Here is a 43,895-nt window from a genome sequence, read left to right on the forward strand (position 1 = left end):
TAAGAAGGTAACGATAGCGGTCACACTTACTCCTTCTTCTTTTTTGATATTGGACCGATTTAACAGGGTTCCGACTGTAAATTGTTTGATAAAGTAATCAATACTCGAATAAAACTCGTTTTTTTCTGAATTATTTGGTAAAATGTTAGCCATAAGACATCTCTCCTTGGAATGTTGGTAGTGGTACTCACATTTTACCAAAGAGAGCTGTCTTTTTCTTTACTTTTAAGCTGATTAATCTAAATAATCCTTATGATGTAAAGGATAGAACGGAGTTCTTAAGGGTGCGAAACTTGAGTTATATAGAATAAAAAATGGAGGGATATTTTGATGAGATCATATATTCAATTATCATCTGAAGGTGCTCAAATAGTGGAAAGCAAAAGAACAATAAGGGATAAAAAAGGAGATAGTCTATTAGAACTACCAAATAGTTTTACAATAATTGATATTGAGACTACAGGTCTAGATCCTAGATTTGATGAAATTATTGAGTTATCGGCTATAAGTAGTGACCAAAGAACAGAAGTAGTGAAACAGTCGGACACTATTCAATATCTAATATATACTGAAACGGTATGCAGGCTACAAGCCACTGCATACCGTTTTTCTTTTTACGAGGGAAAAATTAATTGTGTACACACCATATCTTTATTCATCCTTCGAATTAATTAAAACTATAACATAACTTAATTGACGTTTAATTGCTCTCTATCTGCTGTTGCAACCAATCATTGATGTAAGAAAAAATTTCCTGGTTGTTTAGTTCATTTACCAATTCATGCCGGGCATCTTTAAATAACTTAAGTGTTACATTTTCCAAATCTAATTGAACATACTGCTCATATAATGCTTGAACCGCTGTACCATACTTACCAACAGGATCCATATCACCAGAAACAATTAAAAGAGGCAAATCCTTTTCAATTTTTTCTAGTCGTTTAGTTTGATATAGCGATTTAAAAGCATGGAAAAGTTCATAGTAAAAGTTTATCGAAGAAACGAAACCAGACAATTCGTCTTTCTCATATTGTTCCACAACTTTAGCATCTCTTGTGATCCAACTAGATGTCGGTTGCTGCTTTTTAAATTTCTTATTAAATGACCCAAAAGATAATTTATCAATCAATTTAGCTTCTTTTTTATTATCGAATACAATATTTTGGAAGGTAGCGAATATTCTTCCCATTTTTACGTCCAGTCCATTTTGTTTGGCTGAACCAGAAAGAATGATCCCATCTATTTTTTCAGAATTTTGAATGATATACTCCTGCCCGATAAATGAACCAAAACTATGAGCAAAAATAAATAAAGGCAGTTGAGGATATTTCTTTTTTATCAACTCAGAAATTAGTTGTTCATCTTTAACAATTTTTTGAAAACCATTCTCACCAATATACCCAAAAACTTCTTCTTCTGTTAAAGAATGCCCATGACCGCGATGATCATCCGCATAAACAATATAACCTTTCTTATTCAAAAAATATGCAAAAGTTTCATATCGTGCAGAATGTTCGGCCATTCCATGAATAATTTGAACGATTCCTTTTGGTTTTTCTACTTGATCCCATATACGTAAAAATATCTTTTGGCCATCATGGGAAGAAGTATATATAGTTGTATGTTCCATTTTCCTGCTCCTATCAAATTTAATTTTATTTAGTATAATACAAAACAAATTATAAAAAATTATAGTTCCTTAAACGTGTATTTTGTCAGGAGATTACTTATTCATTCCACATATTGGGTTAGATTCTACTCTAGAAGTCATAAAAACTGGTGATACAAAGAATCGTGTAAACTAATTCAAAATCGGAAAATTTAATATTCTTAACATCAAAGACTATGGAATCTTTTTAACGTAATTCCGAAAGAAGTCTCCCACTTCTAAACGTATGGGTACGAAGCACCAGTGAAAGTGGGAGATGAATGTCGGCCAAGCGATAGCTTGAAGTTATTTCTCAAGACCTTTTCTTATTAGTTCAAGGATAGCTGCCGTTCGTGTAGGCAGTCCATTTTCTTTTTGGTATGCGTCTACTTTTTCTAGAATAACTTTTGGCATACGTATTTCTACGCGTTCTTTGTCAGACATATACTCACCTCCGACTTGATTATACGGTGTTTTTACGGTATAATCAAGTAACAAAGCGTACGAGGAGGTGAAGAATATGTTAAAAGCTTATAAGTATCGACTCTACCCAAATGAAGAACAAAAAAACTATTTTGCGAACTGTTTTGGTTGTGCCCGCTTCATTTATAACCAAATGCTTAGCGACAAGATCGACCACTATAAAGAGACGAAACAAATGCTCAACAATACGCCCGCTCAGTACAAAGAAGCGTTTCCTTTTATGAAAGCGGTTGATAGTCTGGCTTTGGCGAACGCTCAGCAGAATTTGGAACGAGCCTACAAAAATTTCTTCCGGGATAAATCCATTGGATTTCCAAAATTCAAATCCAAACACCGTTCAAAAGCGAGTTATACCACCAACAATCAAGGGGGAAATATCCGAATTGAAGATGGTAAGATCAAACTGCCTAAAATCGGATGTGTAAAGCTTGTCCAGCATCGTACTTTTCAAGGCAAGATTAAATCATGTACGATATCAATGAATAAATCGGGAAATTATTTTATATCCATTCTTGTGGAATCAGCGGACGAAACGCCCCAATTAGTTGAACGGAAGATTGGGATTGATTTGGGTATTTCGGATTTTGCGATCACCACCAATGATTTAGGGGAAACTGAGAAGCACAAAAATCCAAAACCGCTGTACAAGTCCGAAAAGAAGCTGAAGAAGGCGCAACGGTCGTTATCCCTCAAACAAAAAGGCGGTAAGAACCGCAATAAAGCACGCTTAAAGGTAGCCAAAAAGCACGAAAAGATTGCCAATCAGCGCAAAGATTTCTTGCACAAACTATCCAAAAAGATTACAGACGAAAACCAAGTCATTGTAATCGAAACTCTGTCCAGTAAGAACCTGATGAAAAATCATAAACTGGCAAAAAGCATTGGTGATGCAGGATGGTATGAATTCGTCCGCCAATTAGAATATAAATCCAAGCAAAAAGGACGGACACTTATCAAAGCAGACCGATTCTATCCGTCTAGTCAGGTTTGTTCGAGTTGCGGACACCGAGACGGCAAGAAGCCGCTCAATATCCGGGAGTGGGACTGCCCGACATGCGGGGAATACCTTGACAGAGATATCAATGCCAGCAAAAACCTCTTGGCATTGGCCAAGTAAAAGAAAATCAATGAGGCAGGGACTGCCTTTTGAGCCTACCCCTATCCGATTCCTCTGTCTGTATGAAGTCTGTGCAGACAAGAATGGAGTTCGTAGGAAGCACCCACTTCAAAATCCAAAGGATTTAAGTGGTGGGTAGTTCACAATCCATAGTCTTTTTATAAAGACTTACTACAGGATAGTCAAAATGAGTAGATGAGTAAAATCTTTCTCTTGGCTAGATTATAAATAGTTATATGTTCTTGGTGAACTCCTACTATATTTTCACGAATTATCTAGTAAAGATTGGAAAACTAGTCAAGATTTAACTGGGAATAATATCGAACAGTTTTAAGTGCGTTATGCCAGCTTTTTAATTTTGTCATTCGTTCTATTTGGGTCATATTTGGTTGGAAAATTTCGCTCTCAGACACTAAAGCTTTTAATTCATTTAAATCTTTCCAATAATCAACAGCTAATCCAGCGAGATAGGCAGCACCTAAACCTGTTGTTTCTAGACGTTCAACACGACTTACCGTTTTATTAAGGATATCAGCTTGAAATTGGATAAGAAAATTATTTTGAGCAACCCCGCCATCAACATGTAAAACATCAAGCTCAATTTCTGTTTCTGATTCCATTAAATCAATAATATCATTGACCTGGTAAGCTAAAGATTCAAATGTAGCAAGAACAAGTTCTCTTTTTCCAGTATGTTCATCCATTCCTAGAACAGCTCCTCTGACATCAGGTTCCCAATAAGGAGCTCCCATTCCTCGAAAAGTTGGAACAACATAGACAGGTGATTCTTCATTTGCTTGAAGCGCTAAAGTCTCAGAATCTTCAATGTTCTCAAATAATTCTAAGCCATCTTTCAGCCATTCAATTGCACTTCCAGAAATCAAAGCAGAACCTTCCAGAGCATAGTTAATTTGGTTGTCTATTGAATAAGCAATCGTTGTCAGCAAACGATTATTTGATGATTTTGCTTCGGAGCCAGTATTCATAACAATAAATGTCCCTTGACCATAAGTGCTTTTAACTTGTCCAGATTGGAAAGCAAGTTGACCAAATAATGAAGCTTGCTGATTCCCAGCAACCCCACTAATGGGTATTTTTACTCCATTAAAAATACTTGAATCCGTTTCTCCATAATAAAATGAACTTGGATAAACATTCGGGAGCATGGCTCTTGGAATATTAAAGAGTTCGAGCAAGTGATTATCCCATTCTAAATGGTGAATATTAAAAAGCATCGTTCTAGATGCATTGGTATGATCAGTAGCATGCAACTTCCCTTTGGTTAGTTTCCAGATAATCCAACTGTCAATTGTTCCAAAAAGTAAATTTCCCTTTTCAGCTTCTGCTTGCGCACTTTCGTTCTGATCTAGAATCCAACGAACTTTACTTGCTGAAAAATAAGGATCCATAACAAGTCCAGTATTTTTATTAATATATTCTTCGTTTGTTACAGATTTCAATTGATTAATAATATTCAAAGATTGGTTAGAATTCCAAACAATTGCATTGTAAATAGGTTCACCTGTTATTTTATCCCAGACAACGGTCGTTTCACGCTGGTTACTTATTCCAAGTGCTTTTATTTGAGAATAACTAATTCCTGATTTTTGGGTAACTTCTTCTATTACATTACAAACAGATTGCCAAATGACATTCGGGTCATGTTCTACCCAGCCAGGATTTGGAATAATTTGTTGGAATTTTTGACTAGCTGTTCCTATGTAATTTCCTTTCCGGTCAATAATAAAAGCACGAGTCGTAGTTGTTCCTTGATCAATAGAAAGTATATATTCTGCCATCATTTATCACTCCATTTATTCTATAAAAATAATAAATTGTTAATCAATTTGCAATTGGTATTTTACAAGTTTGACAAGCATTGCATGGTACTTCTGACTGTTTGGTTCGCAATTCTCTAATACCCAATGATAAAGGCTTTCAGATAAACCATAGCTATAAAAATCAGTTGCTGTTTGGATTAATTGTTTTTCATCTCGCGAAAGAGTCTGATCTTTAAAGTAGTCATTTGTTAACTCATTAACTAGATTTTTAATTGAGTAAATAAAGTACTGTTTAAAAGAATCTAGTTTGATATTCAAAAAAATCTTCTTGTAATAAATTTTATTTGATTCGAGATAAGTTAATAGATGATCCAAAATATCCTCCCAATTTTCCCAAGTCTTAATCGGATAAGTAGATTCATATAACTCCCAATAGAAAATCCAAGTAACTAAATCATATCTATCGTCAAAATAATCATAAAAAGTTTGGCGACGGAAACCAGCTTGCTTCATAATATCAGTGATTGAGATTTTCTCGATTGTTTTTTTAGTTGTTAATTCTTGAAAGGCTAAAGCAATAATTTTTTTCGTGTTAGTTTTTTGTTCCATCTATTTAGACTCCTTTTACTCAAGAGTGGCAAGTAATTTATAAAGGCGTTAGTGAGAAAACTCCTGGTTTTAACCAGGGGATGAATCACGTCTCGAACGGCCCGCATTGAATTTTTTTAACTGGTCTTGTACATATTGCATGACCACTTCTTTAGAAACATTACCTACCGTACTGACGAAATAGCTTCCTGACCACAAAGAGCCCTTCCAAAGCTCTTTTTTTGTTTCTGGAAACTGTTGAAACCACTCTCGTGCAGAAGCACCTTTCAGTGCCTTCATCACTGTACTGATCGATTTGTTTGGCGGAAAGGAAACCACTAAATGGATATGATCCTCCATCACTTCACTTTCGAGAATGGTAATGTCATTATTCTCCGCAATCAAACTAAGCATTTCCATCATCGCTTCTCGGCGATTAAGTGTAGTGAATATTACCTTTCGATACTTTGTTACCCAAACTAAATGATAGGTTGTTCGGTATAGATTGGTGCGCGTTTTTGTATACATATGTAAGACCTCCAAATGTTATCTTTAAGCCGGTTAACATTTTTCTGTTCATGTCATCTGTGTTATAATAAGTATACCATACAAAGAGGAGGCAAGGACATATGTTATACGGAATTAAAGGGCAATTAACTCTGAAGCCAACACAACAAGCACAAGTATTACAAAATATTGGCAATGCGCGCTTTGTATGGAATCAATTTTTAAACATGTGGAACCAACGTTATGGAAATAATCCTTCATTGCCTACGTTAGGGGAGTATGATTTAAATAAACTGTTGCCAACATTGAAGAAAGAGTACGCATTTTTAAAATTGTCGGACTCTACCAGTCTTCAACAGGTTTCATCAGAACTGGCAGGCGCCTTTAAACAATTCTTTACGAATAAAGGACATTTTAAACACCCTCGCTTTAAAGGAAAATACCATGCTCGACAATCCTATACGTCGAAAAATGTGAATAACGCTATTCGCTATGAGAATGGCTACCTTCGGTTGCCCAAAATTGGTTTTGTACGTTTCCGTTGTGGTCAAACCATCAAAGGTAACATAAAAAGAGCCACTATTTGTCTCACACCTTCAGGAATATTTGAGTGTAGTTTACTTGTAGAAGACGAAAGCCAAGTCATCACTACAAAGACAAATCAATCCGTGGGAATCGATATGGGCGTTGCAGACTTAATGGTTTTGTCTACAGGCGACAAAATGCCTACGATTCGTTACGACAAACTATTGTCGGGCAAGCGATTGTATTGGGAGAAACGTGTCGCACGACGTGCCCGTTTAGCCAAGGCAAAAGATATTCCATTATCTGAAGCAAAGAACTATCAAAAGGCTAAACAACAACGAGCAAAAGTGTTTCAAAAAGAAAAAAACCAACGCATGGATCGTCTACATAAATTGACGACTACGTTGGTTAAAGAGTTTGATGTCATTGTCTTGGAAGACTTAAATACAAGTAAGATGATGAAAAACAGCCAATTAGCACGTAGTATTGCGGCTCAATCTTGGCGCGAGATTCGCACAATGTTGGCGTACAAATGCGTGAAATATGGTAAAGAACTCATTGTGGTCAATCCATATAAAACGTCACAAATCTGTTCGTCCTGCGGACATGACGGTGGCAAACAAGAGCTATCCATTCGTGAATGGCTGTGCACCTCTTGTCATGACCACCATGATCGGGATATCAATGCCGCAAAAAATATTCTATCTATTGGCTTGGGACAAGCCTTGGTCAACCAGCCTAAACCGCTGCCTGTCTACCCATAAGTGGCACAGGTAAGTTAAGGGTGTTCCCAGAAGCTCGGTACTTTAGTGCCGATGTAGTTCACTATCTAAAGTATACGTTACAAAAAATAGAAAGCCAATCGGACAAAGTAAAGTTTTTGTCTGTTGTGATGATAACGCTTACTTGTTAATGTTTATTTAGCAGTAAAGAAAGCACTTAAATTATACGAGGAGGAATGACAATGAGAAAAGCATTTATTAGTCCAAGTAAGTACGTTCAAGGTGAAGACGAATTATTAAACTTAGGGTTCTATATTCAATCTTTAGGAGAATCAGCCCTTGTTATCGGAAATAAGGAAGATATCGATCGAGTACAAGATAAATTAGATAAGACGGCAGAGAAATTTAATGTTAAGCTGTATCGCGCAGAGTTTGGTGGAGAAGCTACACGCGATGAAGTTGAGCGCTTGAAAAAAATAGCAGAAGAAAAAGGGACAGATGTCATAGTAGGTTTAGGTGGAGGAAAAGCGATTGATACATCTAAAGTGGTTGCAAATGGGCACAATGTGATTGTTTGTCCTACGATTGCCGCTCAGGATGCACCAACGAGCCACTCCGCTGTACTGTATACAGCCGATCATCAATTTGATGACTATGCTTATTTTATTAAAAACCCAGATGTTGTTCTAATGGATACAACAGTTATTGCACAAGCCCCAAGCCGATTCTTAGTTGCGGGAATGGGAGATACCCTAGCCACTTATTACGAAGCGAGAGCCACTCGTCAATCAAACTCTAATGTAAATGCTGGTTTACCAAATGGTTATCATACAGGGGCAACAGGGCCAGCTAAAGGAACCATTGCAGCCATGACATTAGCCGAAAAAAGTTTGGAAATCATTCTTGAAAAAGGTTATGATGCAAAGATTGCGGCAGATAATAATATTGTCACTCCAGCCTTGGAAGACATTGTGGAAGCGAATACTTTATTATCTGGTTTAGGCTTTGAATCAGCAGGATTAGCAGCATCCCATGCGATTTATAATGGGTTAACTGTTCTAGACGGTCCAGGAAATTACTACCATGGTGAGCAAGTTGCTTTTACAACATTTGTACAGTTAGTCCTTGAAAATGCACCAAAATCAGAAATTAACGAACTGTTAGATTTTAGTATCTCTGTTGGATTACCAGTATGTCTAGCTGATTTGGATGTTGAAGAAGTGAAATATGATGAAATTTTAGAAGTAGCTAAAAAAGCATGTATCCCAGAAGAATCGATCCACTCAATGCCGTTTGAAATAACAGTTGAAGCTGTTGCACAGGCAATTATTGCAGCTGATGCGATTGGTCGAGACTATAAAGAAAAAAATAAATAAACTGAAAAGCTAAGATAGGGGTAGACATAGACGTGATTAAGAAAATTTTAAATAATCCAGATTACATTGTTGATGAGATGATTGATGGAATGGTGCTAAGCCATCCAGAATTAATTAAAAGAGTTCCTGAAACAGGAATCATACAACGAACCCACGATAAAAAGGGAAAAGTGGCTATTGTTTCAGGCGGTGGAAGCGGTCATGAACCTGCGCACGCTGGGTTTGTCGGAGCAGGAATGCTGTCAGCAGCTGTCTGTGGAGCCGTTTTTACTTCTCCAACGCCCGATCAAATTTTAGAAGCTATTAAAGTAGCGGACGAGGGTAAAGGTGTATTTTTAGTCATCAAGAACTATTCAGGAGATATTATGAACTTTGAGATGGCTCAGGAACTCGCAGAGATGGAAGGAATTAAAGTAGATAGTATTGTAGTTGATGATGATATCGCTGTCGAAGACAGCCTCTACACACAAGGAAAACGCGGTGTAGCAGGTACGATATTTGTCCATAAAATATTAGGCTATGCAGCTGAAAAAGGCCAGTCAATTGAAGAAATTAAAGAATTAGCTGAAAATTTAATTCCCAATATGAAAACTGTTGGATTAGCTTTAACGGGAGTGACTACGCCAGGAAGTAGTACACCAAGTTTTGCATTAGCGGATGACGAAATTGAGTACGGAGTGGGGATTCATGGCGAGCCTGGATACCGGCGAGAAAAGCTACAAACTTCAAAAGATTTAGTTGATGAATTACTTACAAAATTACTAGAAGAATTTGAAGCAAACTCAAACAATCGCTTTGCAATTATCGTGAATGGTTTAGGTGGAACACCTCTAATGGAGCAATATGTATTTGCAAATGATGTTCACAAACAAATGAAAGATAATAAGTTGGAGATTGAATTTTCAAAAGTAGGAAATCTGATGACATCATTAGAGATGCAAGGTTTATCTTTAACTCTACTTCGTCTAGAAGATGACTTCTTTCTGGAAGCCTTAAAAGCAACTGTTGATACTATTAATTGGTAAATTTTTTTAAAACTGAAAGGAAATGTATTTTAATGAATATAGAGATGGGAATTCGTTGGATGGAATTATTCAATGAAGAAATTCAAAATGAAAAAAACTATTTAACCCAATTAGACACACCTATTGGAGATAGCGATCATGGAAATAACATGTCTCGCGGGATGGCACATGTGGTTAAGGCAATTGAAGAACAAAAACCAGAGACTTTAAATGAGTTACTAAAATTAATTACAACAAATTTATTAAGTAAAGTAGGTGGGGCATCTGGGCCACTTTATGGATCGGCATTTATGGGAATGATGAAAGCTGAAACAGCTGGTGAAGAATGGGCCAAGATTTTAAAAACAGGCTTAGAAAACATTCAAAAGCGTGGAAAAGCAGAACAAGGTGATAAAACGATGGTAGATGTATGGATAGCTGTTGTAGAAGCTGTTGAAAATGGTGAATTAACGCATGAATTGATTGACGAAGCTGTTGAAGCCACTAAGCCATTGAAAGCGAAAAAAGGTCGCGCATCTTATGTTGGTGATCGCTCCATCGGCCATATCGATCCAGGTGCTTATTCTTCAGGATTATTATTTCACACGATGTTAAGAGCGGAGACAGAATAATGGAAAAAACAGGGATTATTATTGTTTCTCATGTCTATGAAATAGCTGAAGGAATTCATCGTCTAATTAAAGAGGTTGCAGCAGATGTTGATGTTCAAGTAGTTGGCGGAGTCGATATTAAAGAAATAGGAACAAGTTTTGATACAGCCTTAGCAGCGATTAATAATAGCTCAGCTAAAAACTTATTAGCTTTCTATGACTTAGGTAGTGCTAAAATGAACCTGGAAATGGCAATGGAAATGAGCGATAAAACCGTTAAAATATATGATGTACCAGTTGTTGAAGGGTCATATACCGCCGCAGCTTTATTACAAGCCGGTGTTAATCAAGAGAATATTGAAGAGCAGTTAGAAGAAATGCATAACGTAAAGTAAAAGATAAAATAGCATCATGAAAACAAACTAAACTTTACAAAATATAGACTATTCGTATAGACATTTATCATAATCGTTACCTACATGCGTATTTCTAATAACGGTGTGGAAATCTCGAATAATGACTTTAAAATTTCAAAGATTAATAAAGATTTTTGATACAGTATAGTAATAATATGCGGGTATTGATGCCCAGCGAGTGTACGAAAAATTGCTAGTAAAAAATTCAATGTGTTTCATAAAACATAGGCATATGCGCGAATATTTAGTCTAAACCATTACCAAAACCATTACTATATAACTCTAAACCTTGATTCGAAGGGGTTCGACTCCCCTCAACTCCATAGCAAGACGAAAACCTCACTAGGGAACAGTTTATTCCTGAGTGAGGCTTTTTTATGCTTAAAACTAAGTTTTACTAAACATAGCGAAGAGTTTTCCAACGCTTTTACGAAAGCTCTTTTGCATTTAATACTTTGTTAGCAAATACTTAGTACATTAATTTAGCTTTGAAGAATGCTCGAATTCGTGATTAAATAGATAGTTATTATTAAGCAAACAAGGACGAGAGCAATGAAAACAACATTCTCGTCCTTTGCTATCTATTGTTTTATCTTATACTTAACACCTGATAGTATTATAAGTTATTTCTTTAACACACGCATGGCGTTCAATACAGCAACAACTGTTACGCCAACATCTGCAAAAACAGCTTCCCACATCGAAGCAACACCAAGGGCACCTAAAACCAAAAATACCCCTTTGATGGCTAGTGCGAGAATGATATTTTGCCAGACAATTTGGCGAGTATCTTTGGCCACTTGCATGGCCGTTCCAATTTTAGACGGCTTGTCGTCCATAATCACGATATCCGCCGCTTCAATGGCTGCGTCTGAGCCTAAGCCACCCATCGCAATCCCGATATCTGAACGGGCCAATACAGGCGTATCGTTGATCCCGTCGCCCACAAAAGCAACTTTTTCTTTTTTGTTTTTGCGCACCATAATTTCTTCCATTTTCTCCACTTTGTCTTGTGGAAGAAGTTCCGAGTGGATTTCATCGATGCCTAATTTACTTCCAACAGCCTCAGCGACCGCTTTTGAATCGCCCGTAAGCATAATGATATGTTCGACGCCTTTTTCTTTCATTAAGGCTATACCTTCTGCAGCGTCCTCTTTAATCGTATCGGCAATTAGAAGGTAACCAGCATAGGCTCCCTCAATCGCTAAATAGACAACCGTTCCGACTTCTTCTACTTCTTTAAAAGGAATACCATATTTAGCCATTAATTTAGCATTTCCGGCTAATATCTCTTTGCCATCAACAACCGCTTGAACACCATGGCCTGAGAGATCATTGTATTCATCAATTCGTCGTTCATCAATCTCTTTCCCGTAATGTTCTTTGATAGAAACCGCAATCGGGTGTGAAGAATGGGTTTCCGCATAAGCGGCTAGTTCTAAGAGTTCTTCATTATTGAATTCTGGTGTCGATTGAATATCGGTTATTTCAAATTCCCCTTTGGTTAAGGTTCCCGTCTTATCCATAATGACATATTTAACATCGTTTAAGCCTTCTAAGAAGTTGCCGCCTTTCACTAAGATACCTTTACGTGAAGAAGCACCAATTCCACCAAAGAAACCGACAGGAATTGAAACAACTAAGGCACAAGGACAAGAAATAACGAGGAAAATGGCTGCCCGGTAGATTCCATCATTAAAGGTCATTTCAGGAACAATCAATGGTAAAAGAACAGCTAATAAGACAGCTAAAATGACCACGATCGGAGTGTAGTATCGAGCAAACTTCGTGATGAATTGTTCTGTCGGTGCTTTACGACTGCTCGCATTCTCAACGAGCTCAAGAATTTTTGTCACGGTTGACTCTGAGAAGGGCTTTTCAACCACGACTTCTAGCAAGCCGATTTTGTTGATAAAACCACTTAAAACGTCGTCACCTTCTTTAACACTTCGGGGCATTGACTCACCGGTTAAAGCAGACGTATCCATAGCGGATGAACCGACGACCACTTTCCCGTCTAAGGGCACTTTTTCGCCTGGACGTACGAGAATGGTATCGCCGACTTTAATCGATTCTGGTGAAACTTGGCGTGTACTGCCATCGGCTAACTTTATATTGGCGTAATCCGGACGAATATCCATCAAGTCTGCGATAGAGCGACGTGATTTGTTTACGGCCACATCTTGAAAAACTTCGCCCACTTGATAGAAAAGCATAACGGCTACTGCTTCGGGATATTCTTGCACATAGAAGGCAGCAAGTGTCGCAATCGTCATCAAAAAGTTTTCATCAAAGACTTGGCCATTAAAGATATTTCGAACGGCTCGCCAAATCACATCATAACCGGCCACAAGGTAAGCGACCACAAACAAACCAAAGGAAAGGGAAGGGGTAATGGGGGCAAAACTTGCCAGTAAAAGCACTGAAACGGCAAGGATTAAGCGACCGATGGTTAAATTAATTCCCCAATTTTCTGGTCTTTTGTGATTCTGTTTCTGACCCGATTTTTCTGACTGGAGACCCCTGTCTTCTCCAACTTCCTGACCTGTAGCTTTTATAAGAGGGATGATATCAGGTTCTAGTTTTTTAATTTTAGTTTTAACCGAAGAAAGAGTTTTAGCGTCATTTTCTGCCACAAGATCAAAGCTTAATGTCTGGGTCATGTAATTCACGTTACTATTCATGACACCATCTATTTCAGACACGTCATTCTCAATCTTGGCGGCACAATTGGCGCAATCAATTCCCTCTAATAGCCATTCATGATGGGTTTGTTCATCTTCTTTAGATTTGCTATCCAAAGCTATAGACGAATTTATATTTATTAATTGCCCATCTGCTTTGTTTTTTAAAGTCACGTCGGGTTCCAACTTGTTAATTTTTTCTTGTATATTGACTAAGATTAAGTTTTCTTGATCATCAGCAACCTCAAACCTCAAGGTTTCTGTCATGAAATTCACATTGCTTTCAGTGACGCCAGGAATGGAAGCCACCCCTCGCTCCACTTTAGCAGCACAATTGGCGCAGTCAATTCCTTCCAGGAGCCACTGATGCGATTTCTTCTTTTCGCTCATCGTTTTCTTCCTTTCACATACGAGCCTTATAAACCGAATAGTGTTTGAATGGTCCCGTTTTCTAGCATAATAAAGATTCCTAAACCGATAAAGACAATCGGTACAATAATTCGTTCATACTTTTCCAATGTTTCAGAGACAAACGAAATTTTTGCCAATCGATAACTGATATAGCAAAGCACCGCAATCGATAGAGCAAAAACGACTATAGCAATGACTATTTCAGAAACAGATAGAGAGGTAAAATAAGGAATATAAATCCCTAAATTATCTCCACCGGAAGCGATCGTAATTAAAGCAACAGCCCAAAACAAACGGTTGGACCCTCTGGACTCTAACTTCTCCACGACTTCCTTTTCTGCTTCTTCTTCTTCGCCTCCCATAGCAACTCGGATACCTAAATAAATAGGAATGAGTCCCAAAAGTCCGATAATCCAATCTTGGGGGATAAAATTCAGCACATAAGCAGCAAATAAACTAACGGCTACTAAAATGCCGGTTCCAAGATATTGACCTAAATAAATCTGACGAAGTCCTTTTTGTGTATAGGCTTGCGAGAAAATAATCAGTAAGATAAATAAATAATCGATGCTAGTCGAAATATACACAGCAATCGCTGAAAAAATAGTTTGTAACAAAATGTTTTCCTCCAAACTAAGACGTCAAAGATAAGCTGTTGGGCATGTCCAATACCAGTCGAATAGTCGAAAGAATTTCTTCATTCGCTAACGAGTAGTAGGCTTCTTTTCCATCTTTACGTGATTTCGCCACGCCATGCTTTTTTAAATAGCGCAAATGGTGTGACGTTGTAGCAATACTAGCGTCTAAAATCTCCGCTAAATCGCAGACACACATTTCTTTGAAGGTTTCTAAAGCATAGAATATTTTAATCCTTGAAGGATCGCTAAAGCATTTTCCTAGTAAAAGCAAATCCGACAAGTCTTTATTTTCTAGTTTATTTTTCACCACATCTACTTTTTCAGGATGTATAATGGTTGTTTGGCAAACTTCAGTCACTTGTTTCCCCTCTCATTCAAACGTTCATTTGATTATGATATAGATATTATAATTCTCCTCGAGAAGATAGTCAAACAATTGTTTGATTATATTTCATTCATTTTTCTAGTCATGTAAGAGTTTTTATCTATGACATTATTTATAAACCCAGAGTAGAGATCCTTACCAATATGTAGTTCAGAAGAGCTCTTAAGAGTTTAAAGTAAATGAGCAGTGTAAAGAAAAGTGCCTTTTCTAATGAGCGTTTATAACAAAGTAAATGGACAACTACCTTGCTTTTGATTTTAAATGTGCTCTAAATACTCTCCACAATATTCTTTATAAAGTAAATAATTTTCAAAAAATAATATTAGAGAGTGAGAGATTTATTATGAAAAGAACCGAAAGTATTCAAGTAAGATTACCAGATGGCGGTAGATTACATTTAAGAGTTTCACCAGAAGAAAAAGAAATGATTAAATTAAAAGCTGAAGCAGAAAAAATGTCAATGAGCTCATTAATTTTAAATAGTATTGATAAAATTGATAATCCGATCACTGTTAATTTAGATGATTCAGATCTTCGAGATTTATTAATACAGGTTAGACGAATTAATGTAAATGTAAGAACATTTTTAAAACAAGTCGGAACTGGTGAACATTTTTCAATTGAGGATAGGCAAGAAATGGAACAACAACTTGTATCGAATGAAAAGTTTGTCTTAGATGAATATAAAAGAGTTAGGAAGTTAGTGTCAAGAATAGAAAGCATGAATACAGAAGAAGCAATAGAATTTACTGAGAAGGTAATAAATAATAATTTAGAGAGTGTAAATGATATCAAGGGACATTATGAATAAAATACTAAGAAATAATTAAATAATCTCTACGAGACCGGAAAAAAATATTCAAACTATTTCAGTAAAATTAAGAATTGAGTTTAGATTCCCTACGATAGAACTATTATAAGATAAAGACCTTGAATTATATGAAGTTAGAAGTTTTAATAAGGGTGCGAAATACGTTGAATTCAAACGAGCGACACAAAAGCCTCACCTATGTCCGTAGGTGGGACTTTTTTTAATCTTAAAAATAATATGATATTATTAATGATAGTATTAAGATAGCTATTAACAATCATTGAGATAGTTATCCTTTAACTTCAACTAAATATATACAATAAGGTGGGCAAAATGGATTATAATAAGCTGGAATCTATTTTATATAATGGAGAGAATGATAAAGTTGATTTCAAGAAAGAATGGTATGACAAAACGAAAAAAATAGATTTGGTAATAGATATTGTCAATTTTGTCAATACTGTTCATCATGATGATTGCTACATAATAATAGGTATAGAAGATATTACTAATAAAGTAGTTGGTATTGATATTAATGATACACATAGGCTAAATACTGAAAAAATTACAGATCTGATTCGGAATTTGCCTATCGCGAACCAATACATCCCAAAAATTGAAGTAACTGAATTTGTTTTTAATGACAAAACATTAGATATTATAACAATCTTTAATACAACAGATACACCAGTATATTTAACTACTGATTATAGAAAAAATGGTAAAACTATTGGAGCAGGACAAATAATTTCAAGGAACCAAGGAACTAATACGCCGATAAATAAAACTGCACCAAGTAACATTACTGAAAAATTATGGAAAAAAAGATTCAAAATGGATCAAAATATAAATGTTCAATATAATGAATTATTAAAAGATTTTGACAATTGGTCTTTCATTGATGTTTCTAACGGAAATCCAGCAAGATTTATATATAATCTAAATTCTAATTTCTATATTGAGTTTATTGAAGATGATATGCCTAGGGAAAATTGTGTCGCGCTTAGTTTAAATGCAACAAGATTGGATGTGAATTGGCAAATCGCATCCTTAAAATATAACCATTTAGAAATAGACTCTTTTTTAATATATATTTTAGACGGTGCGCGATTTTATCAAGTATGTCCGAGGACTGGTACAGTTAATAGCTCTGATAAAACATATAGAAGGCCTGTTGGATATGATTACTATATTTATGATAGCTTACAATATAATTTAAATAGGATGCTATGGCATAATCCGCATTCTATAAATAGTCATTATTATCATGAAAAAGACTCAATGATGAGCGGAGTTGTAATTTATAAAGATGATAGTGAAAGATTACAAATTCAAGAAGAAATTTCGAAAAGTTATATATTACCCGAAGAAATAAATCCAAGTGAAGAAGACGTCGATTTAGTAAAAAGCAGAATTCAAATGGATTTGTATGAATACACTCATGAAATCAATAGTGCAGAGTTTTACCTATTAAATTTAAATCTTGGAATATTAATTAACAAACATATGAATTTTAATAGTACTGATTGAAAGGGGTTTGCTATGTCTAAAGGTTTATTATTCACTAGAGATAAAAAAAAGCTTGAAAAACTGCAATATGAAATGGATATAAGAAACATCGAAGCAAATTATTTAATAGAAATACCTAAAAAAGTTTATAAGTATACTAATGTCCAAAGATATGTAATTGAAAACTTAAATAATAATTATGTTTCTGCATCACTTGCGAAAAAATTCAATGACATTAAAGATTCAATCATGATGACTAATAACAGGGAAAATATAATAAGAGAATATGATGAAAGTGTAAATATTGCTAAGAAGGCTGGTTATGAGTGGCCAGTTTCCAAAGATATTCATATTAATAATTCTCTTCAGAGAATGAACCATATGAAAGGTTACCTTAGAGAAACTACATATGTTTTGTGCCTAACTTCAAATTATCCAAGTGAATATATGTCTGGTATGTATAGTAATAATGAAGGTATTGTAATTGAGTATGACACTACAAATCAAATTTTCCAAAATATTTATCCTGTAGTTTACGGTATAGAACCTTTGGAAGTTCAATCGTTAGTCGATTTAGGAACTGATGAGAGTTTAGAAATTGCGATGCTATTATCAGCAACTTATAAAAATCTATCATGGCAGCATGAAGAAGAATGGCGTTATTTATTGAAGCTTAGTTATCCCAATAAAAAATTAGGTGACTATATTCCTCTAATAACGGATACTCCTTCTAGTATTTATTTAGGATTAAATTACTTTGATCTTTTTAAGAATAATCATACGATTAATGAAGCAATGAAAAATAAAGTTGAACTTTTAACAGTATGTTATGAGAAAGCTATTTCAGTTAAGTATGAAAAATTGTTTATTGATGAAATAAGTACTTTTTCATTTGATGTAGAATTATTTTATGATTATGGATTGAAATATTTAGAGGGGGATTTAAGTAACTCTCAATTAATGAATATCATTGAAAACATACAAAAAATAACATATAAAGTTACTGATATTTAGTTTGTTTGAAGCTGTGTTATTTAAAAGAGCTAATGGATACCAGATTAATAATCAAGGGTATAATTTATTTGATTTTTAAGTTCGGTGTCATAACTTCAGAATTTTGGTCCGATTTTGAAACTTAATTAAATCAAGTTTAGGTAGGGGTCATAATTTAGGTTCATAAACTACAACTAGGTTTGCTATTTATACCGCACTTCAATTTTCATAAATACAGTGTATTAGACAACGAGTTACAGGACTTCTAACTGACATTGCCTTACCTTTCCTTTGTAAACAGCTCTAAATGCCCGTCACAATAAGATATAAAACGATATTAGCTTTGAAGAAAGACACTATCTTCTTCAAAGCTTTTTTTTACATCCCAAAAAGTTAATAGTTTAATATTCATATCTAAAGTATAATAAAAGTAAGAATTTAATAAAGCAGAGGTGATTCTGTGAAAGTGAAGAAGTTTTACCGTACCCAACGGGAAGTTGCAGCTATAATTAATGAAATAGTCGATGAATATTGGGTAGATAATCTAACAGATGAAGAGTTAGAAGAAAATATAATTATGATTTATAAAAATAACCAACGTAAAATAATAAAAAACAATGATTTTACTACAATACTTAAACAACAATGTGGTAAAAATCGTTTAACAGTCGTAGCAAATATAATAACGAATTGAAAAGTTAAGGAGGTGGCTTTTTGAAAGAAAATAATAACTTGTCGCTCCCAGATTTAAGTGATTCAGCTATTTTAAGAGAAAATGAATCACTGTTAAGCTTACTACTTAAAGATCACACAACGGGTAAGAATATAAAATGGGGGACAGATAGCTATATTAACCATGGTTATTCATTCCGAGATGACCAAGAAATTAAAATAAATCTCATTACAGGCTGGTATGAAGGCTTTATTCGACCAAGAATAGATAAAGATATAGATATCCAACTAGAACGGCAACGTAATAAAGCAGAGGTGTTCACACCCTCATGGGTAATTAAATTACAAGTAGATGCAGCTCTAGAGGATATGGAAGAATTATCATTGGTTGATTTTATCAAAACAAAATGGCTTGAAATTACATGTGGAGAGGCTCCATACATGGTAAACCGCTATGATATGGAAACGGGAGAAGTAATACCTTTAAAAGAACGTTCAGGATTCATTGATGTTAAATTTAAAAAGCTGAATCAAGAAATAGAGTCAGAAGAAGAATGGATGAAATTAGCTTTTGAAATTTATAAAGCCAGTTATGGTTATGAATATCAAGGGGACTCACTTCTACTAGCTCGTGAAAATTTAATTTTAACATTTATTGATAACTATTTTTACATGTTTGGAGCTTTTCCTAAAGAAAAATTACTATTAGAAATCACTAAAATAACTAGTCTTAACGTATTTCAAATGGACGGTTTAACATATGAAGTACCATTTTCAGATGGTGGAACGGGAGGTTTGGGCACTCAATTAAGTTTATTTGAAGAGATAGAGGCTGAAGAGAATACAACACCTAAACTAGCTAACATTAAGTTGTGGGAAATAGACAAGACAATCGAATTCAAACTGCTTTCGGAAAGGAATGACACAGAAATGAAATTTGATGTTGTGATAGGTAACCCACCATATCAGAAACATGTAGAAGATGAGAATAAAGAATTTGCACCTCCAATCTATCATTTTTTTATAGATGCAGCCCAAAGTATTGCTGATAGAGCTATTCTGATACATCCTGCTAGATTTTTGTTCAATGCAGGTAGTACACCAAAATCTTGGAATGAAAAGATTTTAAATAGTTCAAATTTTCAAGTTCTAAAGTTTGAACAGAAGAGTAATGAAATTTTTCCAAATACTGATATTAAAGGTGGAGTAGCAATAACATATTATGACTCCTTAAAAATAATGGATCCAATTAAAGTATTTACTCCATATGACGAATTGCGAACAATTATGAAAAAAGTTAATTCTGGTGGAGAAAACTTATCTAATATAATCTATACACAAAATAGATTTGATTTAGTGCAGTTGTACAAGGATTATCCAGAAATCAAAAATAACATTGGGAGCAATGGCAAAGATAAACGTTTTAGAAATAATATCTTTACCAAAATTTCTGTTTTTTCTGAAGAAAGAAAACATGACTCAGATATTCCAGTAATTGGATTAATTAAAAATAAACGAGTTTGGAGATATATAGCTAAAGAATATATAGATCAACAACATGAAAACTTAAATAAATATAAAGTCTTAGTTCCAAGTGCGAATGGAACAGGGATATTAGGTGAGACTTTATCAACCCCCTTAGTAGCCGAACCATATGAAGGTTATACCCAAACTTTTATAGGAATCGGAGTTTTTGATACAAAAACTGAAGCTGAAGCTGCTTTAAAATATATTAAAACAAAATTTGCTCGAGTAATGCTTGGGATTTTGAAAATCACTCAACACAATGATAGAGATAAATGGCTAGAAGTTCCTCTTCAAGACTTCACGAGTAACTCAGATATTAACTGGAATAAAGATATTATTGAAATAGATCAAGAACTCTATAAAAAATATAATTTATCCCAAGAGGAAATAGATTTTATTGAAGCAAATATGAAGGAGATGGAATAATATGCATACACCGAATATTAATACCAAGACACGTATTATTCCAAAAATCTATGCGTATCGAACACCAAGCAACCTAGAGAAACAAGGCTGGTTTAAAATTGGTTATACAGAAAGAGACGTAGATAGGCGGATTCGTGAACAAACGCATACGGCCGGAATCACACCTGAAAAATTATGGGACTATGTCGCTCGTTTTAATGATGGGTATTACTTCAATGATCATGATTTTCATGCTTACTTAGTACGTAAAGGTATCCCAAGGGAAAGAGGCACAGAATGGTTTGATTTTAAAGACGATAAAAGTAAATCAATACGAATGGTCTCAGCCTTTATGTTAAAAGAAGACATTCATGAGTTAGAAGGCTCTGTAAAATCTGAGAGTTACGTTCTAAGACAAGAACAAGCCGAAGCTGTTGAAATGACTGCTGAATATTTCAAGAGTCGTGAGTCAGGAGAGTTTTTATGGAATGCTAAACCACGCTTTGGAAAGACATTGACAACCTATGATCTAATTAAGGAGATGGACTTTCAAAATGTATTAATCTTAACCAATCGTCCGGCAGTGGGAAATTCTTGGGTTGACGACTATGAAAAGTTTATTAAGTATGACAAAGATGCTAATTACCATTTTGTAAGTGATAGTCTTGCAATTGCAAATAGAGATATCACCCCACGAACTGTCTTTGAAAAAAAGATTATTGAGAATTGGGACTTAAAACAAATCGCTTTTGTGAGTTTACAAGACTTGAAAGGATCTGCTCACTTTGGAGGAGATTATCCAAAATTACATTGGGTTAGAGAAGTAGAATGGGATTTAGTGGTTATCGATGAGGCACATGAGGCTGTTGATACGAATAAAACTGAGTTTGCCTTAGATAAAATTCAAACTGACTATATTCTGCATCTTTCGGGAACACCATTTAAACAAATTGCTGGTGACAAATTTGAATCGAATCAAATATTTAACTGGTCGTATATGGATGAACAAGAAGCCAAAGCTAACTGGGATGAAAGTGCAACAGATGAACACAATCCTTATGAAGAATTACCTACTTTAAATATGTATACATACCAAATGTCAAACATGATCGTTGAACAAATTAAAAAAGGTGCAGATTTAGATGAAGAGACGAATTTGGATTATGCTTTTGATCTAAATGAGTTTTTTGCTACTGATGATAAGGGTAATTTAATCTACGAAGCAGATGTAATAAAATGGCTAGACTCTTTAACTAGGAATCGAAAATATCCATTTTCTACTCCTGAATTAAGAAATGAATTAAAACATACTTTATGGTTATTGAATAGGGTAGATAGTGCCAAAGCACTCGCTAATGTTTTACGGAATCATCCTGTATTTGAAAACTATGAAATTGTCTCTGTAGCTGGAGATGGAAAACTCGAGCAAATTAATGGAGAAGAAATAGAAGTCGATGAAGAGAATGTTGACGGTCGCAATAGTGCATTGGAACGAGTAAAAAATGCAATAGTTAATAATGACAAAACTATTACTCTAACAGTTGGTCAACTGACAACAGGTGTAACAGTCCCTGAATGGTCAGGTGTTCTGATGTTGAGCAATGTGAAATCTCCAGCTCTTTATATGCAAGCAGGCTTTCGTGCTCAAAATCCTCATAAATGGCCGGATAGAGATGTTGATGGTAATCCGGTGACCTATCGAAAACAAAATGCTTACATTTTTGATTTTGCACCTGAAAGAACTTTGGATATTATTGATGAATTTGCGAATAATTTAAACAGTTCAACCTCAGGCGGAAGTGGAACAATGGAAGAACGTGAAGATAATATAAAGCGTTTGCTAAATTTCTTTCCAGTCATTGGTGAAGATACTGACGGTCAGATGACTGAGTTAGATGCAAAACAAGTCCTGACTTTACCAAAAAGAATAAAATCCCGAGAGGTTGTTCGTCGTGGATTCATGAGTAACCTATTATTTAATAATATTGCGGGTATTTTCCGATCTAAAAAGGCCTTAGATATTATCAATAAGTTTGAAAAAACAGAGCAGGGTAAATTAACGACAGATAAAGATAAAGTAGATTCGAAAGATGTAGAAGATTTAAACGTAGATGAAGAAGGAAATGCATTTGTAGAAGGTGAAGTTGTCGAAGAGAAAAGAGACAGACTTTTTGGTGACAAGATTTACGAGAGAAAAGAAATCGAGGAGATTCTTCAACCTACAGATATAGGTCTTACAGCCAATATTCAAGTTCGAGAAAAGTTAAGTGATGCCCTAAGCAAAGAATTAGAGCTAAGCTTTGATAAAATGCGTACGGAGTATGGGCTAACTATTAACCAACGGAAGCAAAAGGAACGTGCTGCTAAAGAAAAGATCGATAAAGCAACCGAAACACTCGAAGCAGAGTTAAAAGTACGTCAAGCAGACCGTAAAGCCCAATTAGAAGATGTTGGTGCATTAGAAGATCCTAAAAAAATCGAGGAAGAGAATAAAACCTTTATTGAAGAAACTTATAGTGATTTGAAAGATAAAATAGATGAAATAGTTTTAGAAACGACTACTGAAATTATAGAAGAACATGAAGTCAAACAAGAAGAGAAGAAAAAGAATACCGTTGAAGATGATATTCGATCTAATTTACGTGGTTTTTCTAGAGCAATACCTAGTTTTATCATGGCATATGGGAATGAAGATTTAAATTTAATGAACTTTGATGAGTATGTTAGTGATGAAGTATTTTATGATGTTACAGGTGTTACATTAGAAGAGCTCATTTTCTTACGAGATGGTGGTACGTATGTTGATGATGAAGGTGAAGAACAACAATTTAATGGTAACTTGTTTAAGGAAGTAGTATTTAATGAATCTATACTTGAATTTTTACGAAAGAAATCTGAGTTATCAAATTACTTTGAAGAGACCGAAGAGAATATTTATGACTATATTCCACCTCAAAATACCAATCAAATTTATACGCCTAAATGGGTTGTACAAAAGATGGTACAACAATTAGAAGATGAAAATCCAGGTATTTACGATGATTCTTCTAAGACCTTTATTGATTTGTATATGAAGTCAGGTTTATACATCACAGAAGTTGTTAAAAGGTTGTATAACAGTGAAGTAATCAAGTCAGAATTCCCTGATGATTATGACCGTCTAAAACATATACTAGAGAATCAGGTGTATGGGTTAGCACCAACAGAGATTATTTATAGAATCGCGACAAGTTTTATCTTTAGCGAATTGACTGAGGGAATTAGTCAAAAGAACTTTGCACAATTAGATGCTTATCCATACGCAGAAGCAGGAACATTAGAAGAAAAATTAGATGAAGTATTTGAGTAATACTGTATAACTAACCCCCATACCCACCAATGAAGGATATGGGGTTTTCTTAAGAAATTGCAGTATGAGAGTAGGGAGTATATATATGACAATTGGAAAATTAATTGAAGTAGATATTAGAAATCTTTGGGAACACGAACAGTATGATTTTTCTAACTGGCTCGCAAAACCAGAAAATATAGAAGAACTAAATAATATTATTGGACTAACTCTTACTGATATTGAAAAAGAAGCTTATGTTGGAGCATATCGTTGTGATTTAGTAGCAATTGATGAGCCAACAGATACAAAAGTTATTATTGAGAATCAACTAGAGGACTCAAATCATGATCACTTAGGTAAGATAATTACCTATGCTTCTGGTTTAGATGCGGAAGTTATTATTTGGATAGTCAAGAATGCTAGAGAAGAACATAGAAGTGCGATTGAATGGTTAAATAATAATATGGTAAAGGATATAAATTTTTTCTTAATTGAACTTCGCGCATACAGAATAGGAGATTCTTTACCCGCACCAAAATTTGAAATAGTAGAACAACCTAATGATTTCATTAAGAGTACAAAGTCTACAAAATCTGACAGTGACATGAATCGTTCACAGTCAGAAAGATTAAATTTTTGGACAATATTTAATGAAGTAGTTGTTAATAAAGGACATCCATTTAATGCTAGGAAGCCTTCTACCGATCATTGGTATAATATATCAATTGGCACCAGTGAGGCAAGCATTAGTATTTCATTAGTTAATCAAAGTGGATATATAGGTGTTGAACTGTATATTAGAGACAATAAGGAAATGTATGATGAACTGTACCTTGAAAAAGATAACATAGAGAGTCTACTTTCTTTTCCTTTAGAATGGCAGAGATTGAATAATAGAAAAGCTAGTAGAATCATTACGAAAATTGAAGATTTAGATTTTGATAATCATTCAAATTATTATGAGTTAATGGACGATGTAATTTCAAAAGTAATTGCAATGAGAAAAGTTTTTAAAGAATATTTGAACATTTAAATAAACTTCAATGATTGACTTAATAGAATAACCTAAACTTTAGTAATAAATTGAAAAGAGGCGAGTTAATTAGTGGATTATGGTACTTTAAACTTTATTCTTGAGAACATTGCTATTGTAATCGAGTTTCTTTCTTTTGTTTCATTAATAGTGTTTATTTTAATTTTTGTTGGATTTTTCGTTGGATTTATACAAAAATATATCAGATATAATGATTATGTAGAAGCGGAAGGGAAAGAAGGAAAGAAAGGTCCCTTAATTGAAACGATAGTTTACGTAGTAATGCTGATTGGATTAATTTTTTTATTGTTTAATGGTTTTACGAGAATACCAAATTTTGGAAATGATTCTCCTATTTTTATATTTTTTATATTTGTACACTTTTATTATCAAAGTATATATAGGCTATTGAGGTATTGAAGAAATTGAAAAGTACTGATGAGAGGGTGACGAGCTCGTCAATATTAGAAGATTGCGTTGAATTCATGATAAGTCTAGCATTAAAGTGTGAATTAGTAGTATGGACAAAAGCTTTAGTAAATAGGGTAATCAATTTAACGTATAGGACGCTGACTCACTAAATATATAGGAGATATAAAACAATGTGTCTGCTCTCTTCGATTTATAAGGAATCAGACGGGGAAAATTATTATTTAAAAATATATTCGATAGGGGACATTAATATGCCAGCAATTATAGTCGAAAGCTTTAACAAGAATGATCTCAGAACAGACGGTGAAAGTAGATTTCTAAATTTATTCAAGAACAATGAACGTTTTGATGGATGGACGGTATTCGAACAGCCACATATAAATGGAAAAAAACCTGATTTCGTTTTAACACATCAAAGAAAAGGTGTAGTGATTGTTGAAGTTAAAGATTGGAACTTAGAATCAGCAAATTATAAAGATTTGCACTTTAGAGGGACAGATCATAGACTCCATGAAAAAAATCCTATTAGTCAGGTTGAAGGTTATAAAAATACTATTTTAGATTTAGAACTTCAAACAATATCCAACTTATCAAATGAGTTTCCAAATCAATACTATTCTGCAATCGAAACTGTTGTTTTTTTTCATGGTGTTGATAAAAAGACAGCCTTGAAATTCTGTAATTATCCAAAGAAAACAAAAATTTGGACAGAATCTAACCTTGAAGTGTTAGAATCTAACAACTATGAACTAGATGCAAAAGAATACACTTTCGCTATAACTAGAAATAGCCATTCAATTTTTAATGAAAATGAAGCACTTAGCCAAGTAGTGGATGAGCTGGACCACCATTTAAATTACTCCGATTATAACCAAGAACGTAGAGTTCCGCTTACGTTAACTTCTAGTCAAAGACAACCTCTAAAGTTTATAAAAGGCTCTATAAGAAGATGGGGAGGAGTTGCCGGTTCAGGAAAATCAATTATATTAGCTGAAAAGGCTGTGCAAGCATTAAAAGATACTGAAGATTTTAAAAGCAACCGAGTATTGTTATTGAGTTTCAATTTAACATTGAGACATTATTTAAGAGATCTTTGCAGTCAGCAATTTGGGACTGAAAGATTTGTTGGGGATCGCAAAAGACTAAAACACTCTATGAGTATAGAATATTTTCATGAACTATTAATGCGTATTATGAATGATTATGGAATAAATCGTGAAGGTAACAGTGACGACTTCACTGAGATTTGGATTAAAAGTATTGAATATTATCTCTCTGAAAAAACATTAAGAGAAGAGTATGGATATGATTATATTTTCATAGATGAAGGGCAAGACTTCAAACCATCTTGGATTAAATTCTTACAGAAGCTCTATACTAGAGATGGTGAGTTTTTTATAGTCTATGATAGAAATCAGGATATTTATAAACGTTTTAGTGAGGGGATATGGATAGAGGATTCAGATCAAGTTAGAGGGCTAGGTTTCCGCGGAAGTGCGGGATATCTTAAAGTGTCTGAGAGGATTCCAGAGAAGATTATAAATATGATAAATAAGCTTAGTGATGAAGTATTTATAGGATATGATAAAATCAGTGTATCTACTAGAAATTCAAATAAAAATGAACAAACAAACTTATTACAGACTGTAAAATGGCTAAATCTAGAAGCAAATACTGTGGACCAGAAAGTAAATCAAGTGAATGCGTTAGTTCACTTTTTATTAAAGGAGAACCAATACGAAGATATAACTATTATTACCACTAATGAATTTACTGGTGTTTCTTTAGTAAAACACTTTCATGATCGAGTTAATGTATCTCATGTATACGATTTAGACTTAAATGAAGATAAAGAAATTAGAGATAATAATAGACGCTCTCAAAAAAAACGATTCCACGGTGGAACAGGCAATCTGAAAATAAGTTCATATCAAAGTTATAAAGGATGGCAAACACCTAATGTGATTTTGGTAATGGATCATACTACGACAAAGTACGATGTTAATGATCCAAATAGAGGACTTCATCATTCTCATCTTGATAAAGAGGCACTCGTTGATGCGCTATTTATAAGTATGACTCGATTAAAAGAAAGGACAGACACGAGCGGATTTTCTTTCTGGTGCTTAAATTATATTCCAGAGTTTAATGATATTGAAGATTACTTTGATCAAATATAAATAATAAAAGGTGGAATCTTTAACTTAAAGTATTATATTCAAGGAGGAAGATAATGAATAATATAGTTCAAAGTCAAATGATTGACAAAGCTGTCAATCATAAAAGACAAGGAGAATATTCGCAAGCTCTTAGTATTTATAATTCAATTTTAAGTGAATCGAATGACTTTCATGCTTATTACGCCAGAGGTAAATTGCACTTTATATTAGAGGACTATGAGAAATCATTACAAGATTACTTGAACTCTATATATTCTTTAATTGAGTCAAATGGAGTAATCAACATGATTAATCAAAAAGACAAGAATCTAGAAGCAAAAAGGGAATTAAATCGTATAATAGCATGGATAAAAGACGGTCATTTTAAACATATCGGTGCTGCTTATAGATGTCATTATCGCGATTTAAGGTTGAGCGATTATGAAACTAAGAGTTTTCTAGTTTTTATAAAATGTGATTACAGAAGAACTATAGACCCATACTTTTCACAGTCTAATAAACCAATTGTAAAAAAGAATATGATGCCCACACTAAATGAATTGTTAGTGGATGCCGGGAGATACTACTGTGAGAGATTTAAGACTAACAGAGACTTTGCTTTACTTATGAAAGAGATTGAAAATAGTCTTGTTGTGATAAATGACATGCCTACTAAAGAATTTAGTTACTCAAATTCTAATGCTGAAGATATATTGAATGATGAGGTGAAAACTTCATCATTTATTAAAAAAAGTTTCGAAATGATAAACAGCGGAAATAGGAAGAAGATTTTAGAGGCAGGAAACCTTTTAATATCATTGTATGCAGGCATGGAGTATTCAACTTATCAGGGGAAAATGGAGTACTATCATGGTTTATTTAATTTACTTAACCTAATGGAAAAAAACAAGTTGGAAAAAGGTCACTTTAAATCAATTAGTAAAAAAGAACTACTTAAGAAAGCTCTTATAGAAGGAACTAAGTCAGCCAGTCCCTATGTAAATGAAGTTGCGGAAAGTGCGCTCCATTTCTACGTCGAGCATAAAGATTATACTTCAGCTCTAAGAATTTTAGATTTTGAGACCAATGTTTTTATGGAAGATAAAATTATATCGTATCTACAGAGGGTAATAGTTAGCCCGGAGATTTATAATAACAGAGAAGAAACACAAGATCTTATTTCAATGTTGGACTATTATACTCAGAAGGCAAAAATCGAAACTGAAGATGTAGAGTTATCTGTGGTTCCTGAAATATTATATTATATTAAATTATCTACCTTAACGGGTCAAGCTCATTTATTTCTTAATAATGAAATTCAACAATATGCAAATAGGCTTCTTCAATCTTTAAAGTATATTAAAATTATTTTAGACGCTTCTCCAAAGTCATTTCAATTTTCGAAAATGTATATTGAAATTATAACAAGTTTATTAAGCGTTTGCTGGGAGACACTTTCTACAGAAGAAATAACTTATATTATGAATGAAGGTGTTTATTGGAGCAGGATGTTAAAAATGCAGAAAGAAGTAAATGCCTCAAAAATTGTTGAACAATTTATTATTCAGAGAGCATTAGTAATTGCAAAGAAATACAATGAAATAAGGGAAGCACGAGAAATTTTAACAAGTGAAATTACTGTAGATGAGAATCCGGCGGTTATAAATGCGTTAGGAGAAATATCAATGTTAGAGGGTAATTATCCTAATGCAATCTGGTTTTTTGAGCGCTCTTCATTAAATGAACAGGACTATAATACATTATATTTAATGTCGCAAGCATTCTTGCATTTGGAAAGATATACAGACTCAGAAAGATACATTCTTATGGCAAGATCAATGCTAAATGAAGATTTTAAGAAATTAATACTGGATTTTTCTATCCAAAATGATGTTGTTAGCAATGGATATATTCAGCAAGCCCTATGGCTTAAAAAAAAGGAAATCAGTATTAACAGTATTAGTATATTGCGCGACAATCAAAAATATGAAACAGCAGAGAGTATCTTTCATGAAGAGATAAAATATTTTTCAAATGATCCTTATTTTCAATTCTTAAACACTTCTCTAAAACGTACTAAAAAAAGAAATGAGGAAATGACCAATCACTTAGAAAGAGTAATGAAAGAAGCGAAAGAAAATACTATAAAGTTAAAAAAATATCAAGATAAATACAAAGAGATAATCAAATCGATACTTCACTTGAAACAAGAAGACTATAATTTTGATGATAGTAATGAAATTGAGAAAATAGAAAATGAATACCATAAACTAGCTATTGATTTTATGAATAAAACGTTCGAAGATAAAAATAACAGAAAATCTTACAATAATATTCAAAACAAGATAAATAAAAACTTTGTGAACTTAAGTGATAAATCAAAAAAATTCTTACTGACAGCTGAGTATCTTTATGAAAACCACAGAGACATGACTTTTGATTTTAGCCCGATTATGATTGAATATGGAAAGATATTAGAAGAAGAACTGACGATACTTTTAAGAGGAAAGAGACTTATTAATAATCAAGAAAGTGCAAGGCTATATGATTTGATAAATAAAGTTTCTCAGTACACTAATCATAAATTACCGTATTTAAAAGGGTTCGATAAACCAGCAAATACAGTGAGAATAAATCGGAATACCGCTGCTCATCCTAAATTGTGTAATAAAAAACATATCCAAGAAACTAGAAAAATCTTATTAAACGATCAGTGGTTAAAAAGGATAATAGACTCAAAATGAAATTTAAGTTTAGAATACAAAAAATGTAATCATAAATATCTAAGTCTTAGTATTTTAAATTTATTTTAATATGATATGCGAGTAGATATGTATTTAAGAATCTATATTGACTGTCAAAAATAAAAAGCTTTCTATCTTAATGATTTATCGATAGAAAGCTTTTTATTTTTGAATTTATTGGTTAATGAAGTAAGAAGATTTTTAAGTGATAATGTGTTCAAAAAAGACCTATCTATTAAGTAAAAGATAGGCCTGTCCCTTTTTCTAAGCTTTTTAATACTCCAATGGATAAGTCCTTTGAACCATGGCATGGTACATTGGCAGTGAAATCTACACCTGCTTTTTTAAATTGCACGTGTGAGCCATTTGTGCGCACGTGAACCCACCCATTCTTCTTAAGTATTTTTTTCGCTTCTCTAAATGTCATTTACTTTCCCCTCCAGACAATAAAATTATGAGCTATCCTGATCAATATTTTTATTGTGCTTGTAGGGTATCATTAGGTGCAGAAGCTTTAAAACCTTACCCAATAGCATATCCATAAAATGAATATTTAGTTTAATTTAAACAGTCTATTCAGTTTTAAATTACAATCAACTTCTTAATTAAGAATTATTGTCTGTTATTGAAAGTACTGTCCATGACATATAAAAGGGATGTACTTATATTACTATAAGTTAATTAATTATTCAATTGTTTAGTTGACACGTACTGAGTACGTGTTATAATTTAGGTAAAGTTTAAAAGGATTGAGGGAAAATCATGAAAGAAAACTTCACTTACCCAGTTATAATAAAAAAATCCGAAGAGTATATTGATATAATATTTCCCGATTTCAAGAATACTGTGACGAGTGTTATGAATGAAGATGATTATATTACTGCTTCTCAAGAATTGTTAGCGTTACTCATTAAAGATTATTTAGACGAAGATAAGTTATTACCTGAGCCTTCAATGATTGAAGATATCGAGTTAATTGAAGATCAATACATTATATTTATTAACGTATGGATGCCATATCACCAATCAACAATTAAAGAAACCTATGTAAAAAAAACTTTAACGATACCTTCTTGGCTTAATATACTAGCTAAAAATAGCAATATAAACTTCTCTCAGCTATTAGTTAAGGCTTTAAAAGATGAATTAAACTTAAAATAATATTTCTCTAATCGATCAATATATATGTTATGAAGAATGTACTAGAGGTTTATTATAGCCACTTTTTCAAGATGTTTTTCACATCATTTTTGCGATTATTAAATTATATAATGAGGTCATGTTGATTTGAGAACTGATAAGCTAGATACATCCACTTATCAGTACTCAAGTCATGTCGCAAGAGCTCGTTGTCAAACTCTCGTGGGTTTATTAGAATGATGTTCTTATTATGAAAACGTGTCTATTATTTTACACTTACATCAGTCGATATAAATTAGTTACAATCTAAATAACCTAAAGCAACTATTCTAAGTCTTCACGCTGAATCAAAACTATAATGAAATTTTTAAATAAAAACGGAGTAAGACCGATAATTAATTGAACTATTCAAAATATATTTTAGTGAATTATAATTTGGAAATTTGGTTAAATTATTTAACAAGTACTGCAACAGTGATGTTGATATACCTGACTTTACTTAGGAATAAATTCAGTATTGACAAATAATTATATGTGGAGGTAATTTATAAAATGGCTACAAAAGATGGTTTATTGATTGAAGAAGGAAGAGTCTTTCGTTTAACCCGTAAAGTGACTGGGGAAAATGCAGAAGGACTTCCTACTGTTATACACGGAGTCAAGGGTGCCCCGGTCATTGCCACTGGAGAGCATGTTTTTCAAAATGCTTTTGAAGTAATGGAGATGAGGTACTTTAGAACGGAAAATAATTTTTACAGTCCATTTATAGTGACATTGGATGATGTGGTTTCAGTAACAGATGATGATGCTGATATTGACTATCAGACTGGTGAAAAAGTATTAGAAAAGTATCTAGAAACAATTAGAGCTGAAAGAGACAAGATATTTAGTGACATAGAAGGAGAGATTTTTGAAGATCTTAATGGTGCTAACCATGAGCATGCCAGTGAACAAATAAAATCTTTTCTGGATAATCTGGTTACTAAAAAAGGTGGCTATTATGCATTTGGTTACGTGGAAGAAGAAAAATAAATAAGATACTGGACGGTATATAAAGATTTAATAGCTTTAATGGAACCGTCCTTTTTAATAAATAGTGATGTTAAGTAATCATGCAATATTACTCCAAGATTTTTGAATAAAATCTATGGATGGTAATGTGAATTTTCTATTATGGGATAATCAAATGACATATACGGACTGAACATTGACTAAGTTAGATATATTCAAAAAATTGTTTTAAAGGATTTATTAAATATTTATGAAAGTGAAGGGTTTAATTGAAATAAATAAGTAGACAATATACTTTATGAGAATTGCATGTTTATCGATATTACTTAAAATGCTGTTGATAGAGCAAGAGAGAATTGAATCTACTGTAATAGATACCTTGGGTTTAATGTGAATATAGATATCTATACTGAGTTTATCATCGAATTACCAGTTGAATCTCAATATTTGGTTCATCGATTAGTTTCAAATGATACGATTATCATTTAAGATATTTTAATGTATCTTTTTAAGGATATTAACTAAATGATTATTAGCTGGTATTGTCATTTACTAAGCTTTTATGCGTATTATAAAACTATGTTACTAATAGGGAGGAGTTAAATGAATTACATCATAATCATATATGGCCTTTACCTGGGGGGGATGGGATTGTCTAGGCTGATTAAAAGCAACAAAGAAAATGTCTACGCGACATCAGAGGCTCCAAATCTAAAGGCTAGGTATAAAGATTCTTGGAAGAAAGTAATAATATTCGCTGCTTTTTTGACAGAGTTTCTAAACTTACTATTTTTAATTCCTGCAGCACGTTTGGTCGATCACAGAGCTATTAAGATGCTGGCGTATACTTTAGCGCTAATATTAATACTTCGAGCTCTCATTGTTACGGTTAATGTAGTGAGATGTCCTTCGTTGGACTACTATAGTAAAGTGGAAACGTCTTTTTATAGTGTGAAAGGGAAGAAGTTCAATCGACTATTTGACTGGATCTGTGTGGGTACCACAGGGATAATTATAGGTGCTCTATTACAAAGTTAATGTGGAGGTCAAGTAATGGAAAAGTTTAAGCAGTACAGCAAAGAATTTATTCGGTTTAAGTATATGGCTCTTAATTATAAGCGTGAAGGAAATTATGAATTAGCTCTTACTTTCATTAATAAAGCATTGAATATTCAACCGGAAGTTATTGATTTACTAGCAGACAAAGCTGAGGTACTATACAAGATAACATCATATAATCAATCAATGGAAATATTTAAAGAGCTTATAGCTATTGATAATGGACGGTTTACTTACCTTCATGGTTATTATAAATGTCTCTATAGGCTCGATCATCATATTACTGTCAGTGACATAGAAAATTTAATTTATTTAAAAGAGGAAGACAGTCTATATTTCTTTGAAAAGAAACTTTTGAGTGATCAGAAGGATAATTTGCTATTTAAAGAAACGTTATTTAATTATTTTCCTGAGTTTGCGTTGCCTGAATCAGTGCTCCATTTGCCTATGAAAGAAGCCAGGAAAATTATAGCTAGAGCATATGAAAAATTGAATAAAAGGAAAAGAATGCTGGCTAGGGTTTATTACCTAAAGGGACTATATAAAAGCTTGTTTAGTTATCTCTCTAAAGAAATAAAAAAAACGCCTAATAGATGGATCAATTACGAGATTTATAGTGAATATAAAAGTTTGCTTGACGAGACAGAGAAGGCTATAGATATGATTCGGCAGTTTGAAGTTCAAAATCCTGAACAGATATTGGTTTCGGCAGTCCAACATGTCACTCTTCTTAAAGAGAGTAACAGATTAGAAAGTGCAAAAAAATTGTTTCTAATGCGCAAGAGTTCATTTCTATAAAAGAAAATTCTGGTATAAAAGTTGAAGACCATGATTATAAGAGGCTGAAAAAAATCAAAGAAATTATTGGTGAGATTTAGTTTGGAGAGGAGAAATCAATGGATTCTATCTATTCATTTATCAAATCTTATATTCCAAATAGCAATAGAGATCCGAAAGAGGATTTTCTTACACAGATACTAGCATGGACTTTAATGAATGTACCAAAATTTAGACAAGAATATATTCGTTTCCTAGTCAGTCAAATAAATTCTCCTAATTTTTTTGAGTTGCCTGAAGAAAAAACAATAATCAAAACACAGTATGCAAACAAAAACGGCTACATCGATATGTTCATAAGGGGAGAGAGTAATGGGTTTATTGTTGAACACAAGATAGATAGTGCGATTTCGACAGACCAGATCGATAAATATAAAAGAGCAATTAGTGGAGATTTCAAAGGGACATTCTATACAGTGCTTATAACGACTACTCATATACAACATACGCAACAAGCTGATGTGAAGTTGATTTGGGCAGATGTTTATGATTTTTTACTGAGCATTATTGACGAATTCGATAGTCAAGAGAAGTTCTTACTTCAACAGTTAACTGGTTATTTGAAACAGCAAGGGCTTGGAAGAATGGATCCCGTTAATATGGACAACATTTTAGGATACTTCCCAGGTATACAACTTGAAAGTAAATTAGATGTACTTTTTGGACGTATAGTTGGAACGGATTGGAAAACACATTGTCAAAATCTTGGAACTGTGCCAAATTCTACCTATAACCCAACCTTCCATAATAAGCGGTGGGGTAGGAAGGGGATAGAATTCTTTAGCACTTGGGAACCGGGCATATTTGCTGGTGTTATAATGGATGGACAAGATCATAAGCTGGAACCATTAGACGAAGAAAACGGACCTGATTTTGTAGTAATTCTTGAATACGACTTTAATAAAAACGATAACCAATTGATGGCTAAAAGAAATCAGTATATCGGTTCCTCTAATTTCCTCGAACTAAAAAGACGGATCGAGGCAGATCCTAAAGGGTTTGATTATATAGACGGATTGGATAAAAGTCCATGGCGAGTAATAGTATTACGTAAACCATTAATGGAAATATTCGCTGGAACGGAATCTACCGAAGAACAGGTTAATGCTTTAAGAGATTCTATTTTCGAAGGAATCGAGTTATTAACTCAAGGCTAGTCATTTTATTTCGTTTTATAGATATAACCATTGGATAGGTCAATCTGACAAACCTATATTTACAATGGGGATACATTATATGTCCCAAAATTAAATCTTGAAAAATTACTAAGTGATTATAAACTTCAGAATAAGTTTAAAATAGGAGACTGGTAGTATGTGGATTAGTATAATAATTTCATTCATTTTGATTATGCTCGTATTCTTCACCTATTACAGAGTCAGTAAAGCAAAATGGTATGCTTCTGAACATCATAATTACGATTTAGCCAAACTCAGCAAGATTTTATCAAATTTCTCAAAGTTATTCTCTTATAACGGAGAACAACTACCCTATGGTAGAGCACATGGGTTCTTTAAAAGCTTTGTTTCAGAAGACAGACGAGTAGATTATTATGGTTATGAGCCTGTTCGAAGTAAGGCTTTGGAGGAATTTAAGGAATATGGTGTGTTGCTAACTTCAGACGGTGTGCTTTTAAAAAAGCAAAAACATGAAAGGGAAAATGGTCAGGAGTTATTTGTCTCCTTTAAAGGTATATGGAAAGTTAAGCATTATCTGTCCAACTTAGTGATTTATTATTACGACACATCGCATATAAATTTTAATTTAAAGGGATTTGTATCTGAAGAAAACAAGGCACTCAATGCAAAGAATATGCAACAGTTTTTACAAGAATTGATCGATTGTGGTTATACACGTGATTTATACAAAGAAGACAACTACTTAGAAGAACTTTATTCTTTAATTAATAAAAGTAAACCTGAATAATTCATAGCTATCTGTGGATAACTATTTCACTGACTATTTTCGTTCATTTGAGTATTTTTGTTGTCTTGACTGGCTCGAATAAAGTCGGTTCAGGCAGAGTTTGATAGGTCCGCCCAAAAAAAGGGTATACCACCCCCTTGGTTTTACACTACTTAAAAAAAGGCGTCTGACTCATTCAAAAAGCTAATGCAAGAGGACAAGCGATTGAATATTCTCAAGCACTTCCCAAAAGAGGGAATCAAATACGTGAGATGATGCCAAACGAACTCTTAGTTGCCTGGCATGACTCGTTAGCCTTCCTGCAATATGAAAGAGTTTGAAACGAATTGTTGAAATGGTCGACCGTTTCATTTCCTTTGGAAAGGTCGCTTCTTTCATGAGATGGACCAAATTGTAGGCGATACAACTCATCATCATTCGAGCTTGATTCGCCACATAAGTTGAGCTGTCGGTCTTATCAAAGGAAAACCCATTCTTGATTTCTTTGATACAATTTTCCATCGTACCACGCTTTTGATACAGCTTAAATACAGTTTCGGCAGAGAGTCCATGAAAGTTAGTGACAATAAACTCATACTTAGTAAACAGAAGGTCTCCAGCTTCACGAGTCGCTTTTACAGCGACTTCTCGGGAAATATCCCAACTACCTGCTTGATAGTCCATAATAAAATATTGGTGTTCGTCCTTAGTGAAGTCCGTGGTTTCTCCATAATGCACGCGGTGATGTGCGAGATCTTTCAGTTTATGATTCACTTTCAACCGAATCACATACTTGACTTGTTCTTCTTCACAAAGGGAATAGATCTCTGGTTTGGCAAAGCCACTGTCTCCACGAACAGTCAGAAACATCTCACAAGAATGTTTCTTGTGCTGACGGATAATAGCGGCTAAAAAGTCTTCTGCCGCATTGGACGTATAGACATTTCCAGGACGAAGTCGGGCATCTAAAAACAATCCAGTTAATCCGTCAAAAGCGACTAAAGGATGGTACCCATTGGTACCGTAATGCGTGTTGAAATCTGTGTGTTCTTGATGGCCAAAGGTATCCGAGTGCGTAGAATCGATATCAATCACCATGTGTTGTGTGTTCGTATGGTGGATCCAATCATCTGCCAAGCCTTTGGCGATTTGTTGGAATTGAGCCACATTTTCTTCAGTCAGTTCATGAATAAAGCGAGAAATCATGGATTGAGAAGCGAGCTGATCTTTTCCAAGCCCTTGCTTTAGAATAGGATCTAGGCGTAGACGGTTCGCAGCGGAATCTTGTGGATAACCGGCGATGAGTTGTACGATTAGTTGCTTCAATATTTCTTCGTACTCATGAATACAATAGGCACGAGAATCATTTAAATGAAAGAACTCCTTAAGCATCTCATCAAACTTAATCTTGTGTAAAAACTCAAAAAGTAAAAGAAGTCCGGCATCATTGGACAATTGTCCTCCATCGTTTGAAACAATCATATTTGAGTTGAATTTCAGCGATTTTTCTTGTAAAGTTTCCATATAAGAGCACACCTCTTTTTGGTATTTGGGTTTTGGATGACTTTACAATATCACAGAGTGTGCTTTTTTTGTATCTTTTTTACTTCACCCAACGGGTGAACAATGATTAGAGTGGTAAACGGTATTAATACGGGATAAATGCTAGTTCTGACAAATAAGTATGAATAATTCAGGGTAAAAAAAACTCTTATATTCACATCGATCCAGATGAATGGTTTGCATTAAAAAAGAGAACTAAGTTTCGAACTGACTTTAGCTCATTGGATGAAGAGGTTGAAGAGACAGTAAAATCTGGTAGATTAAAAGATGGCCTTTCAACGGCTGTTGTAGCTGCTAACAGTATGAGATTAGCTCTCTCATCTAAAGCCAGCAATCTAATCAGTCAAGTGAGAAATTCAACAGGTGGAAGTGGATACGCAGCAGAAGCTTATAATACTGTCGAAGACAAACTAAGATTTAATAAAGCAGAAGTTATAGGTGGAAATAATGCGAAAAATAGTGCAGATAGAATTGTTAATGGAACTGAGGTTCAAACAAAGTATTATAATAATTCCAGGGCTACAGTAAATGCAGCCTTTGATGAATCGGGGTACAGATATATTAGCAAAAATGGTAGTCCTATGCAACTTGAAGTACCTGCAGATCAATATGTTCAATCAATTGAATTTATGAGGAAAAAAATTTTACGTGGAGATATTCCAGGAGTTAAAGATCCGAACGAAGCCTTTCGTATTATTAGAAAAGGACATGCTACTTATGAACAGGCCCAACTAATCACACAGGCGTTTAACGTTACGTCGATTACGCATGACTTGAAAAGTGGATTGATCCAGTCGACATCACCAGCAGGTATCTCAGTGCTAATTGTTTTCGCCCATGCTAAATGGTCTGGAGCAACTACGGAAGAAGCCTTTAAACTTGCCGCTAAGACTGGTATTGTACACCTAGTTATCGGCACCGTCATGCATGCAACAACAGCTCAGTTGACAAAGGCTGCACTCAATTCTCAAATCAATACTCTATTAAACGGAAGTCTGAATAAAACAATTGTAAATGGCGTCCCAGTAGTTGTTACCTCTATCGTCTTGTATGGATGGGATACTTTGAATTATTCGTCAGGTAAAATTTCAAAGAATCAATTCAAGAAAAATACAATAGTAAAAACAGGTGGCGTAGGTGGAGCAATGATTGGAGCCTCTTTACCTTTCTTTGGTCCAACTGTTGGAGCAGTGGGCTTTGGTACTGTTACTTATATTGCATTACAGAAAGTTATGGATAAAATATACAAAGATGATCGTGTAATACACTACCCGGTCCTTAAAGAGGAATTTATGGATTTAATGTATTCAGTTAAATTAGCAGATCATGAAATCGATGAAATAAAACAAATGATATTTATAAAAAAACTAAATCGTCATGTCAAAAATATGCAGAAGCAATTATCCAATCAATTAAATACAAGAGATTTTGCCAGAAATCAGATAATCATACCAGAAATTTCTAAAGTGATCGGTAAACGGAAAGTCATAACGGATAAAGAAATCAACTTGCTAGATGAATACTTTAATAGTTGTTACTATTAATAATTACAAACCAATCAGAAACTCACGAAAATAGTTAAAATAATTTTTGAGCAGGAAGATTTTGGTAGCTCATCTGTCAAAATTACCAACTTTATTCTTGGGAAGTGTTATTTAGCACAAGTGTACTATTAAATAGGGACTCACTTGTACTGAATGCGAGGTTTCGGTACAAGTCGCCAAAAAGATTCAATTTTACTTGTTCTGCAATTGTTTATACGGAACAAGCAGGCTGTTAATTTTAGAATCACTTGTACCTGTGAGCACTTAAAGAGTAGCAGCATTATTTTAATGAAATGTTGCAATTAACCAATTGTTTTATAGGATGTTGTTCAGTATAATTAGTGATGAGGAGTGATTGATATGTCAACAACTAAATTGCGCAGACAGGGAAGCTCCATCGTTGTGACTATACCTGCTTCGGAAGCAAAAGATTTGGACCTAAACACTGAATATATTGTGAAAACGGATGAACATGGAAATATCTCTTTGATTCCTAAGCTGGACAATCCATTCAAAAATGCTAAACCTGGTGAATATAATGAAGAGGATGTATGGGCAGATATGAAACCTGCTGGAAAAGAGGTATGGTAGATGTCAGCTGATAAGTATGTCCCACATAAAGGTGATATTATCTGGATTGATTTTGATCCTTCAGCTGCGAAAGAAATTCAGAAAAGAAGACCTGGATTAGTTGTCTCTTCATATCCGTTCAATCAAAGCACACAGTTTGCAGTCATCTGTCCCATTACGTCTACGAAGAAGAATTTGCCGACTCGGTTCAGCTTAAACAGTACGTCAAAGGTAGAGGGACAAGTACTCGTTTCTCAATTGAAATCACTAGACTATAACAAGAGAAACAGTGAGTTCATAGAAAAGGTATCCAGCAATGAATTAGAACAGATCGATCAACTCGTATCGTTTGTATTTGCTGATTAGTCTGCTCATCACTGTGTCGGCATTTATAGGGAAATCATCCGGTATGTGATACTCAATGAGTTAAGAAGGCAATTTAGCGGAGCACCTTTCATGAGTATCGAGCTTCCGATACTGGCTAAGAAAGTTAAGAAGTTCGTATAATTTTTAAGCGGTTTTGATGAATTTAAATACTTTATTACTAAAGATTAATAGAAATACGTTTAGCCTACCAACTATGGTGGGCTTTTTGACACGGTTAAATATTTGAAATGAGATTTTTTCGCCCGGATAAAAATTACTATATATTAACTTCTTAACTTGCCTTCTACACTTCAAACTGATATATTACTTAGTTAAATACACTTTAATAGTGTATCGGGGGAAGAAACTAAGCAATGAAGGGGAGAAATGGTATGACTAACGAGGAAATAATCTACAACGCACCAACAGAAGTGAAAGACATTGAAGTGATCAATACATACGACTTGGAGGAGCAGGCGAGCAAACTTCTTCCAATAGGCGGGTTCGGCTACATCGCTGGGGGAGCGGGAGACGAATACACGCTGAAGCAGAATATCGATGCCTTCAACCAAAAAAGGATCCTGCCGCGCGTTTTGGCCGATGTCGAGCATCCGGAAACGACTACTGAGGTACTGGGTCACGAGCTACCGTCACCGATCTGACTACTGCCACACATTTGTACCACTAATGCCAACTTTCTTACCACTGTTTGCCAAAGAATGTACCACCCTTTGCCAGCTTGATGTACCACTAAAGAAATATCCCATAACCACTGTGATTTAAGTTAGTTATGGGATTCCTTTACATAATCCATAGGATTATATTAGTTTTTTATAGTAATATCCTAGAAGTTATTCGATAAACCCAGTCGTTCACGCATAGATGTTTCACCATCGATAGTGATGGTGTAGGAATTATGGACGATCCGATCAATAACTGCTTCGCCTGTTGGTCCACCTCCCAACTTAGAATGCCATCCGGCAGTGTTGAACTGGGTACAGAAGATCGTAGATGTTGTCTTTTCTCGTTTTTCTATGATTTCCATGGTCAAGTATAGTTCTTCTTCTCTTAGATCATGGAGAAGCCACTCATCAATAATGAGTAGTTCTTTCTTCGTATACTTACGCATTAATTTCTTATAGCTGTCATCTGGCTGATTTTTTGCTATTTTAAACTCATCTAGGAGTTCAGGTAGGCGAACATACTGTACTTTATAAAATTGACGACAAGCAGCTATACCAAAGGCACAGGCTAAGTAGGTTTTCCCAGCTCCAGTTGCTCCCATCAGAATGATATTATTCTTATTTTCTAAATACAAACCAGAAGCTAAGCGCAAAATCTCTTCTTTTGGTAATCGTCGGTCTTCGAAATATTGAATTTCCTCAATTGAGGCTGAAGGAACTTCGAATGCGGCTTGACTTATTAAGCGTTGGAGCTTATTACTTTTGCGACGAGAATGTTCGCTGTCTACTAAAAGCTTAAAGCGATCTTCGAAGTCCAGGCCGTTATATTGCTTGTTTTGTGCCTGTTGCTTATAGGCATCTGCCATGCCACTCATTTTCATTTCAATCAACTTTGTTATCGTATCTTCATTCATCATTCAAACGTCCTCCATAATAGTTAGCTCCACGGGTGAATCCATGGTTCTGAGTTAATTTATCTACTGCTTTCTCCATTTGTTCTTCTTTTTTCTGCTTCTGATTATTTTTAAGGGCTGTTTTAACGAGAGAGACCGTCGGTCTTTTTGTGACGTCCAGTACCGTCTGGCAGGCTTTTTCTAATTCATACTTTGTGTGTTTGCGTAACACTTTCTTAAGAGTGAAAATGGATTGAACACCTTGCCGTTCAACGGCAGCGTTTTTTAAAATTAATTCGACGACTTGTAAGGTTGATCGTCCAATGCCTTTTGCCCATGCAATGGCATTTTGTGGGGTTTGATCCGTATATAATTTATGGTTCTCTGGCATATGATCTCGGCTAGTGGACTGCCTGCCATATTTCCCATATAATCGTGAATGAGAAGCGATTCTCATATGATTGTAGAATACTTCAATAAGATGATCTGTAACTCTCACATCTACCTGTTGACTGATATATTCATAAGGAACAGAATAAAACTGACTTTTAACAGAGATATGATAGTCTGGTTGAACTTTGGCGGTTAACCATTCAGACATCTGATAAGGTGTTGGAGGGAGAGGAGAAAGATACGATTTCTCTTCTTCTAAAAATGCTGACCATCTGGAACCTTCACGCTTCGTAAAATCACGATGATTGAACTCTTCTAATTTTTCTTTGGCAACGTCATTCCATTCCTTTAAAGTGAAGCATTGAGTATGCCTCATGGCAGCGATAATCCAAGTCGAGATTGTTCGTACAGACCCTTCTACTGACGCTTTGTCTTTAGGATATTTTACTCGAGCTGGCATCACGAATGTGCCGTAATGATTCGCCATATCTTTGTAAGTAGGATTTAGTACTAATTGCTTTCGCGTATTTTCCTGAACCCCTGTTTTTAAGTTGTCAGGGACTAGAACTTCACTCACACCCCCAAAATAGTGGTAAGCATTTCTATGGGCTGTGATCCACGACGTTAAATTCATTGATAAAAAACCTTCAACGTAGGACAATTGACTACTAGGAAATGTCGCTACGAATACATAGACTTTCACCTTCTCACCAGTATCTCGGTCAATTAAAGAGCCGGTGGATCCAGCCCAGTCGACTTCTAAAATTTCTCCAGGCTTCCGTTTGATTCGCATCGTTGCCTTATGTTTTTCTGCATATTTTCTATAATGACGAATGAAACTGCGATAGGCATAGGGAATAGCGTTTTCTGCTCGACACTGCGCTTCATATTCATGATGAAGCAGTGTTAAAGTGACATTCTTCTTTCCCAACTCTTTGTGAATGTATTCAAAGTCAATAGGTCGGTAACCTGATCCTTCCATCGTCTTTTCAGGATACAAAAACTCTTCTAGCCATTTATCTGTCATCTCATCTGTTAACGGCGGTGTCACTTCCTTTTTTTCCGCAAGTCGAATGACTTCCGTTATTTTTTGTCTTGAGTGACCAGTAGCTGCACGAATACTTCGAAGCGAAAAGCCATCAGACCTCATCTCCAATACTTTCCTATATTGGAACATAAAAAAACCTCCATATAATAAATGTCATGCTTTAGGCTTAAATGCCGTAGGCATGCACATTAATTATACAGAAGTTAATAAGTGGTAAACAGGTTGGCAATGACTGGTATATTTCATGGCAAAGGGTGGTACAAAACTTGGCAACGCGGGGGTGCGGATGTTTTCTTGGACTTTTTTAAGCAACTAAACCTAGATTCTTTCTGTATTCAATCGGACTGAGTCCTCCAAGGGATATCTTGATT

Annotated in this window: 38 protein-coding genes and 1 pseudogene; 26 read left to right on the top strand and 13 right to left on the bottom strand. The window is 34.4% G+C overall.

The annotated features are described in order from the left end of the window. Window positions 1–330 precede the first annotated feature (330 nt). Entirely contained in the window at window positions 331–675 is a 345-nt protein-coding gene (locus CLV38_RS09790) for an exonuclease domain-containing protein (protein ID WP_106194867.1), read from the top strand. A 25-nt stretch (window positions 676–700) separates the two neighbouring features. Here CLV38_RS09790 and CLV38_RS09795 read toward each other — a convergent pair whose 3' ends face one another. Together CLV38_RS09795 and CLV38_RS13760 are read right to left on the bottom strand one after the other, a co-directional pair. Continuing rightward, window positions 701–1,630 (bottom strand): alpha/beta hydrolase, encoded by a 930-nt coding sequence (locus tag CLV38_RS09795; RefSeq protein WP_106194870.1) that lies wholly within the window; start codon window positions 1,628–1,630, stop codon window positions 701–703. A 324-nt stretch (window positions 1,631–1,954) separates the two neighbouring features. Beyond that, window positions 1,955–2,092: a ribbon-helix-helix domain-containing protein gene (locus tag CLV38_RS13760; protein ID WP_170068874.1), complete on the bottom strand. Its 138-nt coding sequence runs from the start codon at window positions 2,090–2,092 to the stop codon at window positions 1,955–1,957. Window positions 2,093–2,168: 76 nt separating this feature from the next. On the opposite strand from CLV38_RS13760, the gene tnpB reads away from it, so the two are divergent. After that, on the top strand, window positions 2,169–3,248 hold the full coding sequence (tnpB, locus tag CLV38_RS09800) for an IS200/IS605 family element RNA-guided endonuclease TnpB (RefSeq protein WP_106194873.1): 1,080 nt from the start codon (window positions 2,169–2,171) through the stop codon (window positions 3,246–3,248). Window positions 3,249–3,541: 293 nt separating this feature from the next. Here tnpB and glpK read toward each other — a convergent pair whose 3' ends face one another. The 3 genes from glpK to tnpA form a co-directional block, all read right to left on the bottom strand. Next, window positions 3,542–5,050, bottom strand: coding sequence for a glycerol kinase GlpK (gene glpK / locus CLV38_RS09805; RefSeq protein ID WP_106194876.1), 1,509 nt, complete (start codon window positions 5,048–5,050; stop codon window positions 3,542–3,544). Between the two features lie 36 nt (window positions 5,051–5,086). Then, window positions 5,087–5,638: a dihydroxyacetone kinase transcriptional activator DhaS gene (dhaS, locus tag CLV38_RS09810; protein WP_106194879.1), complete on the bottom strand. Its 552-nt coding sequence runs from the start codon at window positions 5,636–5,638 to the stop codon at window positions 5,087–5,089. 69 nt (window positions 5,639–5,707) lie between these two features. Then, complete coding sequence (gene tnpA / locus CLV38_RS09815; protein WP_106194882.1) at window positions 5,708–6,145, bottom strand: IS200/IS605 family transposase; 438 nt, start codon at window positions 6,143–6,145, stop codon at window positions 5,708–5,710. 101 nt (window positions 6,146–6,246) lie between these two features. Here tnpA and CLV38_RS09820 point away from each other — a divergent pair, with 101 nt between their 5' ends. The 5 genes from CLV38_RS09820 (at window position 6,247) to dhaM (ending at window position 10,757) form a co-directional block, all read left to right on the top strand. Continuing rightward, window positions 6,247–7,413, top strand: coding sequence for an RNA-guided endonuclease TnpB family protein (locus CLV38_RS09820; protein WP_106194885.1), 1,167 nt, complete (start codon window positions 6,247–6,249; stop codon window positions 7,411–7,413). Between the two features lie 200 nt (window positions 7,414–7,613). Then, window positions 7,614–8,747 carry a glycerol dehydrogenase gene (locus tag CLV38_RS09825; protein WP_106194888.1) on the top strand — a complete coding sequence of 378 codons (1,134 nt, stop codon included), beginning with the start codon at window positions 7,614–7,616 and terminating at the stop codon, window positions 8,745–8,747. Between the two features lie 35 nt (window positions 8,748–8,782). Further along, entirely contained in the window at window positions 8,783–9,772 is a 990-nt protein-coding gene (gene dhaK, locus CLV38_RS09830; protein ID WP_106194970.1) for a dihydroxyacetone kinase subunit DhaK, read from the top strand. 32 nt (window positions 9,773–9,804) lie between these two features. Then, a complete protein-coding gene (gene dhaL / locus CLV38_RS09835; protein ID WP_106194891.1) occupies window positions 9,805–10,383 on the top strand; it encodes a dihydroxyacetone kinase subunit DhaL in 579 nt (192 codons plus the stop codon). Then, window positions 10,383–10,757, top strand: coding sequence for a dihydroxyacetone kinase phosphoryl donor subunit DhaM (gene dhaM / locus CLV38_RS09840; RefSeq protein WP_106194894.1), 375 nt, complete (start codon window positions 10,383–10,385; stop codon window positions 10,755–10,757). The genes dhaL and dhaM overlap by 1 nt, the downstream gene beginning before the upstream one ends. A gap of 644 nt (window positions 10,758–11,401) precedes the next feature. Here dhaM and CLV38_RS09845 read toward each other — a convergent pair. The 4 genes and pseudogenes from CLV38_RS09845 to CLV38_RS09855 all read right to left on the bottom strand — a co-directional run bounded on the left by CLV38_RS09845 (window position 11,402) and on the right by CLV38_RS09855 (window position 14,869). Further along, window positions 11,402–13,579: a heavy metal translocating P-type ATPase gene (locus CLV38_RS09845; protein ID WP_425427785.1), complete on the bottom strand. Its 2,178-nt coding sequence runs from the start codon at window positions 13,577–13,579 to the stop codon at window positions 11,402–11,404. 78 nt (window positions 13,580–13,657) lie between these two features. Beyond that, a pseudogene (locus CLV38_RS14210) lies at window positions 13,658–13,852 on the bottom strand (cation transporter); the annotation flags it as partial. Between the two features lie 26 nt (window positions 13,853–13,878). After that, window positions 13,879–14,490 (bottom strand): CadD family cadmium resistance transporter, encoded by a 612-nt coding sequence (locus CLV38_RS09850; RefSeq protein ID WP_106194900.1) that lies wholly within the window; start codon window positions 14,488–14,490, stop codon window positions 13,879–13,881. 16 nt (window positions 14,491–14,506) lie between these two features. Beyond that, the gene (locus CLV38_RS09855) at window positions 14,507–14,869 is read right to left on the bottom strand and encodes an ArsR/SmtB family transcription factor (RefSeq protein ID WP_106194903.1); all 363 of its coding nucleotides are present in this window, start codon (window positions 14,867–14,869) and stop codon (window positions 14,507–14,509) included. Between the two features lie 370 nt (window positions 14,870–15,239). Here CLV38_RS09855 and CLV38_RS09860 point away from each other — a divergent pair, with 370 nt between their 5' ends. The 9 genes from CLV38_RS09860 (at window position 15,240) to CLV38_RS09905 (ending at window position 30,512) form a co-directional block, all read left to right on the top strand. After that, window positions 15,240–15,707, top strand: coding sequence for a plasmid mobilization protein (locus CLV38_RS09860; RefSeq protein WP_106194906.1), 468 nt, complete (start codon window positions 15,240–15,242; stop codon window positions 15,705–15,707). A 333-nt stretch (window positions 15,708–16,040) separates the two neighbouring features. Continuing rightward, a complete protein-coding gene (locus CLV38_RS09865) occupies window positions 16,041–17,237 on the top strand; it encodes an AlbA family DNA-binding domain-containing protein (RefSeq protein WP_106194909.1) in 1,197 nt (398 codons plus the stop codon). Window positions 17,238–17,249: 12 nt separating this feature from the next. Then, window positions 17,250–18,230, top strand: a complete 981-nt coding sequence (locus tag CLV38_RS09870; protein ID WP_106194912.1) for a DUF2971 domain-containing protein — start codon at window positions 17,250–17,252, stop codon at window positions 18,228–18,230. Between the two features lie 439 nt (window positions 18,231–18,669). Further along, the gene (locus CLV38_RS09875; protein ID WP_106194915.1) at window positions 18,670–18,903 is read left to right on the top strand and encodes a TIGR04540 family protein; all 234 of its coding nucleotides are present in this window, start codon (window positions 18,670–18,672) and stop codon (window positions 18,901–18,903) included. Between the two features lie 20 nt (window positions 18,904–18,923). Further along, the gene (locus CLV38_RS09880) at window positions 18,924–20,834 is read left to right on the top strand and encodes an Eco57I restriction-modification methylase domain-containing protein (RefSeq protein ID WP_106194918.1); all 1,911 of its coding nucleotides are present in this window, start codon (window positions 18,924–18,926) and stop codon (window positions 20,832–20,834) included. A gap of 1 nt (window position 20,835) precedes the next feature. After that, window positions 20,836–24,162: a DEAD/DEAH box helicase family protein gene (locus CLV38_RS09885; protein ID WP_106194921.1), complete on the top strand. Its 3,327-nt coding sequence runs from the start codon at window positions 20,836–20,838 to the stop codon at window positions 24,160–24,162. 85 nt (window positions 24,163–24,247) lie between these two features. Next, window positions 24,248–25,177: a DUF4268 domain-containing protein gene (locus CLV38_RS09890; RefSeq protein ID WP_106194924.1), complete on the top strand. Its 930-nt coding sequence runs from the start codon at window positions 24,248–24,250 to the stop codon at window positions 25,175–25,177. 683 nt (window positions 25,178–25,860) lie between these two features. Then, window positions 25,861–27,789, top strand: coding sequence for a nuclease-related domain-containing DEAD/DEAH box helicase (locus tag CLV38_RS09900; RefSeq protein ID WP_106194973.1), 1,929 nt, complete (start codon window positions 25,861–25,863; stop codon window positions 27,787–27,789). A gap of 53 nt (window positions 27,790–27,842) precedes the next feature. Next, the gene (locus CLV38_RS09905) at window positions 27,843–30,512 is read left to right on the top strand and encodes a tetratricopeptide repeat protein (RefSeq protein ID WP_106194930.1); all 2,670 of its coding nucleotides are present in this window, start codon (window positions 27,843–27,845) and stop codon (window positions 30,510–30,512) included. A gap of 235 nt (window positions 30,513–30,747) precedes the next feature. On the opposite strand, the gene CLV38_RS09910 is transcribed toward CLV38_RS09905, so the two are convergent. Next, window positions 30,748–30,939, bottom strand: coding sequence for a type II toxin-antitoxin system HicA family toxin (locus CLV38_RS09910; RefSeq protein WP_106194933.1), 192 nt, complete (start codon window positions 30,937–30,939; stop codon window positions 30,748–30,750). Between the two features lie 335 nt (window positions 30,940–31,274). Here CLV38_RS09910 and CLV38_RS09915 point away from each other — a divergent pair, with 335 nt between their 5' ends. The 6 genes from CLV38_RS09915 to CLV38_RS09940 all read left to right on the top strand — a co-directional run bounded on the left by CLV38_RS09915 (window position 31,275) and on the right by CLV38_RS09940 (window position 36,485). After that, a complete protein-coding gene (locus tag CLV38_RS09915) occupies window positions 31,275–31,673 on the top strand; it encodes a type II toxin-antitoxin system HicB family antitoxin (RefSeq protein WP_106194936.1) in 399 nt (132 codons plus the stop codon). Window positions 31,674–32,204: 531 nt separating this feature from the next. After that, window positions 32,205–32,684, top strand: coding sequence for a hypothetical protein (locus CLV38_RS09920; protein WP_106194939.1), 480 nt, complete (start codon window positions 32,205–32,207; stop codon window positions 32,682–32,684). A gap of 582 nt (window positions 32,685–33,266) precedes the next feature. Continuing rightward, a complete protein-coding gene (locus CLV38_RS09925) occupies window positions 33,267–33,701 on the top strand; it encodes a hypothetical protein (protein WP_106194942.1) in 435 nt (144 codons plus the stop codon). A gap of 15 nt (window positions 33,702–33,716) precedes the next feature. Next, window positions 33,717–34,520, top strand: a complete 804-nt coding sequence (locus tag CLV38_RS09930) for a tetratricopeptide repeat protein (RefSeq protein ID WP_106194944.1) — start codon at window positions 33,717–33,719, stop codon at window positions 34,518–34,520. A gap of 98 nt (window positions 34,521–34,618) precedes the next feature. Next, a complete protein-coding gene (locus CLV38_RS09935) occupies window positions 34,619–35,716 on the top strand; it encodes a PD-(D/E)XK nuclease family protein (protein WP_106194947.1) in 1,098 nt (365 codons plus the stop codon). A 157-nt stretch (window positions 35,717–35,873) separates the two neighbouring features. After that, the gene (locus CLV38_RS09940; protein ID WP_106194950.1) at window positions 35,874–36,485 is read left to right on the top strand and encodes a hypothetical protein; all 612 of its coding nucleotides are present in this window, start codon (window positions 35,874–35,876) and stop codon (window positions 36,483–36,485) included. 183 nt (window positions 36,486–36,668) lie between these two features. Here CLV38_RS09940 and CLV38_RS09945 read toward each other — a convergent pair whose 3' ends face one another. Beyond that, entirely contained in the window at window positions 36,669–37,988 is a 1,320-nt protein-coding gene (locus tag CLV38_RS09945) for an IS1380 family transposase (RefSeq protein WP_106194953.1), read from the bottom strand. A 260-nt stretch (window positions 37,989–38,248) separates the two neighbouring features. Between CLV38_RS09945 and CLV38_RS09950 the strand changes: the two genes are divergently transcribed. The 4 genes from CLV38_RS09950 (at window position 38,249) to CLV38_RS09965 (ending at window position 41,169) form a co-directional block, all read left to right on the top strand. After that, the gene (locus CLV38_RS09950) at window positions 38,249–39,571 is read left to right on the top strand and encodes a hypothetical protein (RefSeq protein WP_106194956.1); all 1,323 of its coding nucleotides are present in this window, start codon (window positions 38,249–38,251) and stop codon (window positions 39,569–39,571) included. Window positions 39,572–39,931: 360 nt separating this feature from the next. Continuing rightward, the gene (gene mazE, locus CLV38_RS09955; protein WP_106194958.1) at window positions 39,932–40,162 is read left to right on the top strand and encodes a type II toxin-antitoxin system PemI/MazE family antitoxin; all 231 of its coding nucleotides are present in this window, start codon (window positions 39,932–39,934) and stop codon (window positions 40,160–40,162) included. Continuing rightward, window positions 40,163–40,507 carry a type II toxin-antitoxin system PemK/MazF family toxin gene (locus tag CLV38_RS09960; protein WP_106194961.1) on the top strand — a complete coding sequence of 115 codons (345 nt, stop codon included), beginning with the start codon at window positions 40,163–40,165 and terminating at the stop codon, window positions 40,505–40,507. 392 nt (window positions 40,508–40,899) lie between these two features. Then, entirely contained in the window at window positions 40,900–41,169 is a 270-nt protein-coding gene (locus CLV38_RS09965) for an alpha-hydroxy-acid oxidizing protein (protein ID WP_170068875.1), read from the top strand. 182 nt (window positions 41,170–41,351) lie between these two features. On the opposite strand, the gene istB is transcribed toward CLV38_RS09965, so the two are convergent. Together istB and istA are read right to left on the bottom strand one after the other, a co-directional pair. After that, window positions 41,352–42,107, bottom strand: coding sequence for an IS21-like element helper ATPase IstB (istB, locus tag CLV38_RS09970; protein WP_211295463.1), 756 nt, complete (start codon window positions 42,105–42,107; stop codon window positions 41,352–41,354). Further along, on the bottom strand, window positions 42,097–43,653 hold the full coding sequence (gene istA, locus CLV38_RS09975) for an IS21 family transposase (protein ID WP_106194967.1): 1,557 nt from the start codon (window positions 43,651–43,653) through the stop codon (window positions 42,097–42,099). Before istA ends, istB begins: the two co-directional genes overlap by 11 nt. Window positions 43,654–43,895: the final 242 nt, after the last annotated feature.

The organism is Alkalibacterium olivapovliticus (genome assembly GCF_003003275.1).
In the GTDB taxonomy this organism is placed as follows: domain Bacteria; phylum Bacillota; class Bacilli; order Lactobacillales; family Carnobacteriaceae_A; genus Alkalibacterium; species Alkalibacterium olivapovliticum.

Excerpts from the sequence above, each read along its gene's own strand:
- CLV38_RS09960 (WP_106194961.1), top strand. The coding sequence starts at position 40,163 with ATGTCAGCTGATAAGTATGTCCCACATAAAGGTGATATTATCTGGATT.
- CLV38_RS09965 (WP_170068875.1), top strand. The coding sequence starts at position 40,900 with ATGACTAACGAGGAAATAATCTACAACGCACCAACAGAAGTGAAAGAC.
- CLV38_RS09925 (WP_106194942.1), top strand. The coding sequence starts at position 33,267 with ATGAATTACATCATAATCATATATGGCCTTTACCTGGGGGGGATGGGA.
- CLV38_RS09915 (WP_106194936.1), top strand. The coding sequence starts at position 31,275 with ATGAAAGAAAACTTCACTTACCCAGTTATAATAAAAAAATCCGAAGAG.
- istA (WP_106194967.1), bottom strand. The coding sequence starts at position 43,653 with ATGTTCCAATATAGGAAAGTATTGGAGATGAGGTCTGATGGCTTTTCG.
- CLV38_RS09945 (WP_106194953.1), bottom strand. The coding sequence starts at position 37,988 with ATGGAAACTTTACAAGAAAAATCGCTGAAATTCAACTCAAATATGATT.
- CLV38_RS13760 (WP_170068874.1), bottom strand. The coding sequence starts at position 2,092 with ATGTCTGACAAAGAACGCGTAGAAATACGTATGCCAAAAGTTATTCTA.
- CLV38_RS09790 (WP_106194867.1), top strand. The coding sequence starts at position 331 with ATGAGATCATATATTCAATTATCATCTGAAGGTGCTCAAATAGTGGAA.
- mazE (WP_106194958.1), top strand. The coding sequence starts at position 39,932 with ATGTCAACAACTAAATTGCGCAGACAGGGAAGCTCCATCGTTGTGACT.
- dhaS (WP_106194879.1), bottom strand. The coding sequence starts at position 5,638 with ATGGAACAAAAAACTAACACGAAAAAAATTATTGCTTTAGCCTTTCAA.
- CLV38_RS09870 (WP_106194912.1), top strand. The coding sequence starts at position 17,250 with ATGTCTAAAGGTTTATTATTCACTAGAGATAAAAAAAAGCTTGAAAAA.
- istB (WP_211295463.1), bottom strand. The coding sequence starts at position 42,107 with ATGATGAATGAAGATACGATAACAAAGTTGATTGAAATGAAAATGAGT.
- tnpB (WP_106194873.1), top strand. The coding sequence starts at position 2,169 with ATGTTAAAAGCTTATAAGTATCGACTCTACCCAAATGAAGAACAAAAA.
- CLV38_RS09885 (WP_106194921.1), top strand. The coding sequence starts at position 20,836 with ATGCATACACCGAATATTAATACCAAGACACGTATTATTCCAAAAATC.
- dhaL (WP_106194891.1), top strand. The coding sequence starts at position 9,805 with ATGAATATAGAGATGGGAATTCGTTGGATGGAATTATTCAATGAAGAA.
- CLV38_RS09860 (WP_106194906.1), top strand. The coding sequence starts at position 15,240 with ATGAAAAGAACCGAAAGTATTCAAGTAAGATTACCAGATGGCGGTAGA.
- CLV38_RS09865 (WP_106194909.1), top strand. The coding sequence starts at position 16,041 with ATGGATTATAATAAGCTGGAATCTATTTTATATAATGGAGAGAATGAT.
- CLV38_RS09905 (WP_106194930.1), top strand. The coding sequence starts at position 27,843 with ATGAATAATATAGTTCAAAGTCAAATGATTGACAAAGCTGTCAATCAT.
- CLV38_RS09820 (WP_106194885.1), top strand. The coding sequence starts at position 6,247 with ATGTTATACGGAATTAAAGGGCAATTAACTCTGAAGCCAACACAACAA.
- tnpA (WP_106194882.1), bottom strand. The coding sequence starts at position 6,145 with ATGTATACAAAAACGCGCACCAATCTATACCGAACAACCTATCATTTA.
- CLV38_RS09940 (WP_106194950.1), top strand. The coding sequence starts at position 35,874 with ATGTGGATTAGTATAATAATTTCATTCATTTTGATTATGCTCGTATTC.
- CLV38_RS09930 (WP_106194944.1), top strand. The coding sequence starts at position 33,717 with ATGGAAAAGTTTAAGCAGTACAGCAAAGAATTTATTCGGTTTAAGTAT.
- CLV38_RS09920 (WP_106194939.1), top strand. The coding sequence starts at position 32,205 with ATGGCTACAAAAGATGGTTTATTGATTGAAGAAGGAAGAGTCTTTCGT.
- CLV38_RS09935 (WP_106194947.1), top strand. The coding sequence starts at position 34,619 with ATGGATTCTATCTATTCATTTATCAAATCTTATATTCCAAATAGCAAT.
- CLV38_RS09795 (WP_106194870.1), bottom strand. The coding sequence starts at position 1,630 with ATGGAACATACAACTATATATACTTCTTCCCATGATGGCCAAAAGATA.
- CLV38_RS09910 (WP_106194933.1), bottom strand. The coding sequence starts at position 30,939 with ATGACATTTAGAGAAGCGAAAAAAATACTTAAGAAGAATGGGTGGGTT.
- glpK (WP_106194876.1), bottom strand. The coding sequence starts at position 5,050 with ATGATGGCAGAATATATACTTTCTATTGATCAAGGAACAACTACGACT.
- CLV38_RS09825 (WP_106194888.1), top strand. The coding sequence starts at position 7,614 with ATGAGAAAAGCATTTATTAGTCCAAGTAAGTACGTTCAAGGTGAAGAC.
- CLV38_RS09890 (WP_106194924.1), top strand. The coding sequence starts at position 24,248 with ATGACAATTGGAAAATTAATTGAAGTAGATATTAGAAATCTTTGGGAA.
- CLV38_RS09900 (WP_106194973.1), top strand. The coding sequence starts at position 25,861 with ATGCCAGCAATTATAGTCGAAAGCTTTAACAAGAATGATCTCAGAACA.
- dhaM (WP_106194894.1), top strand. The coding sequence starts at position 10,383 with ATGGAAAAAACAGGGATTATTATTGTTTCTCATGTCTATGAAATAGCT.